The following is a 54,679-nucleotide window of genomic DNA, read 5'->3' as shown; positions in this document are numbered from 1 at the left end:
CTCGTCGAGGCTCAGCCCGCCCGGCATCACCACCGGGGGCAGCATCAGGTTCTCGGTCACGTCGAGCGAGGCGAAGATGCCGCGCTCCTCCGGGCAATAGCCGATGCCCTTGCGCGCGATGATGTCCGAGCGCGCCGAAATCAGCTCCGCGCCATTGTAGCGGATCGACCCGGCGCGCTTGCCGACCAGGCCCATAATCGCGCGCAGCGTCGTGGTCTTGCCCGCGCCGTTGCGGCCCAGCAGCGTGACGACCTCGCCCGGCTTGATGTCGATGTCGACGCCGTGCAGCACATGGCTCTCGCCGTACCAGGCCTCGAGCCCGCGCACGGCGAGCAGCGCGTCGGTCTCCGCGCGGATCATGCCGTCAGCCATGCGCCGGCACTCCCACGCTGTCGACCTCGGTGCCGAGATAGGCCGCGATCACTTCCGGATTGCGCGAGACGGAGGCGTAGTCGCCCTCGGCCAGGATGCGCCCGCGCGTGAGCACGGTGATCTGGTCGCACAGGCCGGCCACCACCTTCAGATTATGCTCGACCAGCAGCACGGTGCGGCCCTTGGCGACACGCTTCACCAGCGCGACGATGCGGTCCACATCCTCATGCGTCATGCCCGCCGTCGGCTCGTCGAGCAGCATCATCACCGGGTCGAGCGCGAGGGTCGTCGCGATCTCCAGCGCGCGCTTGCGGCCATAGGGCAGTTCGCCCGCCGTGATCGTGGCCCAGGGGATGAGACCCACATCCTCGAGCAGTTCGCGGGCGCGGTCGTCGTAGCGGCGCAGCAAGCCGTCGGCGCGCCAGAAATCGAAGCTGCCGCCGCGCTGACGCTGCAGCGCAACGCGCACATTCTCCAGCACCGTCAGATGCGGGAACACCGCCGAGATCTGGAAGCTGCGCACCAGGCCGAGTCGCGCCACATCGGCCGACTTCATCGCGGTAATGTCGCGTCCGTCATAGGTGATGGTGCCGCGCGTGGGCGGGAGGAATTTTGTCAGCAGGTTAAAGCAAGTCGTCTTGCCGGCGCCATTGGGCCCGATCAGCCCATGGATGGTGCCGCGCTTGACCCGCAGGCTCACGTCGCTGACCGCAACGAAGCCCCGGAATTCCTTCGTCAGGCCCACCGTCTCGAGAATGATATCCGACACGTGCCCTCCTTCCCTTACGTCCCGGCGTCATTGCGCCGGTTGTGTGTGTTGTCGTGTTCTATGGCGGTGCCGCGCGCGCGACGCAAGGCGGCTATGCATCCACGCCGGCATTAATTCGCACGGCGAAGCGACGTTGTGGTCACGGGTCCCGGTGGGGCGCCCCGGCAGGCGGCGCCCGCACCCCGGCGGCGGCTATTCCGCCGCGATTTCCTCGGGCGTGACGACCCGGTCCGTGACCTGGGCGAGTTCGAGCATGAAGTCGACCACCTTCTCCTCGAAGATCGGCGCACGGAGGCCTTCGGCCGCCTGCGGATTCTTGCGGAAGAAGTCGATGACCATCTGCTCCTGGCCGGGGTACTTGCCGGCTTCCTGGCGCATCGCCCGCTGCATCTCCTCGGCCGAGACCTGGACGTTGTTGGTGCGCCCGATCTCGGAGAGCATCAGGCCCAGGCGGATGCGGCGCTCGGCGATCGTGCGGTATTCCGCCTTGAGCGTGTCGTCATCCTTGCCGGCATCCTCGGCATCGGGCTTGCCCGCCTTGCGGTCTTCCTCGATGCGGTCCCAGATCGCCTTGAACTCGGCCTCGACCATGCCCTCGGGCACCTCGAAGCTCGCCTGCTCGGCGAGCTTGTCGAGCAGCACGCGCTTCACGCGCATCCGGCTCATCTGGTCGTATTCGCGCTGCATCTGCTCGCGGATGACGGCCTTGAGCGGCTCCAGCCCCTCGAAGCCGATGCCCTTGGCGAGCTCGTCGTCGATCGGCTTGACGATGGTGCGCTTGAGGCCCTTCGCGGTGATCGCGAAGACCGCTTCCTTGCCGGCCAGGTCCTTGGAGCCATAGGCCATGGGGAAGGCGACCTGGATGTCGCGCGCCTCGCCGGGGCTGATGCCCTCCAGCTGCTCGGCGAAGCCGGGGATGAAGTTGCCGCCGCCGATCTCGATGGGCGCGTCCTCGGCGGACCCGCCGGGGAAGGGCTCGGCCGGCACGGCGTCGCCCGCCATGTAGCGCGGCAGGGCGATGCGCAGCGTGACCGGGCCGCCGGCCACGATCAGCACGGGCCGCGTCGCGGAGGCGTCGCCGGTCAGCGTGAAGCGCGCCTCGGCACGGTCCGCGCCGAACGGGGCGAGCGCAATGGTAAGCGTGCGCAGGATGCCATCGGCGCCGATCTCCTGCACGCCGAAGGACACGGCCGCGCCGCCATCCTGCACCGACAGGCGTGCCGAGAGCTCCGCCTCGCCGGCCGTGAGCGGCACCGCGCCGCTCAGCGCCACGGCGCCATCGGCGAAGCTGAGGTCCACATAGGCGAACCCGCCATCGCGGCCGGAGCCGACCACGGTGATCGCCGCACCGTCGATCGCCTCGAAGCCGGTCGGCAAGGTCGCGGGCGCGGCCGCACCCTCGACGCCGGGATTGGCGATCAGGTTCGGCACCACGCGACCCACGAAATCGGCCGAGACCACGTCACCGACCACGGCAGGGCGAACCTCGGCAATGTCCTCGAAGCCGCGGTTGCGGCTGGCGATGTTCTCCAGCGCCTTGTGAATCGCCTCCTCGGAGGGCTCCGCCTTCAGCCGCTCGATCGCGATGGACGAGAAATCAGGCATCGGGATCTCGGGCAGGATCTCGAAATCCATGCGGAACTCGAGGTCTGCGCCATCGGCGAAGTTCACCACCTCGATCTTGGGCTGCTGCGCCGGGCGCAAGCCGCGGTCGGTGACGACCTGTCGCGACGCCTCCTCGACCGACTGCTCCAGCACCTCACCCATCACGGCCTGGCCATAGCGCTGCTTGACGATATGCGCGGGCACCTTGCCTGGCCGGAAGCCTGGGATCTTCATGTCCTTGGCGAGCGCGCTGAGCCGCTTGTCGCGATCCGCGGCGATGGAGGTCGCCGAGACGGTGATGGAAAAAGCCCGCTTGAGGCCCTCATTCGCAACTTCGGTCACCTGCATCGGACGTCACACCTGCTCGCTGAAATACCGGAAGGCCACAGGGAGGCGCTGGTGCGGGCGGAGGGATTTGAACCCCCACGGCTTGCGCCACTGGAACCTAAATCCAGCGTGTCTGCCAATTCCACCACGCCCGCGACGCGCCTGCGGCCGAGAAGAGGGGGCGTGTAGCGCGGTTGGCGCGAATAGCAAAGCAAGGCGGGGGAAAAGAATTTCCCCCGGACCCCCATTCTTTCTTTTTTTGCTAACCGCGAGACGGGGTACCAGCGACAGGCTTGAAACAGACTGGTCGGCCGACTAGTCTCGGTGCATGGATACCAACATCGGGGCCTACGCGGCCAAGACGCATCTCGGGCAGCTGTTGGATCGGGTGGAGGCTGGGGAGACCCTGACCATCACGCGCAATGGCAAAGCCGTGGCCAAGCTGGTGCCGGCGAACCCACCTGTCGCATCCGGCACCGCCATCGTCGAAAGCCTCCGCGCCTTCCACGAACAACTCCGCGCGGACGGCGCGAAGCCCTTCACGACCGAGGAAATCCTGGACCTTGTCAAAAGCGGGCGGAAATACTGACCGCGTTCGTTCTCGATGCATCCATCGCTGTCGCGGCCACGCTGCAAGACGAAACCAATCTCGCCGTCGCCCTGCACCTGATGGGCGAGGCCGAACGCCTCGGCGCCGCAGTTCCCGCATTGTGGCCGACCGAACTCGGCAACGCCCTGCTCGTCGCCAGCCGCAGGGGTCGCATCTCGGATGACCAACTACGCGACGCGCTCCGTCGCCTCCTGGCCCTCAACCTGCGGATCGAGCCCGCCGACCCCGTAATCCTCTGGGAAGGCCCGATCACCCTCGCCCTGCGCCACCGGCTGACGCTCTACGACGCGACCTACCTCGATCTCGCCATGCGCCTCGGCGTGCCGCTGGCAAGCTTCGATGCAGCGCTGCGCGCAGCGGCCACGGCCGAGGGGATCACCCCCCTGCCCTAGCCCGGCAACGCCTCCGCGGAAGCATCCAGGACCACGCGCTCATCCACTGCGGGCCAGAGGGCACATCGGTCTTGCGTCCTGGTCATCCTTGATGTGCTCTTGGGGCCCGCATCGTCGCGCGGGTTGACGCCATTGCACGAAGGCACCCCGTGATGACCAATGATGCCGTGGCCGCCGCATCCGCACGCCGCGGCCTCACCCTCTTCGGCGTGTGGATCTTCGCCATCATCGGAATTCTGTGTCTTGTCGGCGCCGGCATCAACGCGGCGATCATGGCGCGGTTCATGGCCGTCTCGGAGATCGGCGTGGCGGAAATCGCCTCCGTCGAGCGGCAATCCCGCAAAGGCGGAGACGTGTTTCTGGCGCGCGTCGTCGTCGCGCCACCGGGCGGAGAAAGGCTGACGGACACGCTGACCTTCAACGAGAGGCCCGCGATCGGCGATCGGGTCGAGGTCCGCTACGCCGCCAATTCCTTCCTCCACATCATGCCCGTCTCCGTCGCGGAGTCTGGATCGACCCAGGGCCTGCTCTGGACCGGTGCTGGGCTTCTTGTCGTCGCCGCCCTGTTCCATCTTCGCCATCGACGTCGCGGCTAGACGCCGAGCAGCGCCTCCGCGCAGGCATCCAGGATCGCGCTCTCATCCAGCCCGTATTCGGCATAGAGCGTCGGGATGTCCCCCGCCTGCCCGAACCGGTCCACGCCGAGCGGCACCACCCGTTGCCCGCGCACGGCACCGAGCCAGGCATGCGCCGCGGGATGGCCATCGAGGATCGTGACCAGTGCCGCCCCCGCCGCCATCGGCGCCAGCAGCTGCTCGATATGCGAGCCAACCCGCGTGCCCCCCCGCCCTGCACGCCGCGCCTTCAGCCACTCCGCGTGCAGGCGGTCGGGCGAGGTGATCGCGAGAAGCCCTGCCCCCGGCTCCTCCGCGCGCAACTCGGCGAAGGCGGCCTCGGCTTCGGGTGCGACCGGGCCCTGATAGGCGATGGCGATGCGCGCACCCTCCGCCGGCTTCACCACCCAGTGTGCGCCCGCGATCACCGCCGCCGGGTCGATCCGCCGATCCGGCTGGGTCAGGCCGCGTGTCGACAGGCGCAGCCACACCGAACTGCCCTGCGGCGCCTGCATGTGCGCGAACCCATGGCGCAGGAGCACCGCGAGCTCATCCGCATGCGATGGCTCGAAGGCCGCGAGCCGATCCTGCGCCATCCCCAGAAGCGGCGTGTTGATCGACTGGTGCTGCCCGCCCTCGGGCGCGAGGGTGATGCCCGAAGGCGTGCTCACCAGCATGAAGCGCGCATCCTGGTAGCAGCCATAGATCAGCGCATCGAGGCCGCGGTTCACGAAGGGGTCGTACACCGTCCCCACCGGCAGCAGCCGCGCCCCATAGAGGCTGTGCGAGAGGCCCAGCGCGCCGAGCACCAGGAACAGGTTCTGCTCGGCGATGCCGAGCTCCACATGCTGCCCCTCCGGCGACATCCCCCAGCGTTGGGCGGAGGCGAGCTTCGCGTCGCGGAACACGTCGTTCTTCTTGTGCCGGTCGAAGATGCCGCGCCGGTTCACCCACGGCCCGAGATTGGTGCTGACCGTCACATCCGGGCTCGTCGTGACGATCCGCGCCGCAAGATCCGCGCATTCGCCATTGCCGCGGCCGATCTCGGCGAGCATCTCGCCGAACGCCGCCTGGGTGGAGACGACACGCCCGGCCCCGGCGCCGGGTGTCGGCAGCAGCGCCGGCACGTGCACCATCGGCGAGGCCAGCGCGCGGCCCTCGGGCGCAATCGGCGTGGCGAAGGGCACCGCCTCGATGAAGGCGCGCAGCTCCGCCTCGGGCACGTCGAGCCCCTCAAAGAAATCCCACTCATGGCCGGGGCGGATGTTCATCGAGGTGCGAAAGATGTCCATCTGCTCGCGCGTCATCAGGCCGGAGTGGTTGTCCTTGTGGCCAGCGAACGGAAGCCCCATGCCCTTGATGGTGTAGGCGATGAAGCAGGTGGGCTGGTCGCCCTCGGCATCCTGGGTGCGGAAGGCCTCGCTCATGGTCTCGATGTCGTGGCCGCCCAGATTGGTCATCAGCGCCGACAGCTCGTCATCCGACAGCGGGTCGATGATGGCGCGCACGCCCGGCACCCGCCCGAGGTCGCTCAGCAGCGCGTTGCGCCAGGCGGCCCCGCCCTGGAAGGTCAGCGCGGCGTAGAGGCTGTTGGGGCAGTCATCGATCCAGCGGCGCAGCGTGTCGCCCTCGTCGCGGGCGAAGGCGGCGAGGAGTTTTCTGCCGTATTTGAGCGTGACGACGTTCCAGCCCATGTCGCGGAACAGGCCCTCGATGCGGCCGAACAGCCGGTCGGGCACCACGGAATCCAGGCTCTGGCGGTTGTAGTCGATCACCCACCAGACATCGCGGACGTCGTGCTTCCAACCCTCAAGCAGCGCCTCGTAGATATTCCCCTCGTCGAGCTCGGCATCGCCCACCAAGGCGATGTGCCGGCCGCGCGGCACGTCGGGGCGCGCGAGGCCATGCAGGTGCACGTAGTCCTGCACCAGCGACCCGAAGGTGGTCAGCGCGACACCGAGGCCCACCGAGCCGGTGGAGAAATCCACCTCCACCCCGTCCTTCACCCTCGATGGGTAGGGCTGGATGCCGCCGAATTCCCGCAGCGTGGACATCTTCTCCAGCGTCTGCCGCCCGAGCAGGTAGTTGATCGCGTGGAATACCGGCCCGGCATGCGGCTTCACCGCGACGCGGTCGGACGGCTTGAGCATGTCGAAATACAGCGCCGTCATCACCGAGATGATCGAGGCGCAGGAGGCCTGGTGCCCGCCCACCTTCAGCCCGTCCCGGTTGGGCCGGACGTGGTTCGCCGTATGGATCATCCAGGCCGAGAGCCAGAGCAGCTTCTTCTCGACGGCCTTGAGCATGCGGATGCGCGCGGCCTCGTCGATCGGCGCCGCCGGCGCTGGCTTGCCCTGCATGGTCATTCGGTTCACCCGGGTCTGTTGCTCGTAGAATAGGGCGCGCCGCCCCTGGCCGAAAGGCCGCCGCCGCATGCTGCACTGCAACGATTTCGTTTGCATCCGATGCCGCCGGGCGCGACGATGTTCCCCGACGAGGAGCGTCAGAACGGCAACCGAAGCAGCGCGCGGGCGCTCTGGCCCGCCGCATGGAGGCGCAGACATGCTCGACCAACCGATCGTCAATCTTTTCTCGCACGTGAAGCCCGCCGATACGCCCTGGCGCAAGGATGGGCTGCGCAGCTTCTTCGAATACAAGGATCTCGGCATCGCGGCCGCGACCGGCGGCCGCGTGATCGCCCACCTGGTCCGCGCCAACGAGGCGCCGGAAAAGGGCACCGGCTGGCACACCCACCAGTGCGAATTCCAGATCGTGCTGATGACCAAGGGCTGGGCGAAGTTCATGTACGAGGACAAGGTCACGCTGGTCGAGGCCGGCGACTGCGTCCACCAGCGCCCGGGCATCGTCCACTACCTGTTCGACTACTCGCCCGACATGGAATACCTCGAGATCGTGGGCCCCGCCGATTTCGGCAGCCAGGATGCCGAGCCCGCCGCCGCCGAGATCCCCGCGCCCACGCCCTGGACCAGCGCGCCGCCGCGATGACGCCGGCCGAAAAGGACCACGTCCGCGCGTCATTCGCGCTGGTGGAGCCGATCGCGGCGCAGGCGGGCGCGTTGTTCTACGGCCGCCTGTTCGAGCTCGACCCGAGCCTGCGCCCGCTGTTCCGCGGCGACATGGCGGAGCAGTCCGCGAAGCTCATGGCCATGATCGCCACTGTGACGAAGAACCTCGACAATCCCGGTGTGCTGGTCCCGGCCGTGCAGTCGCTCGGCAAGCGGCATGCGGGATACGGCGTGCAGGACAGCCACTACGCAACGGTCGGCGCGGCGCTGATCTGGACTCTCGGCCAGGGGCTGGGCGACAAGTTCACGCCCGAGGTCGAGGGCGCCTGGGTCACCGCCTACACCTTCCTGTCGGGCGTGATGCAGGAGGCCGCGCGGCACTGACGCCGCGGCCCTTGCTCAGAATTCGATGTCGAGCTCCGCGATCTCCTCGGGCTCCGCCTCGGCGTCGCGCATCCAGTCCTGCATGGCGTCCCAGCCCAGCACCGCATCGGCGAAGGTGCGGCAGGCGCCCTGCATCGCCACGTCATAGGTGACGTAGCGGCTGACCACGGGCGCGAACATGGCATCCGCGATGCAGGGTGCCGCGCCGAACAGGAAGGGCCCGCCCGAACGCGCGATGCAATCCTCCCAGATCGCGTTCACCGCGGCGATGTCGCCGCGCGGTCCGGTCCAGATGCGGAAGCCCGGCCGGCGCGCGCGGATGTTCATCGGCAGCGAGGAGCGCAGCGCGGAAAACCCCGAATGCATCTCGCCCGAGATCGAGCGACACAGCGCGCGCGCCTGGCGCTCCTCGGGCAGCATGTGCGCGGCCGGGAAGGCCTCGTTCAGGTACTCGGCCATGCCGAGCGTGTCCCACACCTTCACGTCGCCATGCACGAGCGCGGGATAGCGGATGGAGGAGGCGCGCATCAGCAGCTCCTCCTTCACGCGCGGGTCGTCCGGCGAGATCGATTCCGCGTGGAACGGCAGCCCGGCGATGCGGCAGAGCAGCCAGCCGCGCAGTGACCATGAGGAGTAGTTCCGGCTCGTGATGAACAAGACAGCTTCCGCCATGAGCCCAGCCCTTTTCCGCGAAGGGAGGAGGATATCAATTGATCGCGACGCGGGATACGCTGCATCGACTGTCCCGCGGAGAAGCTTTGCCGATGCTCTACAGCTTGACCGCCCTGCAGGAGGACCTCGCCGCACCGTTCCGGCGCATGGCGATGCTATCGGCGCGGATGCTGCTGGATGCCGCCGGCGACGCGCCGCAGAATTTCCCCGCCCGATACCTGGCCGGCGCGCTCGACGTCGCGGGGCGCGCCGCGGTGCTGCATCACCGCCCCGCCTTCGGCTTCACCACCGCGCGGCTGGGCAATCGCGACGTCGCCGTGCGCGAGGAGGCGGTGGCAAAGACGCCCTTCGCCACACTGCTGCGCTTCGTCAAGGAAGGTGCGGAGGAGCAGCCCAAGGTGCTCGTCACCGCGCCCATGTCGGGCCATTTCGCGACGCTGCTGCGCGGCACGGTCGAGACGATGCTGCCCGACTTCGACATCCACATCACCGACTGGCACAACCCGCGCGACGTGCCCGCCGCCGAGGGCGCCTTCGGCTTCGACGACTACGTCACCCACATCATCGATTTCCTGCGCGCCATGGGCCCGGGTTCGCATGTGCTGGCAGTCTGCCAGCCCTCCGTCCCCGTGCTCGCCGCGGCCGCCATCATGGCCGAGGACCGCGACCGCGCGCAGCCGCGTTCCATGACGCTGATGGCGGGGCCCATCGACACGCGCATCGCGCCCACCAAGGTCAATGAATTCGCCGCGCAGAAGGACATGGCCTGGTTCGAGAAGAACCTGATCCAGAAGGTGCCGTGGCAATTCGCCGGTGCGGGTCGCCGCGTCTATCCCGGTGCCACCCAGCTTTCCGCCTTCATGGCGATGAATATCGGGCGCCACATCAGCGGCCATGTCGGCCAGGTGAAGAACGTCGCGACCGCCGACGCCGCCGCCACCGAAACACACCGCCATTTCTATGAGGAGTATTTCTCCGTCATGGATCTCTCGGCGGATTTCTTCCTCGAGACGGTGGACCGCATCTTCAAGCGCCACGAGCTCGCGACCGGGCTTCTGGAATACCGCGGGCGCCGCGTGCGGCCGGAGCTCATTCGCCGCTGCGCGCTGATGGTGGTCGAGGGCGAGCGCGACGACATCTGCTCGGTCGGGCAGACGATGGCGGCGCTGGATCTGTGCTCGGGCATTCCGGTCAACATGCGCAACTACCACCTGCAGACCGGCGTCGGGCATTATGGCGTGTTCAACGGCCGACGCTGGCAGACGGAAATCTACCCGAAGGTGCGCGAGATGATCGAGAGCATGAGCTGATCAGCGCCTAGCCCTCCGGCCGGTGCAGCTGCACCGGCGCGCGCGTCACCGTGCGCACGCCGCGCTTGAAGGCGTGCAGGACGGGCGCGGTGGTGCGCAGCGCCATCACCGCATCGGGCGCGTCCAGCACGATCAGGTCGGCCGGCATGCCGACCGCCACGCCGTAATCGTCCTGGCGCAGGACGCGCGCCGCATCGGCCGTGATCATGCGGAAGATCGCAGCGACGTCGTCGTCATTGCCGCGCTGGCAGACGACGGCGTGCATGTTCGCCTGGCGCAGCAGCTGCCCATCCCCAAACGGCGTGAAGGGGTTGAGGATGTTGTTCGACGCGATGGAACACAGCACGCCGAGATCGGCGAAGCGGTTGGCATCCACCACCGCGCGCGGCACGTCGAACTCCGCGTGGCGTCCACCAAGGTAGAGGTCGGTCGCCACCAGCGGCGTCAGCGCGACGCCGCAGGCCGCCATGCGCCGCGCCACCTCCTCCATCGCCGCGATCGGCATGGTGGAGAGCTTCGTCACATGGCCGATGGCAACGCGCCCCTGCCAGCCATGCTTCTCCGCCAGGTCGCAGACCAGCAGCGTGTCGAGCTCCGATGCCGAGGCGCCGGAATCGAGGTGCATGTCGATGTCGGCGTCGTGCTCGATCGCCATCTCGAAGACGCGGTGGATCTGTCCCGCGCGATCGCTGTCGTAGTTCGGCGCGGCGCCGACGACGCGCGCGCCGTTGCGTAGCGCCTCCAGCATCAGCTCGTCCGTGCCGGGGTTGTTGAGCAGGCCCTCCTGCGGCATCACGCAGATCTCGAGGTCGATGGCCCAGGCGTAGCGGTCGCGCAGCGCCAGCACGCCCTCGAAGCCGCGCAGACCCACAAGGGGGTCGACCTCGCAATGGGTGCGCATGCGCATGGTGCCGTGGCTGATGCACTTCTCGATGGTCGCGGCGGCGCGCGCGGTCACGTCCTCGACGGTGAAGCTTTCCTTCACCGCCGAGACGCGCTCCATCGCGCGGTGCGGGTTGCGCGTGGTCTCGCATTCGCAGCGGCCGAGGATGCAGGATTTGTCGAGATGGATATGCGTCTCGACGAAGCCGCCTGCCACCACGCGGCCACCGGCGCGCACTTCCTCGCGCGCGGTCGCGGCGATGCGCGGCGCGATCTCCGCGATAAGGCCATCGAACACCGCGAGGTCCAGGGTGGGAGCGTCCGGCGCGGCATCGGGCAGGCGGATGTCGCGAAGGATCAGGTCAGGCTGCACGCGTGCTCTCCCGGAATGGACCGGGAGAGCCTAGCGGGTTTCGTGCCGCGGAAAAGCGGCCTCAGCGGACCAGGGCGCAGCCGCCTTCGGCGACGGGGCGGAAGGCGTCGTCGGTGCCGACCGTCTGCAGCAGCTTGTAGTAGTCCCACGGCGCGGTGCTCTCGGCCGGCGTCTTCACCTCGAACAGGTAGGCCGGGTGGATCTTGCGACCATCGGGGCGGATGGAGCCCGCGCCGAAGGCATCGTCATCGGCCGGTATCGCCTTCATGCGCGCGACCGTCGCCGCGCCATCGGCTTTGGCTGCGGCCACGCCCATGTCCTTCACGGTCTTGAGGTAGTGCAGCGCCGCCGAGTAGCAGCCGGCCTGCACCATCGAGGGCGGCTGGTTGCCCGGCATGTTGCCGCGCACGCGGGTGGTGAGCGCGCGGGTGCGGTCGTTGAGGTCCCAGTAGAAGGTCTCGGTCAGCACCAGGCCCTGCGCGGTGGGCAGGCCCAGCGAATGCACGTCGGTGATGAAGACGAGCAGGCCCGCGAGCTTCACGCCGCGCCGGGTGATGCCGAACTCGGCCGCCTGCTTGATGGAGTTGATGGTGTCCGCACCCGCGTTGGCGAGGCCGATCACCTTGGCGCGGGACGCCTGCGCCTGCACCAGGTAAGAGGAGAAATCCGTCGTGCCCGGGAAGGGCGTGCGGACCTGGCCGAGCACGCGGCCGCCGGCGGCGCGGATGAAGGCCGAGGTGTCGCGCTCGAGCGCATGACCGAAGGCGTAGTCGGCGGTGATGAAGAACCAGCTGTCGCCGCCGGCGCGCACCATCGCGCCACCGGTGCCCTTGGCGAGCATCCAGGTGTCGTAGGTCCAGTGGATCGTGTTCGGGCTGCACTGCGCGCCGGTGAGGTCCGAGGTGGCGGCGCCGGAGTTCAGGAAGATCTTGTTCTTCTCGCGCGCCACGCCGGCGACGGCGAGGGCGACCGAGCTCGTCGGCACGTCGATGATGGCATCCACGCCATCACGGTCGAACCAGGTGCGCGCGATGGTGGACCCGACATCGGGGCGGTTCTGGTGGTCCGCCTGCACGACCTCGACATTGAAGCCCAGCGCGCCGAGCTCGCTGATCGCCTGGCGTGCGCAGATGGTGGAGCCGGGGCCGGAGAGGTCGCGATAGGTGCCGGACTGGTCGTTCAGCACGCCGATCTTGATGGTGCCGGCGGCCTGGGCGCGGGCGCGGGCGAAGGGCAGGCCGGCAAGGGTGCCGGCGCCGGCGGCGAGGGCGCCGCGGCGGGAAAGGGTCATTGGTTTTTCCTCGGTTATGGCCCGTCTATAGACGCGTCGCGTCCGGGAGGCAAAAGCCTCAGCTGCCGACCTTGAGCGTGCTCACCAGGCCCCGCAGGCAGGCGAGGATAGACAGCGGCGTGATCTTGCCGGTGCGGGGGTTTTCCTCCGAGGGCACGTTCTCGATGGTCATGGTCAGGCGCACTTCGGCGGACTCCACCCGGATGGTGTGGGTGTTGCGCGTGACCGCGGGGTCGGCCCAGATTTTTACCTGTGTGCGCTCTGGACCTATGCCGGCCATGGCAAGTGCGGCGGCGACGTTGACATTGGCGGGGAAACCGGCCGCCGCGTCAAAGGCGTTGCCCTCGAAAATGAGCTTTGCCTCGCCGGTGACGGCAAGCACGTCGATCCCGTGCTGCGCAAGATAGGGCGCGCCGACCAGCCCACCCGGCGGCTTGCGCGTCTCGATGGTGACGGACGACACGCTGCCCTCCGCAGCCGCGCGCACGGCGTCGAGGCCGAGCAGCGCGCCGGTGGGGATGATGATGCGCGCGCCGGTCGCGCGCGCCTGCTCCACCAGGCGCATGCGCGGCAGCAGCGCGCCGCAGGAGGACGGGACGAAGATGCGCCCGCGCGCGATGGCGGCGGTGGCCACTTCCTCGAACACGGAGGCGGGCGCGGCCTCGACCACGATGTCGGCGACTTCGGCGAGGCCGGCAAGCGAGGTGATCGCCGGGCGTCGGGCGAAGCCGGCGAGGTTGTCGGCGGCCTTGGCGTGGTCGCGCGCAGCGACCGCCACGAGCTCCAGCCCCTCCACGCCGCGATCGAGCGCGCGTGCGAGGTGCAGCCCGATGGCGCCGAGACCTGCGATACCGACCTTCAACGCCACGCTATTCCTCCTTGAACCCGTATTCAGGGATGCCCTGTTCCGCGCCATAATACTTGTAGGGCAGGAACTTGCCACTCATGGAGATTTTGACCCGGTCGCCCTTGGGGTTGGGCTGGCGTTCGAAGTCGAAATCGAAGTCGATGGCGGACATGATTCCGTCGCCGAACTCCTCCTCGATCAGTGCCTTCCAGGCCGGCCCGTTGACCATCACCATTTCGTAGAAACGGTAGATGAGCGGGTCGGTCGGCGGCATCGCCGTGCCGCGATAGGGCACCTCGTTGAGCATCCGCTCCTCGGTCTCGCTGAGCCCGAACAGCGCCGCTGCCTTGGCCGCGAGCGGCTTGACCAGCTTCATCTGCCCAAGCAGCGCGCCGACGATCAACGTGTCCGACACGCCGCCGATCTCGGCGCAGATGTGCTTCCAGGTGAAATTCTTCTCGCGCTTGATGTCGAGGATTTTTTCGGTGAGTTCCACACGGGTCATGGTGTGCTCCTTGGTTGGGTGGTTGGCGCGCCGCGGGCGTTCATGCCCCCGGCCTTACTTCGGGCGCGTGTCTCGGATTCCAATCGGCCGGCAGGCCTTGGGCCATCAGGCGCGAGCGCGTGATGAGGAAGTCGAGGATGTGCTCGCGCAGCGCGTGGTAGCCGGGCAGCTTGTGCAGCGTCGCCCGCATCCGCGGCCGTGGCAGCGTGTTCACCACCACTTCGGCCAGCCGCGCATCCGGGCCGTTCGTCATCAGCAGGATGCGGTCGGCGAGCAGGATCGCCTCGTCCACGTCATGGGTGATCATGAAGGCGGTCTGGTCGGCCTCGCTCACGAGCCGCGCGACCTCGTCCTGCAGCGCACCGCGCGTCAGCGCGTCGAGCGCGGAGAAAGGCTCGTCCATCAGCAGCATCTTGGGCGCGATGGCGAAGGCGCGCGCGATGCCCACGCGCTGCTTCATGCCGCCCGAAAGCTGCGACGGTTTTTTGTCGGCGGCCGCCGTCAGCCCGACGCGCTCCAGCGCCTCGCGCGCCGCGTCGCGCAGCTGCGCACGCGGCATGTCCTTGTGCCGGCACGACAGCGCGAAGGCGACGTTCTGCTCGGCCGTCATCCAGGGCATCAGCGCATGTCCCTGGAAGATCACCGCGCGGTCGAGAGAGGGCCCCTCGATCGCTTGCCCATCGACGATGACCTCGCCATCCGAGGGCTTCTCCAGCCCCGCAAGGATGTTCAGCACGGTCGTCTTCCCGCACCCCGAATGGCCCACCAGGCAAACGAACTCGCCGCGGTTCACGCCGAACCAGAGATCCTCGAAAATCGTGGCCCCGGGATAGCGCCGCGCAATCCCCTCAACCGAGACATAGGCGTGGTTCATTCCTGCCACGCGACCGCTCCCGCCACCCATCCCAGCAACCGATCCAGCAGCAGCCCCACCAGCCCGATCATCAGGATCGCGATGACGATGTCCGCCAGGCTGAGATTGTTCCACTGGTTCCACACCCAATACCCAATCCCGGTTCCGCCCACGAGCATCTCCGCGGCGACGATCACCAGCCAGGCGATGCCGATGGAAATGCGCATCCCCGTCAGGATCGTGGGCGCCGCCGCGGGCAGGATCACCCGCCAGGCGGTCTTGAGGCTGCCCGCCTCCAGCGTGCGCGCCACGTTCAGCCATTCCCGCCGCACGCTGCCCACGCCGAACGCCGTGTTCAACAACATCGGCCAGATCGAGCAGATGAAGATCACGAACACCGAGGAAATCGAACTGTCCTTGATCGTGTAGAGCGCCAACGGCATCCACGCCAACGGCGAGACCGGCCGCAACACCTGGATGAACGGGTTCAGCACCGCACCCAGCAACGGCGACATCCCGATGGCGAAGCCCAGCGGAATCGCGACCAGTGCCGCGAGCCCAAACCCGATGCCGACGCGCGCTAGCGAATAGGCGATCTGCACGCCGATGCCCTGGTCGTTGGTGCCGCGCACGTAGAAGGGGTCGCGCAGCAGCTGCCACAGCCGCGCGGCGATCTCGGAGGGCATGGGCATCGGCGTCTGCCCACCCTGCGCGGCGGCGGCGCCGACGAGGGCGGCGTATTCGGCGTCGACGACGGAGCCGCCAGTCGCGGCGCTGCTGCGCAGCGCGAGCTCCCAGGCGCCGAGGAAGAGGATGAGGAGCGCCAAAGAGAGGAGAGAGGAACGCCAGAAGGGGATAAGCATGGGAGCTACCTTGACAGCATGGGGGAATGAATTCCCCCAAACCCCCATCTTTTATTTTTATCTATTGGTGCTTCCTCGCAGCCAGCACCAAAAAATCAAAAATAAAAGATGGGGGTCTGGGGGAAATTCTTTTCCCCCAGTCTTCAGTTTCGACGAATAGGCTGCGCCGCGAGATATGGCCCCGGATCATTCGGATCGAAGGTGCGCCCGTTGATCACATAGCTCCGCATCGGCGAAGCCGGCACCTCGATCCCCGCCTCCCGCATCGCGCGGCCTGCATCGAGCGCGAGGTACACCTGCTCGGCAACACCCTTGTAATCCACGTCGCGCGTCAGCTGCCCCCAGCGGCGCATCTGCGTCAGCATCCAGATCGCCATGGAGTGCCAGGGGAACGGATCGAAGCCCACGCGGTTCGGCACGCGCTGCACCTGGCCGAGCCCGTCCGCATAGGTGCCGGTCAGCACCTGCTGCACCACCGTCTCGGGCTGGTTGAGGTAGTTCTCGGCGGAGACGACGCGCGCCACCTCGCGCCGGTTCTCAGGTTTGTTGGCGTGCGCGGTGGCCTCGACGATCGCGCGCAGCAGGGCGGCGAAGGTGTTGGGCTGGGTCTGCACCATCGAGCGCGGCACGGCGAAGGCGCAGCACGGGTGGCCGTCCCACATCTCCTTCGTCAGCACATGGATGAAGCCCACGCCGTCGAAGACCGCGCGCTGGTTGAACGGGTCCGGCCCGAGGAAGCCGTCGATGTTGTCGGCGCGCAGGTTCGCGACCATTTCCGGCGGCGGGACGGAGCGGATCTGCACGTCGCGGTCCGGATCCAGCCCGGCCTCGGCCAGGTAGTCGCGCAGCAGGTAGTTGTGCATGGAGAAATCGAACGGCACGGCGAAGCGGAAGCCGCGCCAGTCGCGCGGGTTGCGTTTGTCGCGGTGCTTCATGGCCAGCGTGATGGCTTGGCCGTTGATGTTCTCGATCGCGGCGACGGACCAGGGGATGGGGTTGGCCACGCCGACGCCCAGCGACATCGCGAGCGGCATCGGGGCGAGCATGTGAGCGGCGTCGTATTCGCCGGCGATGGCGCGGTCGCGGATGACCGCCCAGCCGGCGGTGCGGATCACGTCGACGTTGAGGCCCTGGCGCTCATAGAAGCCCATCGGCTTGGCCATGATGATGGGCGTGGCGCAGGTGATGGCGATGAAGCCGATCTTGAGGTCGCGCTTCTCCGGCGCGGCCGGCGTCTGCGCGAAGGCCTCGCGCGCATGGCCGAGCGGGAAGACGGAGGCGATCGCGGCCATCAGCGTCGCGGAACCGAAGGTGGCGAGCATGGCGCGGCGCGTGGGTGCGGCGGGGAAGACGGCGCGGAGGACCGCCTCGTCGGCGGCGGCGCCGAAGGCACCGGTGCCGTCGGTGGGGGCGTCGCAGGCGAAGCCCGACTGGTGCGGCATGGCGCAGCCGCAGGCGAAGGGGGTTGGGCGCGTCATGGCGGCATCTCCGGCAGGCTTATGCGCCGGAGATCGCCGGCGCCTTTGCCGCGGCCAAGCAATGCATGTGCCGCATCAAGCTGTGGCGCCGCCTCCCGGCGCAGGCCGCCAGATGCGCCAATCCTGTGCAGCATGGCGCGGGATTGTGCGGCGGCAGCCTAGAGGCCCAGTTCGCTGAGGCTTGGATGATCGTCCGGCCGCGGCCCCCAGGGCTCCCACAGGAATAGCCGGTCGGCGGCGGCGATGGGGCGGTCGTTGATGCTGGCCTCGCGCCGCCGCATCAGGCCCTGCGCGTCGAATTCCCACTGCTCGTTGCCGTGGCTGCGGAACCAGTTCTGCGAGTCATCGCGCCATTCATAGGCGAAGCGCACGGCGATGCGGTTGTCGGTGAAGGCCCAGACCTCCTTGATCAGCCGGTACTCCAGTTCGCGCGCCCATTTGCGCGTGAGGAACTCCACGATGGCGGGGCGGCCGGCGAAGAATTCCGCGCGGTTCCGCCACTGGCTGTCGGCGGTGTAGGCGAGCGAGACGGCGACCGGGTCGCGGCGGTTCCACGCATCCTCGGCGCGGCGCGCCTTGAGCGCGGCGGTCGTGGCATCGAAGGGCGGAAAGGGCGGGCGGCTCTCCGACATCAGCGGATCGGCGGCGAGTACATCAGGCCCCCCCTGTTCCACAGCGCGTTGATCCCGCGCTCGAGGTTGATGCCGCTCGCGGCACCCAGGTTGCGCTCATAGATCTCGGCGTAGTTGCCGACCGCGCGGATCGCGTTGTAGGCCCAGCGCCGGTCCAGCGCCATCATCGGCCCATGGTCCCCGGCATTGCCGAGCAGGCGCCGGATCGCGGGATCGGGGCTTGCCAGCATCGCCTCGGCATTCTCGCTGGTGACGCCCAGTTCCTCCGCCTCGATCAGCGCGAAGATGGTCCAGCGCACGATGTCGTTCCACTGGTCGTCGCCCTGGCGCACCACCGGCGTCAGCGGCTCCTTGCTGATGCGGTCGGCCAGCACGTGGTGCTCGGCGGGGTTGGACATGGCAGTGATGAGGCCGATGAGCTGGCTCGCATCGGTCGAGATCGCGTCGCAGCGGCCGGCATCATAGGCGATGCGCGCCTCGTCATTCTGTTCGAACACAACGGGGTTGTAGCGGATGTTGTTCGCCCGCGCCCAATCGGCGAGGTTCAGCTCGCTGGTGGAACCGGCGAAGGTGCAGATCGTGGCACCCGCGAGGTCGCGCGCGGTGCGCACCGCCGGGTTGCGACGGGTGAGAAATCCCTGGCCGTCGTAGAAGATCACGGCGGTGAAGTTCACGCCCACGGCCGTGTCGCGCGAATGCGTCCAGGTGACGGTGCGCGGAAGCAGGTCGATCTCGCCCGATTGCAGCACGGCGAAGCGCGCCTGGCTCGTCAGCGGGGTGAAGCGCACCTTGCGCGCATCCCCCAGCACGGCGGCCGCGACCGCGCGGCAGATGTCGGGATCCATGCCGCGATAGACGCCGCGGCTGTCCGGCGCACCAAAGCCCGGCGCATTGGGCGCGGCGCCGCAGGACAGCACGTCGCGCTGGCGCACGCCGGCGAGCGTGGGCCCGGGCAGGATCGATTGCGCGCCCGCCTCGGCGGCGATGCCGAGGCCGATCAGGGCGGCCAGGCCAGTGATGCGGAACCAGTGGTGCATGAGGCGCGTCCTTTCAGGGGATCGCCGTGGCGCCATGCAATGCGCGCGCCGCGGCCCCGGCGCGGTGACTCAGACCACCGGGCTTTTTCCGCCATCGACGTTCAGCGCCGTGCCGGTGATGTAGCCGCCACCTTCGGAGCACAGGAACAGAGCCGTCGCGGCGAATTCCTCGGCGCGGCCGAGCCGGCCCATCGGCACCGCCTTGCCCTGCTCCGCCTTCCACTCCTCCCAGGTGATGTTGCGCTTCTCGTTGGCGTGGCGCCGCACCCATTGGTCGGATTCGATGATGCCCACGAGCAGCGCGTTCACCAGCACGTTGTCGGGTGCGAATTCATTCGCGAGGGCTTTTGTCAGCGCCATCCCCGCCGCGCGGCTCACCGAAGTGGGCGCCGAGGTCGCGAGCGGCGCCTTCGCGCCGATGTTGAGCACGTTGATGATGCGGCCCCAGCGGCGCTCGCGCATGCCCGGCAGCACCGCGCGGCACAGCCGGATGGCGGCGAACAGCTTCAGGTCCAGGTCGGATTGCCAGAAGGCGTCAGTCTGTTCGAGGAACGGGCCGCGCTGCGAGGTGCCGGCATTGTTGATCAGGATGTCGACCGCGCCCGCCGCCTCGGCCGCATGCGCACAGCCCTCGACGGTGCCCACATCGGCGGCGATCGTGATCACGCGCGCCGTTGGTGCCGCGGCCTTGATGCTCGCCTCCGCGCTCGACAGCGCCTCGATGCCGCGCGCCACGATGGCCACCGCCGCACCCGCCTTCGCGAATGCCGTCGCCATCGCGAGGCCAAGGCCCTTGGAACCGCCGGTGATGAGCGCGGTGCGCCCGGTGAGCTGGTCGTTCATGGTCGTGCCTCCGCGTTGGCGGCACTCCGCACGCGGCCGCGGCCTGCGTCAAGCCGCGCGGTCAGGCCTCGCGCGGCTCGGCAAAGCGAATGAAGCGGCGCATCTGCTGCGCATAGGCGCGGTTGCGCCAGGCGTTGAGACGGAAGGCGATCGCGTGCAACAGCACCAGGCTCGGCGCGCGCAGGCCAAGCCTGCGGCTGATCTCCCCGATCACCGCCAGGTCGCGCGGATCATTGCGGCGCAAGGTCACCGGCAGGAACTTGGACGGGCCGCAATAGTGGCGCACCTTCGCGCTCTGCCATCCTTGCGTGAACTTGCCGCCGGCCTGGAAATTGTAGGTGAAGGGCAGCGGCGTCCAGTCATTCTCGAACAGGATGTTCGAGGCGCATTGGTCGTTGGGGGGGCAGTTGAGCTTGTAGCGGCAATGGGTCTCCTGCTCGGCCATCGCATCGGCGAACCGCCCAAGGAAGGCGTCCTCCCAGCGCGAGGTGTCGAACACCATCACGCCGGAGTTGAAGTAGCGCGACCGCATGGCGGGGTCGTGGAAGCCGTGGTCGACCTCCTTGCGAAAGACGCCCGTCGAACTCAGGTCCATGTCGAGCACCGCCGCGACGGGCCGGCCATCCATGTCCAGCCGCTCGATCTCCAGATCCTCGAACACCAACGTGTCGGTATCGAGGTAGACGACGCGGTCGGCGGTCTTCACCGCCTCGGCGATCGCGGCGAGGCGCAGGAACGACGCGTTGGTCACATGCCCTACCGAGAGGAAGCGCTCCATGGCCACGTCTTCGATGGAATGGAGATGCAGCTCACCGCCGGCAGCCTTTACCGCGCGAGTGAATATCTCGCCCTCTGTACCCGCTACGAAATGATGACAAAATAAATGGTAATCACGGCCGCTCGGTTGCGACAGCACCGCCGACAATATCGCGTACTGCGCGAGTAAGAACGTGCGTCGGTCAGTGACATAGACATACGATACACGCATGGGTTGATCCTCTCTCAGAGTAATCGCCCCAGCGCGCGACTGCTGACCGGAGATGAAGTATACTACCGGTGTGCATACGATCATTCTACTGCACCGCAGCATTCGTTCCGCGTGCGTCTGATCAAGGAAAAGGGAGGATGGGGCGACCAACGGGGCTCGAACCCGTGACATTCGGCACCACAAGCCGACGCTCTGCCAACTGAGCTATGGCCGCCACACAGGGTGCGGGAGATAGAGCGCCGTGGCAGGGTGCGTCAACTGGCGCGGGGCATTCGGACGATGGCGGGTCGGGTGGCAACCATCATCAGGCGCAACACGGCGGTATCGCTGGCCGAGGACGAGCACGCGGTTCGGCTGCTGCAGGAACCGCGGGCCGGTGTGCGAGGGCCGATGGTCGCGGCCGTCTGCGTCGCCGCATTGCTCGTGGGCGTGGCCATGGTGCTGGCGCTGCCGAGGGCGCTTGCGGTGCTGCTGGGCCTGGTGCCGTTGCTCGCGGTGGCGGCGATGCTGGTGTTGATCCCGCGCCGCGCGGTGACGATCGGCGACGGGCTGGTGCAGGTGAGCGGGCGGGGCGGGTGGACGGAGCCGCTATCGGCCTATGCCGGGCTGCACGCCTGGGTGGATCGCTGGGAGGTGGTGCCGGCGGATCGCGAGGTGACGGACATCACCGGGCGCGTCGAGATCGTGCGCGGCGCGGACGAGGCGCAGCGCTACCAGGAAGGCGTACTGACGCTGGAGCATCGCCAGGATGCCCGACGCTCGATCGATCTCATCCGGCAGCCGAAGGGGGCGATCCGCAGCGCCGTCGCGCAGGGGCTCGCGCAGCGGCTCGGGGTGGCGCTGCGCTGGACTCATTGAGGCGGCGGCGCGTCGGCCGTCACGCCACCGCGCGGCTGGCCGCGATCCAGCGCCCGATGCGCGCCAGCGCTTCGCTCAGCAACGCCTCGTTCTTGCAGAACGCGAAGCGCGCATAGTGGTTCGGCGCCTCCGCGCTCGCGTAGAAGGCGGTGACGGGGATGGCGGTGACCTTCGCCTCCATCGTCAGGGCCCGGCAGAAGGCGACGTCGTCGCCGGTAAAGCCGAGCGGGCGAAAATCGGCGGTGATGAAATAGCTGCCCTTGGTCTCCAGTACCCCGAAGCCGAGTGCGGCGAGCCCCGCCGCCAGCAGGTCCCGCTTGGCCTGCAGATGCGTCGACAGGCCCTCGAAATAGGCATCGTCCTTGGCCAGGCCGACGGCCACGCCGCGCTGCAGGTTGGGCGGCGTCGTGAAGGTCAGGTTCTGATGCGCCTTGGCGACGTTGGCGGCGAGCCCGCGGTCGCAGGTGATGTAGCCGATCTTCCACCCCGTCAGCGAAAACGTCTTCCCCGCAGAGCCCACGCGCATCGAGCGCTCGCGCATGCCCGGCAGCGTCATCAGCGGGACGTGGCGGGTGCCGTCGAAGATCAGGTGCTCATAGACCTCGTCGCAGATGGCGTAGGCGTCGTGCAGCCGTACCAGGCCCGCGATGAACTCCAGCTCCTCGGCGTCGAACACCTTGCCGGTGGGGTTCATCGGCGAGTTGAGCAGGATGGCCTTGGTGCGCGGCCCGAAGGCGGCGGCGAGCTCGGCTCGCGGCAGCGCCCAGTCGGGCGGCGTCAGCCTTACCAGGCGGGGGATGGCGCCCAGCAGCTTCACCACCGGCAGGTAGGTGTCGTAGAGCGGCTCGATCAGCACGCATTCATCGCCGGGGTTGAGCACCGCCATCAGGCAGGCGGTGATGGCCTCCGTTGCGCCCGAGGTCACGATGACTTCCGCCATCGGGTCCACCTCGAGGCCGTAAAAGCGGCGGTTATGCGCGGCGACGGCCTGGCGCAGCTCCGGCACGCCGGCCATCGGCGGGTACTGGTTGCGCCCATCCCTGAGCGCTGCGGCGGCCGCATCGATCACGTCCTCCGGCCCGTCATAGTCGGGAAAGCCCTGGCCGAGGTTGATCGCGCCGTGCTCGGTCGCGAGGGCGCTCATCACCGTGAAGATGGTGGTGCCGGTGGCGGAGAGGAGCGCGTTCTGGGGCTGCATGAGGCGGAGACGATCCTTGCGGCGGGCGCGGGCCCGATGGAATTAGGCGTTCGAGATGGCGTTGGATCATGAATTTGCACGCCGCTTCCCGCAAGGCGTCGTTCCGCCACTGCCCGCGTTTTAAGCATCCGGCGCGCAGAATGGGCGTGGCGGCGACATGGCGGGGGATTTTCGCCGGCCGCGCGGATTGAAGCCGCGCCGCTCCGCGTGCCATACAGCCGCAACGCCGCATGCAACCCCAGCGGCGCGGGCCACCTGGCCCGGCCATGGCAATCTCCATGGCAGTGACCCAAGGGAGGAAGGAGTTCCGGTTCGCGGCACGCAGGCGCGCGGAGCGGTGAAAGCAAGGTCATGAAGAAAATCGAGGCGATCATAAAGCCCTTCAAGCTCGACGAGGTGAAGGACGCGCTGCACGAGATCGGCCTGCAGGGTTTGACCGTGGTGGAAGCCAAGGGCTTCGGCCGCCAGAAGGGCCACACCGAGCTCTATCGCGGCGCCGAATACGTCGTGGATTTCCTGCCGAAGGTGAAGATCGAGGTCGTCTGCGCCGACGACATGCTGGACCGCGCGGTCGAGGCCATCCAGATGGCGGCGCGCACCGGGCGCATCGGCGACGGCAAGATCTTCGTCTCCGACATCGCCGAGGTCATCCGCATCCGCACCGGCGAGCGCGGCGAGGACGCGGTCTGACCAGAGGCGGCGCAGCCTAGAGGGGGAATTCCGCTCGTGCCCCGTCCGGCCGGGGCGCGCGGCGGTGGAATGGCGCCTGCCCTTCCAGAAATTCCGGCGCAGGATTGTTGCGGCACGTCCGTTGCAAGCCTCAGCGCCGGCCGGGCCAGCCACGGGACCACCGGACCGCGGCCGGACTTGCACATTCGGGGATCACGCCCTTCGGGGCGCATCAGGGGAACAGGATAGCATCGATGGCCAAGAAGCCAGCAGCCGCAACCGGCAACGCCGCAGTCGCCAAGGTCATGGACATGATCAAGGAGAACAGCGTCGAATACGTGGATTTCCGCTTCACCGACCCGCGCGGCAAGTGGCAGCACACCGCCCAGCACATCTCGACGGTCGATGAGGAGACCTTCGTCGACGGCATCATGTTCGACGGCTCCTCGATCGCCGGTTGGAAGGCGATCAACGAGTCCGACATGATCCTGATGCCGGACACGGCGAATGCCTGCATGGACCCGTTCAGCGCCAAGCCGCAGCTGATCCTGTTCTGCGACATCATCGAGCCCTCGACCGGCCAGGCCTATGCCCGCGACCCGCGCGGCACGGCGAAGGCCGCCGAGGCCTATGTCGCCTCCTCCGGCGTGGGCGATTCCGTCCTGGTCGGCGCCGAGGCCGAGTTCTTCATCTTCGACTCCGTGCGGTTCGGCACGGGCGGCAATTTCGGCTCCTACCAGGTCGATTCCGTCGAGGGCCCCGGCTCCAACATGAAGGACTACCCCGAGGGCAACATGGGCCACCGCCCGGGCGTCAAGGGCGGCTACTTCCCGGTCGCCCCGGTCGATGGCGACGTCGACCTGCGCGCCGAGATGCTCTCGACCATGATCGAGATGGGCCTGCCCGGCGAGAAGCACCATCATGAGGTGGCGCAGTCCCAGCACGAGCTCGGCACCCGCTTCGGCACGCTGGTGACGATGGCCGACCAGATGCAGATCTATAAGTACTGCGTCCACAACGTGGCCCACAGCTACGGCAAGACCGCGACCTTCATGCCCAAGCCGATCTATGGCGACAACGGGTCGGGCATGCACACGCACCTGTCCATCTGGAAGGGCGGCAAGCCGATGTTCGCGGGCAACGGCTATGCCGACCTGTCGGAAATGTGCCTCTACGCGATCGGCGGCATCATCAAGCACGCGAAGGCAGTGAACGCGTTCACCAACCCCTCGACCAACAGCTACAAGCGACTGATCCCGGGCTTCGAGGCGCCGGTGCTGCTCGCCTACTCGGCGCGCAACCGCTCGGCGTCGTGCCGCATCCCCTACACGACGTCCCCGAAGGCCAAGCGCGTGGAAGTCCGCTTCCCCGACCCCTCGGCGAACCCCTACCTGGCCTACGCCGCGCTCACCATGGCGGCGATGGACGGGATCAAGAACCGCATCCACCCCGGCGACCCAATGGACAAGGATCTCTACGACCTGCCGCCGGAGGAGCTGAAGGGCATCCCTACGGTGTGCGGTTCGCTGCGCGAGGCGCTCGGCGCGCTGATGGCCGACCACGAGTTCCTGCTCGAGGGCGGCGTGTTCAGCAAGGAGCAGATCGAGAGCTACGTCGAGCTCAAGTGGAGCGAGGTGTACCGCTTCGAACACACCCCGCACCCGGTCGAGTTCGAGATGTACTACAGCGTTTGATGTGCCCTCAGGCGCCGGGCGCGCGCTCCGCGCGCTTGGCTCGCCGCACGGGCGGCGTTCGGCCATCCGGCCTCGCGGCCCGCAAAAGCGGGCCGAAGAGCGGCAGGATGGTCTGACACCCGACCGTTTCGGGTGTAGTCTCAGGCCGCCGGGCACCCAGCCCGGCGGCTTTTTCTTTGAGAGGCGGACATCATGCGCGGTGCGATCGGGGCGGGCATGCTCATGCTGGCGATGGCGGGATGCGGCGGCGGGCCGCCCGGCGCACCACCCCCTGCCGCCCCTGCCGGCACGCCGCCACAGCAGGCGGCCGCGTTGTTCTTCTCGCTCTGCGCCGAACCCGACCCGACCAAGACCCATGCCGAGGCCACCCGCCAGGGCCTCCGCCGCCCCTCCGACATTCCGCTGCGCGAGGTACTGCACGGCCGCGCCGGCGATGTGTTCGCGGTGGGTGCGGCGCGCGATTCCATGCTCATGCTCGGCGAGACGCCGCGGCAATGCGAGATCTGGGTGAACGAGGTCGCGCCGCGCGACATCGACCCGGAATTCAGTGCGGGCCTCGCGCGGCTGCGCGAGGCGGGGGCCACGACCAGCCTGGTCAACCAGGCGGAATCGGCCGGCGGGCTGACCAAGACCTACCTGGTCATCACGCCCGACCGTGTCGCGCGGCTGTTCGCCTTCGGGCCCAACCGGCAGGACCCGGGGACCTTCCGCTCCGTGCTGACCTCCACCAACGACCCGGCCCGCATCGCGGATGCGCGGCTGCAGGCACGGTGATGGCGATGCGCACGATCCTCATCGCCCTGCTGCTGTGCGCCACGCCCGCCCTGGCGCAGAACCTGGCCTTCGACGGCAACTGGCGCGGCACCATCACGCCGAGCGCCAGCGCGCGCGGCAACTGCGCCTCGGGCGAGCGGACCATCACGGTGCGCCGCGGCGTGGCGGAGATGAGCCAGCGCGACGGCGAGGCCGCCAGCGGCACGATCGCGACCGATGGCAACGTCACCATGACCGGGGGGCGCGATGGACGCGTCACGATCACCGGACGCTTCCAGGGCAACGCCTTCACCGGCGAATATCGGACGCGAGGATGCGTCTCGTCGCTGACGCTGGGCAGGTAGAAGGCCGGGGAAAGGAATTTCCCCGGACCCCATTTTTTTGTTTTTATCTCTTGGCGCTGGTCGTGGGGTCGGCACCAATGAATCAAAAAGAAAAGAATGGAGTCTTGGGAAATTCTTTTCCCCAGGCTTTCTTCCTCAGATCACCACCGACATCCCGAACGGCGGCTCCGTCCCCTCCGGGATCGTGCTGACATAGGGTGTGATCGCGGTTCGCGCGGCGAGGTCCGCCTTGGCCTTCGCGATCACGTCGGGCTGTTCCATCAGGTCCGTCGCGGTCGCCGCCATCACCTTCGCCACATGCACCATGCCCTTGTGCGCAGCCGGCAGCTTGCCCTGCGCGGTCAGCTGCCATGAATGGCCCGGCGTGCCGATCGCGTAGGTCGCGCCGCGCGCCTGCACCGTCGGCACCACCCAGGACACGTCGCCCACATCGGTGCTGCCCACCATGGGCACGCCGCCATTGTCGAGCGGGACGATCTGGTCGGTCAGGCCCAGGCCCGGCTTGGGCTTCAGCCCCACCTTGCGCCAGGCCGCGGAGAGATCCGCCGGCGTCATCGTCGCCTGGAATTCGCGTGCCCTGGCTTGGTCCGCCTCGTCGAAGGGCGGCGGGCCGAGCCGGTCGAGGGCAGCCTGCATCGCCTGCTCCATCGGCGTGTTCGGCAGCAGGTTCGCCACCCCCGAGAGCACGCGGTGCTCGACCTTGCACTCGGTCATCAGTGCCGCGCCATCGGCGATCTTCTTCACGCGCGCGACGAGGTCCGTGAGGTCGGGGAGCTCGCGCGCGCGGATCAGGTAGCGCACCTTGGCCTGCGCCTGGACCACGTTGGGCGCGATGCCGCCGGCGTCGAGATAGGCGTAATGAATGCGCGCGTCGGAGGGCATGTGCTCGCGCATGTAGTTCACGCCGACGCTCATCAGCTCGACCGCGTCGAGCGCGGAGCGGCCGAGCTGGGGGGCGGCGGCGGCGTGGCTCGCGCGGCCTTTGAAGGTGAAGTCGATGCGCGTGTTGGCGAGGCTGATCGCATCCTGCACGGCGGCGAAAGCGGAGGGGTGCCACGTGATGGCAACATCCACATCATCAAAGGCGCCGGCGCGGACCATGAAGGCCTTGGCGGCCCCACCTTCCTCGGCCGGACAGCCGTAGTATCGCACGCGGCCGGGGATGCCGCGCTCGGCCAGCCAGTCCTTGACCGCGGCGGCGGCGAGCAGCGAGGCGGAGCCCAGCAGGTTGTGCCCGCAGCCATGGCCGTAGCCGTCGCCGGGGATGGGGCGCGGCTCGGCCACGCCGGCTTCCTGGGACAGGCCCGGCAGCGCGTCGTATTCGCCGAGGATGGCGATCACCGGTCCGCCTTCGCCCGCCTCGCCCATGATGGCGGTGGGGATGCCGGCGAGGTTCTCGGTGATGGCGAAGCCTTCCTGCTCGAGCATGGCCTTGTGCTCGGCGACGGAGCGATGCTCGTTGTAGCAGAGTTCCGGCATGCCCCAGATGCGGTCGGACAGGTCCTCGTACCCAGTGCGGCGCTGGTCAACGAGGGTCCAGATGCGGTCGGTGTTTTGCATGGGCCAAAGCCTAGGACAGCCGCGAAGGGCTGGCGAGAGGGTCGTGACGCCAGCGGCCCGACCCGGAACAGCATGCACGAAGTAGGGATCACACCATGGCCGGCACCACCATCCGCCGCCTCGAGGCCGCCCAGGCCGAGGCGCGCCTCGCCGAGCTCGCGATGATCCTGGCCGATGCCGTCGCCCATGGCGCATCGGTCAATTTCCTGGCCGGCGTCACGACCGCCACGACCGAAGACTTCTGGCGCCGGCAACTCCCCGCGCTGGCCGCCGATGACACCCGGCTCTTTGTGGCGGAAGAGTCCGGCACCCTCCTCGGCACCGTGCTGCTCTTCTTCGCCCACCAGCCCAACGCCCCGCACCGCGCCGAGATCGGCAAGATGCTCGTCCACTCCTCCGCGCGCCGGCGGGGGATCGGCCGGCGCCTGCTCACCACCGCCGAGGAGGCCGCGCTCGCGGCCGGTCGCACCCTGCTGATGCTGGACACCGAGGCGGGCAGCGCCGGCGACCTGCTCTATCGCCGCTGCGGCTGGGTCGCGTTGGGCGACGTGCCGGACCACGCCTTCACACCCGATGGGCGGCTCGCGCCGACGACGCTGTTCTACAAGGCGCTCGGCCCGCACGCGCCGGTTCAGGCGCGCGCCATCTCCGCCACGTAGTCCCCGATCGCGAGCGAGGCCGTGAGCCCCGGGCTCTCGATGCCGAACAGGTTGATCAGCCCGGGCACGCCGTGCACCGCCATGCCCTGCACGCAAAAATCTTGCGTGGCCACCGCGGGCGGGACGATCTTCGGCCGGATGCCCGAATAGCCCGGCGCCAGCGCGCCCTCCGGCAGGCCCGGCCACCAGCGGCGGATGGCGGCGTAGAAGCCTTCGCTCCGCTTCGGATCCACGTCGTAGTTCAGCTCTGGCACCCACTCCACATCCGGCCCGAACCGCGCCTGGCCGCCGAGGTCGATGGTGAGGTGCGTGCCCAGGCCCCCCGGCACCGGCACCGGATAGATCAGCCGCGAGAAGGGCGAGCGCCCGATCAGCGAGAAATAGTTGCCCTTGGCGTAGTAGGCGGTCGGGACGTGCTCCGCCGCCAACCCCTCCAGCTTCGCGGCCCACGCCGGCGCATGCAGCCCCGCGCTGTTCACCACCAGGCGCGCGTGCAGGGTCATCGGCTCCGCACCGCCGACATCCACCTCGATGCCATCGGCCATCACGCGGCCTCCCAGCGCGGGGGCGTGGAAGACGAAGATCGCGCCCGCATTTTCGGCATCGCCCTGCAGCGAGACCATGTAGCTGTGGCTGTCGATGATCCCCGTCGAGGGCGAGACGAGTGCCGCGACGCAATCCAGCTCCGGCTCCAGCTGCCGCGCCTCGTTGCCCCCGATGCGGTGCAGGTCGTCCACCCCGTTCGCCGCCGCGCGGCCGCGGATGCTCTCCAGCTTCTCCGCCTCCTCCGGCGATGTCGCGACGATCAGCTTGCCGCAATTCGCATGCGGCAGGCCGCGCTCGCGCAAGTAAGCGTAAAGCGCGCGCTTTCCCTCGACGCAGAACCGCGCCATCAGGCTGCCGGCTGCATAGTAGATGCCGGCGTGGATCACCTCGGAATTACGCGAGGAGGTTTCCGTCCCGATGCCCTCGGCCGCGTCGAGCACCAGCACCTCGCGCCCGTCCAGCGCGAGGGCGCGCGCGACCGCGAGGCCCACGACGCCCGCACCGATCACCACGGCATCGACCTGTTCCATCACACCACCTGGTTCAGCAGGGCCTCTTCGCCGCGTTGCAGGCGCCCGAGATTCTCCATGAGGAAATCGAGGATGTTGTCCTCATAGGCGCAGGTCTCGCCACCGGTATGCGGGGTGATGATGACGTTCGGCATCGCCCAGAGCGGGGAGAGCGGCGGCAGCGGCTCCTCCTCCACGCAATCGAGTGCCGCGCCCTTGATCCGCCCCGCATTCAGCGCCGCGATCAGCTCCGCCTCACGCACCACTTTTCCGCGCGCGACGTTGACCAGATAGGCGGTGGGTTTCATCAGCGCGAATTCGGCGGCCCCGATCAGCCCCTGCGTCTCCGGCGTCAGCGGGCAGCACAGCGCGACATGGTCGGCGCGCGGCAGCACCTCGTGCAGCTTGGCGATCGCGTGCACCTCGTCGGCACCCTCGGCACCGGTCGAGGGGGCGCGCTTCAGCCCCACCACATGCATCCCGAAGGCCTTCGCCAGCCGCGCGACCCGGCCGCCGATGCGCCCCAGTCCCACCACCGCCAGCGTCTTCCCGCCCAGCTCATCCTCGCGCATGGCGAAATCGCCCTGCATGCCGCGCCAGAATTTCCGCGCCTGGTTGTCCCGCGCCTCGCCGATGCGCCGGCTGATGGCGAGGATCAGCCCAATCGCGTGCTCGCTCACTGCATTCGCATTGCCGCCGGCCGCCGAGGCCAGCCGGATCCCGCAGGCCCAAAGGATATTCTGGTCGTACTGGTCCACGCCCGCGCTGATCGACTGGATGAAGGACAGCCGCCCCGCCGTCGCCGCCAGTGCATTGTCCCAGAAGCCGGAGACAACCAGCACGTCGATCTCCCCGATCCGCGCGGCGAGCTCCTCGCGCGAGCGGATCTCGATGAAGGGCATCCCGGTGTTGCGTGCGGCGAAGCGCTCGCCGAAGCGATAGGCGACGTGGGCGAAGCCGATGGTGGGCGTGGCACCGAGGGCGGACATGGGGGGCGGTTCCCGGATGGTTCGGCCTTCTCTATGGAACGCCGGCGCGGCGCCGCCAAGCCTTCCCCGACACCGTCCCGGGGCCGTCGCGCGGCGTCCCAGATTGCCTCCGGATTGCCGATTTCTTGCCTTGGCGCGGACGAAATACGGGGCAACACTCACGCAATGAACAGGGAGAATTCGCAATGACCATATCGTTCACGCGCCTCATGCAGCTCGGCCTCCTGGCCCTGCCCCTCGGCTTCGCCGCCGCCCCCGCCTCCGCCACATCGGGCCGGACCTTCGCGACGGACGTCGCGAGCGCGCCGCTGACCGAGCAGGTGCAGTACTATCGCGGCCGCGAGCGCCGCTGCTGGACCGAGGTGCGCCGCGTTCGCTTCCAGGACCGCTTCGGCCGCATCGTCGTGCGCGAGCGCCCTGTCCGCATCTGCCGCTGAGGCAGGCTGGCCCCGGGGGCCTCTCGGCCCCCGGGCGCCTCGCGTCAGTAGTAGTAGCGCGGATAGGGCCGGGCGACGACCACCGCAGGCGCCGGCGCGTAGTACCCGTAGGGCCGCGGCCGCACCGGCACGACGACGCAGGCCGAGAGCGTGAGAGTGGCCGCCATCAGGGCGGCGAGGACACCGAGCTTGCGCATCTGCTTCTCCTGCATGGCGCTGTTGCAATAGCCCCAGAATACCATGGGTGTTCGGTGCTCGGCGCAGCCGAATTGTAACCTTGCTTGCCGCTTCGCATCATAGTCCGGCGCGGCGCAGCTCCGGCGCCAGGCGCCCCGTCAGCATCAGCCACGCCATGCGCAGGTCCGAGCCCAGCGACCACAGCGGATAGGTAAAGGTGGCCGGCCGGTTGCGCTCGACCAGCATGTGGCTGCCCCAGGCGAAGCCATACCCGGCGACAGGCACCGCCAGCAGCAGCCAACGCGGCCCCATGACCAGGCCCCAGAGCAGCAGCGCCACCGCGATCAGCGTCCCGGCCAGATGCACGCTGCGCGTCGCCGGGTTGGCGTGCTCGCGCAGGTAGTGCGGCCAGAATTCGGCATAGGTGGCAAAGGGCGCGGCCATGACGCCAGCGTAATCCGCCACGTGGCCCGAGTCATCCACGCAGTGCGTTTCGCGGCGCAGCAATATCTGGCACACAGGCGCCCATGGCTCTTCCCGCCGCGCTGGCGCCGCTCCGACACCCGGTCTTCCGCAGCCTCTGGATTGCGGGACTCGCCGCCAATACCGGGCTGTGGGTGCAGAACACCGGGGCGGCCTGGCTGATGACCTCCCTCGCCCCTTCCCCGGTCATGGTGAGCCTGGTGCAGGCGGCCTCGATGCTGCCGGTCTTCCTGTTGGCCCTCCCGGCCGGTGCGCTCGCCGACATCCTCGACCGCCGGCGCATGCTGATCGCGGCGCAGCTGTGGATGGCGGCGATGGGCGTGCTGCTCGCCATCCTCACCTTCTCCGGCGGCCTGGGTGCCTGGGGGCTGCTCGCGCTCACCTTCGGTATCGGCTCCGGCACGGCGCTGATCTTCCCCGCCATGGCGGCCACCACGCCCGAGCTGGTCCCGCGCGAGGACCTGGTCCAGGCGATCGCGCTCAACGGCATCGGCTTCAACCTCGCGCGCGCGCTGGGCCCGGCGATCGGTGGGTTCATCATCGCGCTCTCCGGCGTCGAGGCCTCCTTCGTCCTCGCGGCGAGCGGCTTCATCGTCATGGTGGCTGCCCTGGTCCTGTGGCGGCGCACGCGCAGCACGGACACGTTGCCGCCCGAGCACTTCCTGCCCGCGATGCGCTCGGGCGTGTTCTTCGTTGCCGCCTCGCCGGCGCTGCGGGCGGCGATCCTGCGGGCCTGCGCGTTCTTCTTCTTCACCGCCGCCGTCTGGGGCCTGCTGCCCATCCTGGTGCGCGGGCGCCTCGGCCTGGGTCCGGATGCCTTCGGCCTGATGCTGACGGCGATGGGCGCGGGCGCGGTCAGCGCGGGGTTTGCGCTGCCCTACCTGCGCGGCAGCGCGACGCGCGGGGCCATCGTGTTCCGCTTCTCGATCCTCGCCGCCTGCGCCATTGCCCTGCTCGGCGCCTTCCCGCACTGGCTGCCGGCGGGCGTCGGCATGGTCGCCTTCGGCATCGCCTGGATCGGCGCGGCCAGCACGCTGCAGGCCGCCGCCCAGCTCGCCTCGCCCGCCTGGGTCCGGGCGCGCGCGATCGGCATCTACCAGCTCTCCTTCTTCGGCGCGCTCGCCGCGGGTTCGGCCATCTGGGGCATCCTGGGCAGCATCATCGGGGTGACCGAGACCCTGCTGCTCGCCGCCGTGACGGGGGCCGCCGTCGCCGCGCTGGTGCGGTCCTGGCGGATCGACCCGCCATCCTCCGCCCAGGCCCCGGCGGCCCCGCTGCCGATGCCCGAGGCCCCGGCGGCCGAATTCACCGAATTGCTGAACGAGCATTCGGGCCGCCTGCTCGAGGTGGTCCGCTACACCGTCGTCGCCGAGAACCGCGCCCCGTTCATCGCCCTGATGGCGGAGATGCGCCGCCTGCGCCTGCGCAACGGCGCCCGCGTCTGGCGCCTGTACGAGGATATCGCCCACCCCGAGACCTTCGCCGAGCTGTGGGTGATGGAAAGCTGGACCGACCACCTGCGCGAAGCCGGCAGGATGGATGCCGGCGACCTCGCAACCCTGGCGCGCGCCGCGGCGTTCCACCACGGGGATGCGCCGCCCGAAGCGTCGCGCTACCTGAACCTGAACCCCTGACATCGGGCGAGGGCGCACCTATCTGCCTCGCGATGTCCATGGAGATCCCAAGATGAAGACGCTGAATGATGTTCCCGACAATGCCAAGAAGGTGTCGATCGGCGTGCTGCAGGGCGTGCTGGTCGATACCTCCGACCTGACCAACGCCACCCGCCAGGCGCATTGGAACGTGAAGGGTCCGCAGTTCGCCGGCCTGCACAAGATGTTCGAGAAGTTCTATGGCGAGCTGAACGAGCTGGCCGATGAGATCGCGGAGCGGATCGTGCAGCTCGGCGCCATCGCCGACGGCACCACGCAGACGATCGGCGACACCACGCGCCTCGAGGCCTATTCGAACAAGCTGCTCGACGGGCTGGACCACGTGAAGGCGCTGTCCACGCGCTACGCGGCTCTTGCGAAGTCGGTTCGCGAAGGCATCGATTCGACCGACGAAGCCGGCGACACGGACACCTCGGACCTGCTGACCGAGCATTCGCGTTTCCTCGACAAGTCGCTGTGGATGCTCGAAGCCCACTTCCAGAAGTAAGACACGCGGTGCGGCGGCTCGATGAAAGGGCCGCCGCCTGATTCCAGGATGCGGTAAGACGGCGCGCACGCGTCAGCTTCCTTGGCCGTCGCCTAGACTTGAGCCTTCATCAAATAACCGATCGAGATTTTGGAACGACTAGGTTCGCGCGCAGCTGAGCTCCAGCGCCATTTCGGGCCCGTAGGCCGCCAAGGCGTATGGCGCAGGCCGCCAGGATCCCTCTGGGGACGGGTACCACCGACCCCTTCCACATCACCTGCGTCATGACCACCGCGAATGTCGGCCGTCTGAAAGGGGCGACCATCGCGGGCGCGCCGATCGGCCTGCTGATCGTCAGCTACGACCCGACGCACAAGAAGTGGTTCGAGGAGTTCGCCCCCTCCTCCGTGCCCAGCTTCAATGCCACCATCGCCAATATCGACTTCGCCGATGATACATCCGCGGAATCCGGCGCCATCGTCCAGATGGTGATGCTCGAAGCCAAGCCGATCATCGGCCAGTCGGCCAGCGTCACACTCGCGTTGGAGCCCAACAAAAAGGTCGTCAAACGCTGGGGTTGATGGCCGAACGCGACCCATCGTCAGCGAGGGGTCGGGAGGCGGCGGTGGTTCGTCAGGCCGCCGGATTCGTCGTCAGGATGCGGTGACGAAGGCGCGCAGGCTTTCCGCTTCCTCGATGATCGCGTCCATCCGCGCCTTCACCAGATCCCCGATCGAGACCATCCCCGCGACGGTCCCGGCGGTCATCACCGGCAGGTGCCGGATGCGCCGGTCGGTCATCTCGCCCAGGGCCTCGTTGATGCCGGTGTCGGGGCTCACCGAGTGCACGTCGGACGTCATCATCTGGCGCGCGGTCATCGCCAGCGCGGCGGTGCCGTCCTTGCCGATGGCGCGGACGATGTCGCGTTCGGAGAGGATGCCAAGAACGACGCCGGCCCCGTCACGCACCAGCACCGCGCCGATGCGATGCCGCGCCAGGGTCGCGGCGACGCCCACCGCATCCTCCCCGGGGCCGACGGACACGACATTGCCGCCCTTGCGGGCGAGGATCGAAGCGATTGTCATCGTTGCCTCCCGTTGCCGGGCTGCGAGACGATGCCCGGCCCGACAAGAGGACAGGCTGACGCCGTCGCGCCGCACAATTCAAGCGCGAAACGCAATCCGCCCGTCACGCTGCCGTGGCGTGGGAGAGCTGGGTCTTCACCAAAGCGGCGAACAACCCGTCCAGGGCGACGAGTTCGTTGAAGCTGCCGCGCTCGGCAACGCGCCCCTGCTCGAACACCATGATCTCGTCGGCGTCGCGCACCGTGGACAGGCGGTGGGCGATGATGAAGGTCGTCCGCCCCGCCATCAGCCGCGCGAGCGCCTTCTGCACCCGCGCCTCGGTCGCCGCGTCCAGCGCGGAGGTCGCCTCGTCCAGGATCAGCACCGGCGGGTTCTTCAGCAGCGCGCGCGCGATCGCCAGGCGCTGGCGCTGGCCGCCCGAGAGCGTGCTGCCGCGCTCGCCGATCATGGTGTCGAGGCCCTTGGGCTGGCGGAGGATGAAGTCGTAGGCCTCGGCCTCGCGGCAGGCGAGCTCGATATCCGCCTCGGTCGCGTCGGGGCGGCCGACCAGCAGGTTCTCCCGGATGGTGCGGTTGAACAGCATGCTCTCCTGGAACACCACGCCGATATTGCGCCGCAGCGACATCAGGGTGAGATCGCGCAGGTCCACGCCGTCGAGCGTGATGCGCCCCTCGCTCGGGTCCCACAGGCGCTGGAGCAGCGCCATGGCGGTGGACTTGCCCGCCCCGGTCTGGCCCACGAGCGCGAGGGTCCGACCGGGTGCGGCGGTGAAGGCGATGTCGCGCAGGATCGGCGGGCCGCCCGGATAGGCAAAGCCCACGCCCTCGAACGCGACCTCGCCGGTGGCGCGGCCGATATCGCGCGCGTCGGGGCGTTCCGGCACCGAGCTTTTCGAATCCTTGACCGCAAACATCTCCTCGAGGCTCGGCATCTGGAACACCAGGCGCGAGGCGAAGGTCACGGCACTCTGCAGCTTGCCGATCAGCAGGGTGGCGAAGCCCATGAAGGAGACGATCTCGCCCACGCTCGCCTGCCCGTTGATGTGCAGCCAGGTGCCGAGCAGGAAGATCAGGATGACCGTGACGGTCGAGGCGGCCTGGGTCAGCACGGCGACCACCGCCCACCAGTTCAGCACCGGGAACTGGTGGTCGAGCACCTGCTTCATGGTGTCCGCGAACAGCCGCGCCTCGTAGCCCAGGCGGGTGAAGCTCTGCACCACCACCACGTTGGACAGCGCGTCCTGCGCATTGCCGGCCAGGCGCGAATGCAGCCATTCCACCTGTTCCTGCGCCGTCTGGGTGCGCTGGATGACATAGGCCGAGAGCAGGCAGAACACGACCACCAGCGCGATCAGCAGCAACCCAAGCCGCCAGTTCATCGCCATCGTCATCGGCAGCAGCACCAGGGCGGCGATGAAGGTCGTCAGATGCTCGCGGAAGAACGCGACCCAGAGGCCGAACAGATTGTCCGAGCCGACCAGCATCACCTTCATCAGCCGGCCCGACTGGGTGTCGCCATGGAAGGACAGCGGCAGGCCGAGCACGTGCTGGAAGAAATCATGCATCACGATCAGCCGGTTGCGATGCGCCATCCGGTCGGCCAGCAGTGCCACGGCCGTGCTGGCGCCGATGCCGGACAGGCCCACCGAGATCCACAGCGTGAGCAGCGCGAAGGCTTCCGCCCAGACCGCGCTCTGCTCCATCCGGTCGGAGCGCGCGAGCACATCCACCACGCGCCCGAACAGCACCGGTTCGAGGAATTGCAGCCCGGCCAGCGCGAGCGATGCGACCGCAAGCCCGATCGCCACGTTCCGGTCCGCCCCGAGCAGGGCCAGGACGCGGCCATAGACTTTGAAAAACCGCATCGGCCAATCCCTGGATGGTGCGCCTGCTTGCCAAGTCGCGCGCGAGCGCACAAGCCGCGATCTGTGCGGCCCGGGCCCCACGCAACGCGCGGCTTGCTGTGAACGCAGACGCGCGCCAGTCTGTGGCAAAATTATCGAGGAACCCCGGGAATGACCCAACGCCGCGCCCTGCTGGGCATCGCCGCCGCCATCGCCGCTCCGCGCCTTGCGGCACCCGCGCTCGCCCAGGCCGCCTGGCCGAATCGCACCATCCGCCTGGTGGTGCCCTTCACGCCGGCCGGCACCACCGACATCGCCGCGCGCATCCTGGCCGAGCGCCTGACGCAGCGCCTCGGCCAGAACGTGATCGTGGAGAACCGGCCCGGCGCGGGCGGCAATGTCGGCACCGATGTGGTCGCCAAGGCCGAACCCGATGGCTACTCGCTGGTGATGTGCACCATCAGCTCGAGTGCGATCAACTACACGCTGTATGGGGCCCGCATGCCCTACCGGCCGGAGGAACTCGCCGCGGTCGGCCTGCTGATCCGCGTGCCCAACGCGATCTTCGTGCATCCGTCGCTGCCTGTCCGCACCTTGGCCGAGCTGGTCGACTACGTGAAGGCGCGCCCCGGTCAGCTGAATATCGGCTCCTCGGGCATCGGCACCTCGCTGCACATGACGGGCGAGCTGCTCAAGCTCGATGCCGGGATCGACCTGACGCATGTGCCCTTCCGCGGCGCGGGACCGATGCTGCAGGAATGCATCGCCGGCCGGATCGAGGTGGGGGTGGACAACCTGCCCTCGGTCATCGGGCACCTGCGCGGCGGGCTGCTGCGCACCCTCGCGGTGACCACCGCGACGCGGACGCCCGCGCTGCCGGACGTGCCGACCACGGCCGAGGCCGGGTTCCCCCGCGTCGAGGCCACGGCCTGGTTCGGCGTGCAGGGGCCGGCGCGGCTGCCGCGCCCGATCATCGACCGCATCTCCACCGAGATGAACGCCATCATCAAGGAGCCGGAGACCGCGCGCCGCCTGCTCGAGCTGGGCGGCATGACGCCAGACCTGACGCCCGATGGCGGCACCTCCCCCGACGGTTTCGCCCGCTTCGTGGCCGCCGAGGTCGAGAAATGGGGCGAAGTCGTCCGCCGCGCCCGCGTGACGGTGGAATGAGCGCCCCGCGCCTCCCCCGCCGCGCGGTGCTGGCCGCCGGCCTCGCCGCACCCGCCGCCGCCCTGGCGCAGAACAGCGCGCGCCCGGTCCGGCTGATCGTGCCCTTCACGCCGGCCGGCACGACGGACATCATCGCGCGCGTGGCGGCCGAACGCCTTGGCACGCGGCTCGGCGCCCAGGTAATCGTGGAGAACCGCGCCGGCGCGGGCGGCAATCTCGGCGCCGAGGCGGTGGCCCGCGCCGAGCCCGACGGCAACACGCTGCTGCTCACCACCATCGGCACCGGCGCGATCAACTTCGCCCTCTACGGCGCGCGCATGCCCTACAAGCCGGAAGACCTGGTCGGCGTGGCGCTGCTGGCGCAGGTGCCCAACGTGCTGATGGTCGCCAACGTCACGCCAGCGCAGACTCTGCGCGAGCTGGTCGCGCTCGCCGCAGCCCGCCCCGGCGCGCTGAATTTCGGCACGGCAGGCATCGGCACCAGCCCGCACATCTGCATCGAGCTGCTGAACATGATGACGGGGATGCGCATGCAGCACATCCCGTTCCGCGGCTCCGCGCCGGTGCTGACCGAGCTCGTCGCCGGGCGCGTCGATGTCGGGATGGACAACATCCCCTCCGCCATCCCCTTCATCCGGGAGGGGCGCATCCGCGCGCTCGGCGTCACCTCGCGCGAACGCTCGCCGGCGCTGCCCGACGTGCCGACGCTCGCCGAAGCCGGCGTCGATGGGTTCGAAGCCACCGCCTGGTTCGGCATCCTCGCCCCCGCGGCCACGCCCCGCCCGGTGGTCGAACGCCTGGGCGGGCTGCTGAACGAGGTCACGCGCGAGCCGGACTTCATCCGCCGCATGGAAGAACTCGGCGCGGCGCGGCCCGGGCTAACGCCGGATGGCGGCACCTCGCCGGCGACCTTCGACGCCTTCCTGCGCACCGAGCAACGCCGCTGGGCGGAGGTGGTGACGCGCTCTGGGGCGCGTCTGGAGTGAAGCTCGGGGGGAAGGAATTCCCCTCGCAAACGCATACGTTTGCACCCCATCCTCCATTTCCATCCATTGGTGCCGGCTGGCGGGTAGCCCCGGTTGGCTGGGCGGGACGCCGCAACGCCGGTGGGGGAGGTCGCAGGGTCTGGGCTCGCGCGCTACGCTGCGCTCGATGGCTCCCGCCAGTGCGGATAGGTGACATAGGCGGTCACCACCTCGTCCTCATGCGAGCGAATGGTCACCGTCTCGCCTTTGGGCATGTGGACGATGTCACCCGGACCGGCGCTGAGCGTGCCCGCCTTGGTCAAGACGGAGAGATGCCCTTCCAGGACCACCATCACGTCGTCCACCTCGAGCGTCACGTCGATGCTCTGACCGGGCCCATAGCGGCCGTAGCCGACCGTGATCGGTCCGCCATGCCGTTCGTCGACCAGATTGCCAGTGAACACGTCGCCATCCTGCCCCGACAAGCGTTTGAACGCAGTATCGGCAATGGTGAATTTTCTGACGATCATGATATTTCTCCAACTGGTGCGTCTGAATGCGCGGCTTATGCTACTTCAGGAGCGTGCACATCCTTCGTTTTTCTTCGGACCTTATGCCGTCACACCTGGCATTGTCGATCAAGCGAAAAGCTTTACATGCCGGAAGTTTGTCAGCCCATGACGCGCAACGCCGCGAACCGCGCCGTTACGAGCCGGAACTCGGTCTCGGCCTGGCCAGTGGCGCCACGGCGCCCGAAATCGCCCTGTTGGTGCTGGAGCAAGAGTTCTAGCGAACGCGCCTGGATCCGCCGAGACGCCCAAAAGCCAGCAGTCAACGCGTCGCTTGAAGCTCATGGTCCAGGAACGCTTGCCCGCTGAACTTCGCTGTCGATCGACTGCTCCGGCGCGAATTCTTCTCCCCCGGCCTGCTTCAGCGCTGGTCTGAAAAGGTATCGCAGCCCGCCAGCGTGCCCTGTTCGAACCCTCGCCGGAACCACCGCACGCGCTGTTCGGAGCTGCCATGGGTGAAGCTGTCCGGCACCACCTGCCCTCCCGCCCGGCGTTGCAGCCGGTCATCGCCGACCGCCGCGGCGGCGCCGAGTGCCTCTTCGAGGTCTCCGCTCTCCATGATGCCGCGGGCGTTCTGCGCGTTGCGCGCCCAGAGCCCGGCGAGGCAATCGGCCATGAGCTCGACGCGGACCTGGAGGCGGTTGCTTTCCGCCTCGCCCCGGCCGCGGCGCAGTTCTTCGACACGGCGGAGAACGCCGATCTGGTTCTGCACGTGGTGGCCGACTTCATGGGCGATCACGTAGGCCGCGGCGAAATCGCCTGGCGCGCCAAGCCGGCGTTGGAGGTCCGCGAGGAAATCGAGATCGAGGTACAGCCGCTGGTCGTTCGGGCAGTAGAAGGGGCCCATGGCGGATTGTGCGGCGCCGCAGCCGCTTTGCGTGCCGCCCGAGAACAGCACCAGCGTCGGCTCGCGGTAGGTCTGGCCGGAACGCTGGAACACGTCCTTCCAGACATCTTCCGTCTCGCCGAGCACGCGCGCGACGAAGCGGCGCTGCGCGTCATCGGGGCCAGGTGCGGAGCGCGAGGTCTGCTCGGTGGGCGCACCGCCGCCGCCCTGCAGCAGCACGGAGGGGTCGATGCCGAGAAAGAGCGCGACCAGCAGCAGCGCGATGCCGCCGATGCCGCCGCCCACCACCATGCGCCCGCCACCGCCGCCGGACCCGCGCCGGTCCTCGACATTCTGGCTTTCGCGACTGTCATCGAGGCGCATGGCCCTATCCTCCCAACAAACCCGCCAATCCGGGGTCGACGCCGCTGAGCGTGCGGCCCTTCACGGGGGCATAACTCCCGACCGAGGGTTTCGGATACCCCGCGCGGCAAAGACCTTCCGCGAAGCGCACGGCGCAGGCGATGCCGTCCAGCAGGGGGACCACGGCGCGGCCGCGCAGCCGCTCGTCGAAGCCGGCCAGCGCGGCGCCGGCGAGGATGACGCTGTCGGCGCCGGCGGCTGCCAGGGCGGCGATCTCGGGGAGGAGTTTCTCGGCCACCATCTCCGGCTCGCTCACCGCCTGGGGGGCGGTGACGTCGATCACCGCGGTGCCGGCGAGGCGGCTGCTGAGGCCATGGCGGGCGATCAGCTCGCGGTAGGTCTCGGCATTGCCGAAGGTGACCAGGCCGAAGCGGCCGCCGATCATGCAGGCGGTGAAGCACGCGGCCTCGGTCATGCCGACCACCGGGCAGGGCATCAGCTGGCGCGCGGCCTCGAGCGCGGTGTCGTGGCTGACGGCGAGGACCACGGCATCCACCTGGCCGGCGAAGGGCGCGATGGTCTCCAGCAGCGCGTGGCCGGCGATGATGTTCTCGACCCGGCTGGAGATGACGGCGGCGCCGAAGCGCGGCGTGGCGGCGATGATCTCCGTGCCCGGCGCGGCGGCGCGGCGCGCGCTTTCGGCGCAGGCCTCGGTGATGGCCTGCGTCATGTTCGCGTTCGAGACCAGTATCCGCATGCGCCTGTCTCCTGCTGGGCGCGCCATCCTGCGCTGGCGCTCCCATCTTGCCCAGCGTGACCAGCGCCGTCAGGCTGCGGCTTTCCGCCCGGAGCCCCCGCGATGAGCCACGCCGCCGCCCTCACCCTGCCCTTCGATACGGACACCATCCTGGAGGGGCTGAAGAGCTGGGCCGCCTGCGAGAGCCCCACCTTCGACGCCGCCGCGGTGAACCGCATGATGGACATCGCCGGGCGCGAGCTGGCGCTGCTGGGCGCGAACATCGACCGCATTCCCGGCCGCTTGGGCCTGGGCGATTGCGTCCGCGCGCGGTTTCCGCACCCGTCGGGCGAGACGACTGCGGGCATCCTGATCCTCGCGCATCTGGATACGGTGCACCCGATCGGCACGCTGGAAAAACTGCCCATCCGCGTCGAGGGGCCGCTCTGCTACGGGCCCGGCATCTGCGACATGAAGGGCGGCACCTACATCGCGGTCGAGGCGATCCGCCAGCTGCTGCGCGCCAAGGTCGCCACGCCGCTTCCCATCACCGTGCTGCTCACCTGCGACGAGGAGATCGGCAGCCCGTCGACGCGCGACCTGATCGAGGCGGAGGCGGCGCGCGCCCGCTACGTGCTGGTGCCGGAACCCGCGCGCCCGGATGGCGGCGTGGTCACCGGGCGCTACGCCATCGCGCGCTTCAATCTCCGCGCCACGGGCAAGCCCAGCCATGCCGGATCGCGCCTGGGCGAAGGCCGGTCCGCCATCCGTGAAATCTGCCGCCAGACGCTCGCGATCGAGGAGATGACGACTGAGGACTGCACCTTCTCCGTCGGCGTCATCCACGGCGGGCAATGGGTGAACTGCGTGGCCACGCATTGCGACGCCGAGGCGCTGTCGATGGCCAAGCGGCAGGAGGATCTCGACGCCGGCGTGGCGAAGATGCTGGGCCTGCGCGCCACCGGCAACGACGTCAGTCTGGAGGTCAAGCGCGGCGTCACGCGCCCGGTCTGGGAGCCCGATGCGGGCGTCATGGCGCTGTACGACAAGGCCCGCTACATCGCCAACGCCATCGGCTTCGACATCGCCCACCAGAGTTCGGGCGGCGGTTCGGACGGCAATTTCACTGGCGCGATGGGGGTGCCGACGCTCGACGGCCTGGGCGTTTCGGGGGCAAAGATGCACACGCTCGAGGAGCATATCGAGATCGCCTCGCTGGTGCCGCGCGCGAGGCTGATCGCGGGGCTGCTGACGACGCTCGGGGCGTAAGCCGCGCGTGGCGTACACCCCTGGGTTGAAATCGGGTCCAAGTATGGTGTAACGATTTGGCTTCGCATTGAGGGGCGCAGTCATGGAACCGGTGGAAAACTACTGCTTCATCTGCGCTGCCACATTGCCGCAGGGTGCCAATCCCGGGCTGTGCCAAATCTGCTCGATGAAGAAGGCCTCAAAGAGCGGGCCGACCGGCGGCGCGGTCCAGGTGGTCACCTGGGTCTCGGTGAGCGAAACCGCGAACGCCGTCACTGCGAACGGCAATGCCCATCTGAAAAACGTCAGCGACTACATCGGCGCTGTCATGAACTGCCTCACGACCCATATGAGCGACAATGCGGCGACCAGCGCGGGCGGTCAGTACACCATCTGGAACCACGCCAAGGAGGACACCGTATCGATCGACTACCAGGGCACCCGGGAGGGCAGTGGCAGCACCTTCTGGATCGACATCCAGGGCCAGGTCGGCAAGGACAATGCGCGCGTCAGCCATTGGCAGATCATGGTGGAATGCGCCGGGTCGGTGCCGCCGCAGGAAGTCGTCATGGAGGCGATCAAGGCCAGCCTTGGCGTCGTCGTGCTGAAATCACCCAAGAACGCCGCTGGCATCCGTATCGTCATCCGGCGTTCCACCTGCACTGGCCTGCCGAATTCACAGTCGAATAAATCGAAGAAGTGACGTCCCGCGCGGGCGGTCGGCAGCAAGCCCCGCCCGCCCATTGCCCTGGCAGACAAAGGGCGTAAGTCTCGCCATCGCGACGCTGATCAGCGGCGCCATCCACTGGCGCCTCGTCGCGCGTCCCGATGCCCCTCAAGCAGCACCAGACATCTTGCGTTCCGGACCGCCCAAGTGATCCACTTCCTGTCCAGCCAAGCACGGTGATCGCGCGCTTCCTCGCCCTGCCCGGCAATCTGCGCGGCGCCATCCTGATGTCCATCGCCGCGATCGCCTTCACGGTGGAGATCCTGTTCACGCGCTGGATGAGCCAGCGCGGCATCCCCGTCACGACGCAGCTGCTCGCGCGCTCGCTCGGCCAGGTGGTGTGGATCGCGCCGACCATCGCGGCCTCCGGCCTGGCCATCTTCGCCACCCGGCGGCTCGCGCTGCACCTGGTGCGCGGGTTTTCCTCGGTCAGCACCTGGGGGCTGTATTTCCTGTCCTTCGCGCTGCTCGACCTCGCGACAGCGACGGTGCTGTCCTTCACCAACGTGATGTTCACCACGCTCGCCGCGGGTCCGCTGCTGCGCGAGCGCGTCACCGCCGCGCGCTGGGCCGGGACGCTGGCCGGCTTCATGGGCGTCGCCATCATGCTGCGGCCGGGCACGGACATCCCGCTCGGCGGGGCCGCGGCCGCACTCGGTGCGGCGCTGTGCTGGTGCGGGATCACGCTGTCCTCGCGCGCGCTGACGCGCACGGAATCGACGCGCTCGGTGATCGCCTGGGTGGGCCTGATCACCACGCTCTGCGCCACGCCGCTCGCCATCTATTTCTGGCAGCCGATCTCGCTGACGGACGTGCTGATCCTCGCCGCCTTCGGCCTGATTACGCCGACCATCCTGCTGCTGCTGACCGAAGCCTTCCGCGCGGGCGAAGCCTCCGCCGTCGCGCCCTTCCAGTACCTGCGCCTGCCGATCGTCACCCTCGCCGGCTGGCTGATCTTCGCCGAGACACCCGACGCCACCGCCTGGGCCGGCGCGGCTGTCATCCTCGTCGGCGCCACCATCATCACCATTGCCGAGGCGCGGGCGCCGCGATGATCCTCGCCCTCCAGGCATCGCCGCTGGTCGTGCTGGTCGGCCTGCTGCTCTCCGGCCGCGCCGGGCCGGTGCCGGCGGTCCTGGCCGCCCTCGCCCTGTCCATCCCGGCCGCCCTCGCCTCGCTGCCCGCGGGCGCCGGCGCGCTCGACTTCATCGGCACCGAGACGCTGCGCGGCCTCTGGCTCGCCCTGCAGCCCATCGGCGTGATGACCGGCGGGCTGCTGTTCCACGCCGCCACCGCCGCCCCCGCGACCGCGACCACCACCACACCCGAGCCGCGCCGCATCTTCGCCGCCTGCCTGCTCATGGGCACCTTCATGGAGAGCGTGACCGGCTTCGCCGTCGGCGCGGTCTTCGCCCTCGCCGCGCTGCGGTCCATGGGCCTGAACGGCCCCATCGCCGGCGCGATGGCCCTGCTCTCCCTCTGCCTCGTCCCCTGGGGCGGGCTGGGACCCGGCACGCTGCTCGGCGCGACGCTGGTCGGCGTGCCCGTGCAGGCCATGGCGCACGTCATCTCCTACCCCAACGCCGCCTGGCTGCTGATGCTCGGCCCGGTGCTGTGGCACCTCTGCGCGAAGGCGGGCATCGCGGTCCCCGCGCGCGAGAAACTGGCCCAGACCGGCATCCTCGCCGCCTCCGCAACCATCCTGATCGGTGGGCACTGGATCCTGCCCTTCGAAATCCTCGGCATCCTCGCCACCGGGATCCCGCTCCTCGCCGTGCTCTACCAGCTCGACCCGCCGCGCTCGCCCGCCGCCCGCAGCGCCGCACTCCGCACCCTCACCCCCTACCTGATCCTCACCACCGCCCTCCTCGCCGCGCGCCTCATCCCCAGCCCACCCGCGCTCCGCCCCTACGAGACCCTGCCCGCCTTCCCCATCACCCACGTCGCCATCGTGCTCTGGACCGTATCCCTCACGCTCCTCGCACTCCGTCCCAACACGCTCCGCCGCCTGCGCGACACCGCACGCCGCGCGCAAAAACCCGCCGCCGCCCTGCTCCTCTACGTCCTGCTCGCCCGCATCCTCGCCGGCTCCGGCGCCACCACGGCGCTGGCCGAAGCAGCCGCCGCCACGCTCGGCCCCCTCGCCCCCTACGCCATGACCCCCCTCGGCCTCGCCGCAGGCCTCGTCACCGGCAGCAACGTCGGCGCCAACGCGGCCCTCGTCACCGTCCAGGCCGCCCTCGGCGCCGCCGCCAACCTGCCCCCACTCCTCGCCCCGGCCCTGCACAACTTCGCCGGCGGCGCCGGAGCCGGCATGAGCTTCGCCGTCTGCGCGCTGATCTGCGGACTGCTCAACGACGGCACCAAACCCGGCCAACTTTGGCGCCTGCTGCTGCCCTCCTTCGTGGCCATCCTCGCGGCGGGGACGGGGGCGATGCTGGTGATGCGGTGAAGCAAGGCGGGGGGCTTTGCCCCCTCGACCCCCACCAGGATCGTGTCGATCCTGGACCTCCATTCGTTGGTTCTTGGGATTGGGAGGGTTGGTTCTGGGTCGTTGATCCGGAATGCCTGTAATCGGGAGAGGGTGGCCGTCATGCGCTCTCATCTGGTGATCGCTCCCCGGCCACCCTCTCCCGATGACAGGCTCTGATAAAAGCCCAGAGCCCACCTTCCAAGCGCAGGACCAACACACGCAGGGGCCCGGGGATCGGCGCGATCCCCGGCGGGGGTCCAGGGGGCAGCGCCCCCTGGCCTTCCTCCCCGCCACCCTGCACCTTCCCGGTCTCAGCGGCGAAGGGATGGCGGCGATGGTGGAAGCTGCGGCGTTGCGGCATTTGCGGCGGGATGCGGTGTTGAAGGGCGTGATTCGTGCGATCGGCCCCTGCCTGCTCGAGGCGACGCCGCGCGAGCCCTATGAGGCGTTGATCCGCGCCATTGCGCACCAGCAGGTGCATGGGCGTGCGGCGGAGGCGATCCTGGGCCGGTTCATCCAGTTGTTTCCGGGGCCGCATTTTCCGGCCGCGGAGCAGGTGCTGGCGATGCCGGCGGAGGCGCTGCGTGGATGCGGGTTTTCCGGGGCGAAGGTGCTGGCCATTCGCGATATTGCGGAGAAGACCGTGGGCGGGTTGGTGCCGGGTCTGGAGGCGTCGGCGAAGCTGGATGATGCGGCGCTGATCGAGCGGTTGGTGGCGGTGCGCGGGGTGGGGCGCTGGACGGTGGAGATGCTGCTGATCTTCACGCTGGGGCGGCGCGACATCCTGCCGGTGGATGATTTCGGCGTGCGCGACGGCTGGCGCCTGGCCACGAAGGCCGATGCGCAGTTGAAGCCCAAGGAGTTGGCCGCGATCGGCGAGGCCTGGGCGCCCTACCGGTCCATCGCGGCGTGGTATCTGTGGCGGGCGTCGGATGCGGGGAAGAAGGTGAAGGCGGTCGCCTGAGCCGCAGCTCAGTCGAGCTGGCTCATGAAACTGGCGCCTCTCAACAGGCCGAGCTCCATGCCGCTGAATTTGTCACGGAGGTCGGCCTTGGCGTCGGTGACCTCCGCCATGACGTCCCGGTCATCCTGGGTCGTTCTGTCCGTTATATCGCGACACGCCATGTAGTGTTGCAGGTTCGCGCAATGGCCGATTTCATGCAGCATCGTCACTTTCGATTGGCTTCCTGCCAGGCTGATCGCGCAGAAGGAGTCGTAGCCGCTGTTTTCAACGGTGTAGCCGCGGGCGCGCGTCGACGTGCTGTTGCCGAACAGGACGATGACGGGCGGACGCGGAACTTGCGAAATGAGCCGGCCGACTTCGGTTCTCGCTGTCATCGCTCCGGGCGCCGAGGTCCCGTCCCGGCCGTAGGCATCGGCCGCATCGACGAAGAGCGGGCCATTGTGTGAAAAAACCCCGATATCTTCCTTGTCACTCATGCCACCGGCTGGAATGACGGCAAGGCCGATGTTGTAGGGGGCCAGAATTTCGCGCGCCCTCGATACCGACGCCTTAACAAACTGCAAGTCGCTGTTCACGTTGCCGGACGCGATGAACAATCGAACCGTAAGTTGATTGGTGTAGGTTCCAACAATGCGTGGCAGTCCTAGCTGTGGCATGACATCTCAACCCCTCGCGGTCGGGAAGTGGATGAGCCTAACGGCAATATGCGATCGTATCGATCATATCTTCGCTACGTTTCTGTATTTAAATTTTAGCTCTCACGGACCCGTGCGGCACCAGCTCGTCGAGGATCTTCGCCGATGATATGACGCCCGGCACGCCCGCACCCGGGTGCGTGCCGGCGCCCACGAAGTACAGGTCGCGCAGTTCCTCCGACGTGTTGTGCGGGCGAAACCAGGCGCTCTGGAACAGTTGCGGCTGCAGCGAGAAGGCGGCGCCGTTGACCGAGAGCAGCCGGTCCTGGAAATCCTGCGGCGTGAGCATGCGCGAGGTGACGATGGCCTCGCCCAGGCCGGGCATCACCGTCTCCTCCAGGCGCTTCTGGACGGCGGCGCGGTAGGGCTCGGCGTGGGTCGCCCAGTCGGTGCCGCTGCCGAGGTGCGGCACCGGCGCCAGCACATAGAAGGCATCGCACCCCGGAGGCGCAAGCGAGGGATCGTTCGCGGTGGGGCGGTGGAGGTAGAGCGAGAAATCATCCGACAGGATCTTCCGCTGGAAGATGTCCTTCAGCAGCGCCCCGTAGCGCGGGCCAAGCACCATCGTGTGGTGGTAGACATCCTCGAAGCGCCGGTTTGTGCCAAAGTACCAGACGAACAGGCTCATCGAGAATTTGGCGCGCTTGAACTTCGCGTCGGTCCAGCGGCGGCGCGGGTGCTTGGCCAGCAGCTTCGTGTAGGTCCAGGCGACATCGGCGTTGGAGACGACGATGTCGCTGGCGATGGTTTCGCCGGATGCGAGGCGCACGCCGGTGGCCCGCGTGCCATCGGTGGTGATCTCGGCGACCTCGGCGTCGCAGATGAGGCGCCCGCCCTGACCTTCGGCAAGGGTCACGAGACCCTTCACCAGCGCGCCGGTGCCGCCCATCGCGTAGTGCACGCGGTGCTTCCGCTCCAGGTGCTGGATCAGGCAGTAATAGGCCGTGGTGGTGAAGGGGTTTCCGCCGATCAGCAGCGGATGGAAGCTGAAGGCAATGCGCAGCTTCTCGTTGCGGAAATAGCGGCTGATCTTGGAATAGACCGAGAAGGCGCCGCCCAGGCGGATCAGGTCCGGCGCGCTCTTCAGCATGGTCGTGAATTTATGGAAGGGCTGGTCGGCGAGCTCCGCGAAGGCAATGCGGTAGATCTCGGCGCTGTCGCGGATGTAGCGCTCATAGCCCGGCAGGTCGGCCGGTTCGAAGCGGGCGACCTCGGCCCGCATCGCCTCGTCATCGGCGGTGCAGGCGAAGGTGGAGCCATCGTCGAAGCGGATCTTGTAGAAGGGGTCGATGCTGCGCAGGTCGATGTCGTCGCTCAGCTTTCGGCCGCACAGCGCCCATAATTCCTCGAGCAGGTAGGGCGCGGTGATGATCGTGGGCCCGGCGTCGAAGGTGAACCCGTCCTGATGGTAGGTGTAGGCCCGCCCGCCCGGCGCATCGAGTTTCTCCAGGATCGTCACCCGCCAGCCGCGCGCACCCAGTCGCACCGCGCCGGCGAGGCCCCCGAAGCCCGAGCCGATGATGATGGCGTGCGGCCGCGGGTCGGTGGTGACGGCATCGGGCATGTGGTTCCTCCGCGAAGTCTCGCGCTTCGCTCTCGATCAAGGCCGCTCAGGTGGCGACCGCGGGCGCCATCGCAAGGATAGGCCGAAAGCCACCGCACGTGACAATGCGACAGGCGCAGGAAACCTCCCGGTCGCATTCGGGTTGCGGAAAGATTGCATGGCGGTTATCTAACCGCGCTATTGTCCGGAGTTGATCAAGATGCCCGATTGGGTTGTGCCGCTGCTGCAGGTTCTGATGATCGATGTCGTCCTCGCGGGCGACAACGCGATCGTCGTGGGCATGGCGGCCGCGGGCCTCGCGCCCGAACAGCGGCGCAAGGCCATCCTGTGGGGCATCATCGCCGCGACCGTGATGCGCATCGCCTTCGCCTCCATCACCGCGCAGCTTCTCGCGATCGTCGGCATCACCCTGGTCGGCGGGCTGCTGCTGGTGTGGGTGTGCTGGAAGATGTACCGCGAGCTGCGCCGCCCGAACCACGCCGCACATGCCGACCTGGACGGCGCAGCCGCGCCCCAGGGCAAGACCATGCGCCAGGCGATCATCCAGATCCTGGTCGCCGACATCTCGATGAGCCTCGACAACGTCCTCGCCGTCGCCGGCGCGGCGAAGGACCACCCCTACATCCTGATCGTCGGCCTCGCGATCTCGGTCGTGCTGATGGGCGTCGCTGCCTCGCTCATCGCCAACCTGCTGACGAAGCACAAGTGGATCGCCTGGGTCGGCCTGCTCATCATCGTCTACGTGGCCTTCGACATGATCCTGTCGGGCTCGGTGGAGGTCGCGAACCAGGTGCCGGAGAACTACGCCTTCCTGATGCTGCCCATGGGCTTCCTCGCGCGGCCGGACATCTTCCCGGCATGGCTCTGGGTCGCGGCGACGCTGGTGCAACTCGTCATCTACACCACCATCGTCACCTTCGTGGGCGGCCTGGTGCGCGACGCCCAGCGCGGCCCGGAACGGGCGCATGGCTGAAAACTTGCCGTAGTTTAACAATTCTACGGGCGGCGGGCGGCGCGCCGCCGCTTTACTCCCGCAGGGCTCGTGCTAATCGCTTCGGCCAACGCAACACCACGCTCGCCGGAGACGTCGCCTCATGGATCTCAACGCCCTCTGGGAGAGCTGGAACTGGTTCACGCTCACCGAAATCCTCGGCGTGAACATCATCCTCTCGGGCGACAACGCCGTCCTGATCGCACTCGCCGCCGCCGGCCTGCCCGCCGCCCAGCGCCAGAAGGCCATCATGATCGGCATGGTGCTGGCAGTCGTCCTGCGCATCATCCTCAGCCTCGCCGCCGTGCAGCTCCTCGCCATCCCCGGCCTGCTCATGGTCGGTGGCCTGCTGCTGCTCTGGATCGCCTACGGCTTCTTCAAGGAGCTCCGCACCGAGGACAAGGCCAACGAGGCCGGCACCCACACGCCCCATGAAGTGAAGACGATGGCGGTCGCCCTCCGCCAGATCGTCATCGCCGACGTGTCGATGAGCCTCGACAACGTCCTCGCCGTCGCCGGCGCCGCGCATGGCAACACGCCCATGCTCATCCTCGGCCTGATCATCTCCATCCTGCTGATGGGCCTCGCCGCCACGCTCATCTCCAAGCTGCTCGAGCGCTACCGCTGGATCGCCTATGTCGGCGTCGCACTCATCGTCTGGATCGGCCTGAAGATGATTTACGAGGACAGCCACCGCCTGCTCGGGCTGATGGGCCACTGATGCACCCGGCGCGACTGATCACGCTCGCGCTGCTCACCGCACTCGCCGGCTGCGCGCCGGTCGACGAAGGCGACCTCCTCACGCCCGGCACCCGCGCCGGGCGGCCGAGCCTCGACGAAGTCGCCGCGCGCCTGCCCGACGCCATCGCCGGCTTCAAACGCGACACCGTCACCGAATACGAAACCCGCCAGCCCGGCTACGGCATCGCCGTCGCCTACGGGCGCGACGACCTCGACGCCATCGGCACCGTCTTCCTCTACGACCGCGGCCTCGGCGCCGTGCCCTCCGACCCGCAAGGCCCCCACCTGGCCGCGGAATTCGACCGCCTGATGCAGGAAATCCTGGCCGCGCCGAACGGCCGCACAGTCCGCAACCTGCACGAACGCACCCGCTTCGACCTGGCCGTGCCACAAGGCCGAGCCCTCCGCTGCGTCGAACTCGAAGGCGAAATGAGCCGCGAATCCATCCGACGCACCATCTGCCTCGGCGGCGCGGCAGGACACTTCCTGCAAGCCCAAGTCACGATCGCCGACACCAACCCCACCCCCGCCGACCCGCGCGCCTTCGCGACGGCAGTCGCGAGGGCGGCGCGCGTGCGAAGGTAAGCAAGGCCAGGGGCTTTGCCCCTGGACCCCACCAGGATCGTGTCGATCCTGGACCTCCATTTGTTGGTTCCTGGATTGGGAAAGGTTGAGCCTCGCCGAAGGCGAGCCGGGTTGGGGAGGGGGCGCGCGGCGGTTCCCGCGGCGAGGGAAACTCCCTCGATGCGCCCCCTCCCCAACCCGCCTCATCACCGCAAGCACACCCCTCCCCAACCCAGGACCAGCACATGCAGGGGCCCGGGGATCGGCGCGATCCCCGGCGGGGGTCGAGGGGGCAGCGCCCCCCGCCTTTCTTGCCTTCCTACCCCCGCCGTCTCGCGATCACCGCCACGGGGCCGCCGCCGTCGGGGCCTTGGTGTTCGGCGCCGCCGGAGACGAAGAGGGTGGTGCGTCCGGTGGTGGCGGCGATGACGCCGCCGACGAGGGCGCGGGCGTGGCGTGTGGCGTTGATATCGCTGTCGTCGTTCATGGTGTGGCGGGCGCCGCGGATGGTGCCGTGGGTGCTGGGTTCGGCCTTGGCAAGGATGGCGATGAGGCGGGCTTCTTCGTGGGCGGGGAGTTGGCCATCTTGGGGGATGAGGTCGGCGGCGTGGAGGGCGCGGTGGAGGGCGGGGGTGTCGATGGCGTCGGCCATGACCTCGTGGGTGATGGTCAGGTCGCCGGCCCAGGCGGTGCTGGTGCCGAGGATGAGGATTTCGTTGCGCATGAGTTCGACGCCGGCGGAGGCGGAGGCACGGCGGGAGAACAGGGTGGTATCGGCGCCGATGACCGTGTCGGAGAGCGCGGTTTCGGGGATTTCGTTCAGGGCGAGGGCGACGCCGAGGGCTGATGCGCCGCGCGAGAGGCCCATGGAATGGTAGGTGTCGTGGGTAGCGACGGAGTGGCCTCGGGCCTGGGCGTCGGCGATGCGTTCGCTGGTGAGCAGCGGGCATTTGATTTGCACGAAGTGGATGGTGTCGAACTGGGTGGCGGCGGCGCGGATGGCGGCGGCGGTGGCGTGGATCTGCGCCATGCGGCCGATTTCTTCGGGGGCGAAGTCGCGGGTGAAGGCGGTGGCCATGGCGAGCGCGCCGGCGGCGTTTGAGGGTGCGTCGGTCTGGGCGGTGGCGAGGATGAGGAAGTGTGGTGAGAGGCCACCTTCCGTGCCGCCGGACATCACCATGGCGATGCGGTCATGGCTGTCGGGGCCGAGCAGCTGGGTCAGGGATTGGACGGCGTAGGCGCGGGTGAAGTCGTTCACACAGCCATTGCCTTCGGTCTTGCCGAGGATCGCGGTGATGGTGCGTGGGTCGAGTTCGCCCGAGGCGATCAGCGCCGCGATCCCGCTGACGTCGCCGGGGTGGCGCATCGGGACTCGGAACGCCTGGGCCAGACGTGTCATGCGTGGGGAAGCCGCGCTGCGGCGCGCTCGGTGGCGGCGCGGCGGCGGGCCATGAAGTTCGCCGATTTTGCCCGCGCGGCGGCGAGGATTTCGGGCGGCGCGGTGTCCGGCGTGCCGGAGTCGTAGGGCGGCGCGGGGTCGTATTCGAGCTGCAGCTGGATCTCCTGCGCGGCCTCAGGCCCAGCGAGTTCGGCAACGACGGTCAGCGCGAAATCGATGCCGGAGGTGACGCCGGCGCCGGTGATGCGGTTGCGGTCGCGCACGACGCGCTCGTGCGTGGGGATGGCGCCGAGCAGCGCGAGCTGGTCGATCGAGGACCAGTGCGACGTGGCCCGGTAGCCGGTCAGCAGGCCGGCGGCCGCCAGCACCAGCGACCCGGTGCAGACCGAGGTGACGAGGGTGCAGGTCTCGGCAATGCGGCGGAGGAAGTCGAGCGTCTCGTCATCTTCCATCAGGGCGACCTGGCCGGGGCCGCCGGGGACGCAGATGAGATCCAGCGTCGGGCAATCGGCGAAGGTCGTGGTGGGCAGGATGGTCAGCGTGCGGTCGGATGGAACCGGGTCGCGCGTCTTCCAGATCAGGTGGAGTTCGGCGCCCGGCATGCGCGCGAAGACCTCGGCCGGGCCGGTGAGGTCCAGCTGCGTCAGGTTGGGGAACAGCAGAAGGCCGATTCGGGTGGTGGGCATGGGTGGCACCTTGCGGATGGTCTTCCGCATTGGGCCCCGACATGGCCGGCGTGTCGACCTGCTAGGCAGCCTTCGGCGCGTGGTGGCTGTGCAGCCTGGCGCCGAGCATGCGCCGCACGTCGTTGAACTCGGGGCTGGAGACATCGCGCGGCCGCGGCAGCTCGATCCGCACCTCGCTTGCGATGCGGCCCGGCCCCGGCTCCATCACCACCACGCGGTCGGCGAGGAAGATCGCCTCCTCGATCGAGTGGGTGACGAACAGCACAGTCAGCCCGGTGCGCTGCCAGATATCCAGCAGCTCATCCTGCAGCCGTTCGCGCGTCATCGCGTCAAGCGCGCCGAAGGGCTCGTCCATCAGCACCATCTCGGCGTCGTTCGCCAGCACGCGCGCGATGGCGACGCGCTGCTTCATCCCGCCCGAAAGCTGGTGCGGCCAGACATTGGCGAACTTCCCCAACCCGATCATGTCCACGAAGCGATCGACGGTCGCGCTGACTTCGCCGGCCGGGCGGCCACGCGATTTCGGGCCGAAGGCGATGTTATCCTTCACCGTCAGCCACGGAAACAGCCCGTAATCCTGGAACACCATGCCGCGGTCGGGCGCCGGGCCCTCGATCGGCTTGCCCCACATCAGCGCCTCGCCCGAGGTCACGCCTTCGAACCCCGCCACGATGCGCAGCAGCGTGGATTTCCCGCACCCTGAGGCGCCGATCAGGCAGATGAATTCCCCCTTGGCCACCGTGAGGTTCGCGTCGCGCAGCGCGTCGATCACCTGGCCTTGCAGGGTGAAGCGCTTGGAGACCGATTTGATCTCGAGGATGGGGATCTCAGCCATGGTGCTGCGGGCTCCAGCGAAGCGCGCGCTGCATCAGCGCGAGGATGACGCGGTCGGACAGATAGCCGGCGATGCCGATGACGATCATGCCGCAGATCACCAGCTCGGTGCGCGATAGCGTGCGTCCGTCCATGATCACCGCGCCCAGGCCCTGCGGCACCCCGGTCATCTCGCCCACCACGATGACGAACCAGGCCAAGCCCAGCCCCAGCCGCAGCCCGGTGAAGATGGAGGGCATCGCGGCCGGCAGCACGACCTTGAAGGTCTGCGCGTTCCCCCGGCAACCCAGCATGGACGCCGCCTCAAACAGGCGAGGCTCCACGCCGCGCACGCCGAAGATGGTGTTCAGCAGGATGGGGTAGAAGGCGCCGAGGAAGACCAGGAAGAACGCGGACGTCGCGCCAAGCCCGAACAGGATCATCGACAGCGGCAGCCAGGCGGTGACCGGGATCGGCCGCATCAGCTGCAGGAAGGGATCGAGCAGGTCGCGCACCAGCGGCACCCGCCCGATCATGATGCCGAGCGG

The 54,679-nt window shown here is 68.6% G+C and carries 58 protein-coding genes, 2 tRNA genes and 1 pseudogene (2 of these 61 only partly in view); 26 read left to right on the top strand and 35 right to left on the bottom strand.

The features are described 5' to 3' along the window. The 4 genes from GXW79_RS06740 to GXW79_RS06720 form a co-directional block, all read right to left on the bottom strand. On the bottom strand, positions 1-372 hold the 5' portion of the coding sequence (locus tag GXW79_RS06740) for an ABC transporter ATP-binding protein (RefSeq protein WP_246503779.1). The gene continues 357 nt to the left of window position 1, outside the view; the window shows 372 of its 729 coding nt (coding positions 1-372); its start codon is at positions 370-372; its stop codon lies beyond the left edge, outside the window. Further along, on the bottom strand, positions 365-1,141 hold the full coding sequence (locus tag GXW79_RS06735) for an ABC transporter ATP-binding protein (RefSeq protein WP_211873577.1): 777 nt from the start codon (positions 1,139-1,141) through the stop codon (positions 365-367). Before GXW79_RS06735 ends, GXW79_RS06740 begins: the two co-directional genes overlap by 8 nt. Before the next feature lie 192 nt (positions 1,142-1,333). Next, positions 1,334-3,094, bottom strand: a complete 1,761-nt coding sequence (gene tig / locus GXW79_RS21760; RefSeq protein ID WP_367614823.1) for a trigger factor — start codon at positions 3,092-3,094, stop codon at positions 1,334-1,336. Between the two features lie 49 nt (positions 3,095-3,143). Further along, a tRNA-Leu gene (locus tag GXW79_RS06720) sits at positions 3,144-3,228 on the bottom strand. Between the two features lie 173 nt (positions 3,229-3,401). Here GXW79_RS06720 and GXW79_RS06715 point away from each other — a divergent pair. The 3 genes from GXW79_RS06715 to GXW79_RS06705 all read left to right on the top strand — a co-directional run bounded on the left by GXW79_RS06715 (position 3,402) and on the right by GXW79_RS06705 (position 4,671). Beyond that, positions 3,402-3,662: a type II toxin-antitoxin system Phd/YefM family antitoxin gene (locus GXW79_RS06715; protein ID WP_211873576.1), complete on the top strand. Its 261-nt coding sequence runs from the start codon at positions 3,402-3,404 to the stop codon at positions 3,660-3,662. Next, complete coding sequence (locus GXW79_RS06710) at positions 3,656-4,075, top strand: type II toxin-antitoxin system VapC family toxin (protein ID WP_367614825.1); 420 nt, start codon at positions 3,656-3,658, stop codon at positions 4,073-4,075. Before GXW79_RS06715 ends, GXW79_RS06710 begins: the two co-directional genes overlap by 7 nt. Before the next feature lie 152 nt (positions 4,076-4,227). Beyond that, on the top strand, positions 4,228-4,671 hold the full coding sequence (locus GXW79_RS06705) for a hypothetical protein (RefSeq protein ID WP_211873575.1): 444 nt from the start codon (positions 4,228-4,230) through the stop codon (positions 4,669-4,671). Here the strand turns inward: GXW79_RS06705 and GXW79_RS06700 are convergent. After that, positions 4,668-6,995, bottom strand: coding sequence for a transketolase (locus GXW79_RS06700; protein ID WP_211873604.1), 2,328 nt, complete (start codon positions 6,993-6,995; stop codon positions 4,668-4,670). The two genes, GXW79_RS06705 and GXW79_RS06700, sit on opposite strands and share 4 nt — an antisense overlap. A 256-nt stretch (positions 6,996-7,251) precedes the next feature. Here GXW79_RS06700 and GXW79_RS06695 point away from each other — a divergent pair, with 256 nt between their 5' ends. Together GXW79_RS06695 and GXW79_RS06690 are read left to right on the top strand one after the other, a co-directional pair. Continuing rightward, positions 7,252-7,695 carry a cupin domain-containing protein gene (locus GXW79_RS06695; RefSeq protein WP_211873574.1) on the top strand — a complete coding sequence of 148 codons (444 nt, stop codon included), beginning with the start codon at positions 7,252-7,254 and terminating at the stop codon, positions 7,693-7,695. Then, on the top strand, positions 7,692-8,099 hold the full coding sequence (locus GXW79_RS06690) for a globin family protein (RefSeq protein WP_211873573.1): 408 nt from the start codon (positions 7,692-7,694) through the stop codon (positions 8,097-8,099). The genes GXW79_RS06695 and GXW79_RS06690 overlap by 4 nt, the downstream gene beginning before the upstream one ends. Before the next feature lie 15 nt (positions 8,100-8,114). Here the strand turns inward: GXW79_RS06690 and GXW79_RS06685 are convergent, their stop codons facing one another. Continuing rightward, positions 8,115-8,771, bottom strand: a complete 657-nt coding sequence (locus GXW79_RS06685; RefSeq protein ID WP_211873572.1) for a glutathione S-transferase — start codon at positions 8,769-8,771, stop codon at positions 8,115-8,117. Between the two features lie 92 nt (positions 8,772-8,863). Between GXW79_RS06685 and GXW79_RS06680 the strand changes: the two genes are divergently transcribed. After that, on the top strand, positions 8,864-10,081 hold the full coding sequence (locus GXW79_RS06680) for a polyhydroxyalkanoate depolymerase (RefSeq protein WP_211873571.1): 1,218 nt from the start codon (positions 8,864-8,866) through the stop codon (positions 10,079-10,081). Positions 10,082-10,088: 7 nt separating this feature from the next. Here the strand turns inward: GXW79_RS06680 and GXW79_RS06675 are convergent, their stop codons facing one another. From GXW79_RS06675 to GXW79_RS06620, 12 genes are all read right to left on the bottom strand, one after another. Next, entirely contained in the window at positions 10,089-11,336 is a 1,248-nt protein-coding gene (locus GXW79_RS06675; protein ID WP_211873570.1) for an amidohydrolase family protein, read from the bottom strand. A gap of 61 nt (positions 11,337-11,397) precedes the next feature. Then, on the bottom strand, positions 11,398-12,627 hold the full coding sequence (locus tag GXW79_RS06670) for an ABC transporter substrate-binding protein (RefSeq protein ID WP_211873569.1): 1,230 nt from the start codon (positions 12,625-12,627) through the stop codon (positions 11,398-11,400). A 58-nt stretch (positions 12,628-12,685) separates the two neighbouring features. After that, the gene (locus tag GXW79_RS06665) at positions 12,686-13,495 is read right to left on the bottom strand and encodes an aspartate dehydrogenase (protein WP_367614822.1); all 810 of its coding nucleotides are present in this window, start codon (positions 13,493-13,495) and stop codon (positions 12,686-12,688) included. Between the two features lies 1 nt (position 13,496). Beyond that, on the bottom strand, positions 13,497-13,979 hold the full coding sequence (cynS, locus tag GXW79_RS06660) for a cyanase (RefSeq protein ID WP_211873567.1): 483 nt from the start codon (positions 13,977-13,979) through the stop codon (positions 13,497-13,499). Between the two features lie 40 nt (positions 13,980-14,019). Continuing rightward, complete coding sequence (locus tag GXW79_RS06655) at positions 14,020-14,853, bottom strand: ABC transporter ATP-binding protein (RefSeq protein WP_211873603.1); 834 nt, start codon at positions 14,851-14,853, stop codon at positions 14,020-14,022. Then, complete coding sequence (gene ntrB / locus GXW79_RS06650) at positions 14,850-15,695, bottom strand: nitrate ABC transporter permease (RefSeq protein ID WP_211873566.1); 846 nt, start codon at positions 15,693-15,695, stop codon at positions 14,850-14,852. Before ntrB ends, GXW79_RS06655 begins: the two co-directional genes overlap by 4 nt. A 143-nt stretch (positions 15,696-15,838) precedes the next feature. Next, a complete protein-coding gene (locus GXW79_RS06645) occupies positions 15,839-17,173 on the bottom strand; it encodes a CmpA/NrtA family ABC transporter substrate-binding protein (protein ID WP_246503778.1) in 1,335 nt (444 codons plus the stop codon). A gap of 158 nt (positions 17,174-17,331) precedes the next feature. Further along, the gene (locus GXW79_RS06640; RefSeq protein WP_211873565.1) at positions 17,332-17,805 is read right to left on the bottom strand and encodes a nuclear transport factor 2 family protein; all 474 of its coding nucleotides are present in this window, start codon (positions 17,803-17,805) and stop codon (positions 17,332-17,334) included. After that, complete coding sequence (locus GXW79_RS06635) at positions 17,805-18,842, bottom strand: amino acid ABC transporter substrate-binding protein (protein ID WP_211873564.1); 1,038 nt, start codon at positions 18,840-18,842, stop codon at positions 17,805-17,807. The genes GXW79_RS06640 and GXW79_RS06635 overlap by 1 nt, the downstream gene beginning before the upstream one ends. Positions 18,843-18,911: 69 nt before the next feature. Continuing rightward, a complete protein-coding gene (locus GXW79_RS06630) occupies positions 18,912-19,685 on the bottom strand; it encodes an SDR family oxidoreductase (protein ID WP_211873563.1) in 774 nt (257 codons plus the stop codon). 61 nt (positions 19,686-19,746) lie between these two features. After that, positions 19,747-20,463 (bottom strand): glycosyltransferase family 8 protein, encoded by a 717-nt coding sequence (locus tag GXW79_RS06625; protein ID WP_211873562.1) that lies wholly within the window; start codon positions 20,461-20,463, stop codon positions 19,747-19,749. 348 nt (positions 20,464-20,811) lie between these two features. Next, a tRNA-His gene (locus GXW79_RS06620) sits at positions 20,812-20,887 on the bottom strand. A 77-nt stretch (positions 20,888-20,964) separates the two neighbouring features. Here GXW79_RS06620 and GXW79_RS06615 point away from each other — a divergent pair. Beyond that, positions 20,965-21,531, top strand: a complete 567-nt coding sequence (locus tag GXW79_RS06615; protein ID WP_211873561.1) for a hypothetical protein — start codon at positions 20,965-20,967, stop codon at positions 21,529-21,531. 19 nt (positions 21,532-21,550) lie between these two features. Here GXW79_RS06615 and GXW79_RS06610 read toward each other — a convergent pair whose 3' ends face one another. After that, on the bottom strand, positions 21,551-22,729 hold the full coding sequence (locus GXW79_RS06610) for an aminotransferase (RefSeq protein WP_211873560.1): 1,179 nt from the start codon (positions 22,727-22,729) through the stop codon (positions 21,551-21,553). Positions 22,730-23,080: 351 nt separating this feature from the next. On the opposite strand from GXW79_RS06610, the gene GXW79_RS06605 reads away from it, so the two are divergent. From GXW79_RS06605 to GXW79_RS06590, 4 genes are all read left to right on the top strand, one after another. Continuing rightward, a complete protein-coding gene (locus GXW79_RS06605) occupies positions 23,081-23,419 on the top strand; it encodes a P-II family nitrogen regulator (protein WP_211873559.1) in 339 nt (112 codons plus the stop codon). Positions 23,420-23,652: 233 nt separating this feature from the next. Beyond that, positions 23,653-25,092, top strand: coding sequence for a type I glutamate--ammonia ligase (gene glnA / locus GXW79_RS06600; protein WP_211873558.1), 1,440 nt, complete (start codon positions 23,653-23,655; stop codon positions 25,090-25,092). 192 nt (positions 25,093-25,284) lie between these two features. Next, positions 25,285-25,866 carry a hypothetical protein gene (locus GXW79_RS06595; protein WP_211873557.1) on the top strand — a complete coding sequence of 194 codons (582 nt, stop codon included), beginning with the start codon at positions 25,285-25,287 and terminating at the stop codon, positions 25,864-25,866. Beyond that, entirely contained in the window at positions 25,866-26,210 is a 345-nt protein-coding gene (locus tag GXW79_RS06590; RefSeq protein ID WP_211873556.1) for a hypothetical protein, read from the top strand. The genes GXW79_RS06595 and GXW79_RS06590 overlap by 1 nt, the downstream gene beginning before the upstream one ends. Before the next feature lie 135 nt (positions 26,211-26,345). On the opposite strand, the gene GXW79_RS06585 is transcribed toward GXW79_RS06590, so the two are convergent. Continuing rightward, positions 26,346-27,770, bottom strand: a complete 1,425-nt coding sequence (locus GXW79_RS06585; RefSeq protein WP_211873555.1) for a M20 family metallopeptidase — start codon at positions 27,768-27,770, stop codon at positions 26,346-26,348. Positions 27,771-27,865: 95 nt separating this feature from the next. On the opposite strand from GXW79_RS06585, the gene GXW79_RS06580 reads away from it, so the two are divergent. Then, positions 27,866-28,429, top strand: coding sequence for a GNAT family N-acetyltransferase (locus GXW79_RS06580; RefSeq protein WP_246503777.1), 564 nt, complete (start codon positions 27,866-27,868; stop codon positions 28,427-28,429). Here the strand turns inward: GXW79_RS06580 and GXW79_RS06575 are convergent. Next, the gene (locus GXW79_RS06575; RefSeq protein ID WP_211873554.1) at positions 28,402-29,505 is read right to left on the bottom strand and encodes an NAD(P)/FAD-dependent oxidoreductase; all 1,104 of its coding nucleotides are present in this window, start codon (positions 29,503-29,505) and stop codon (positions 28,402-28,404) included. The genes GXW79_RS06580 and GXW79_RS06575 overlap by 28 nt on opposite strands. Then, complete coding sequence (locus GXW79_RS06570) at positions 29,505-30,473, bottom strand: D-2-hydroxyacid dehydrogenase (RefSeq protein WP_211873553.1); 969 nt, start codon at positions 30,471-30,473, stop codon at positions 29,505-29,507. Before GXW79_RS06570 ends, GXW79_RS06575 begins: the two co-directional genes overlap by 1 nt. Positions 30,474-30,658: 185 nt before the next feature. Here GXW79_RS06570 and GXW79_RS06565 point away from each other — a divergent pair, with 185 nt between their 5' ends. Further along, complete coding sequence (locus GXW79_RS06565; RefSeq protein ID WP_211873552.1) at positions 30,659-30,910, top strand: hypothetical protein; 252 nt, start codon at positions 30,659-30,661, stop codon at positions 30,908-30,910. Between the two features lie 44 nt (positions 30,911-30,954). Here the strand turns inward: GXW79_RS06565 and GXW79_RS06560 are convergent, their stop codons facing one another. Next, a complete protein-coding gene (locus GXW79_RS06560) occupies positions 30,955-31,107 on the bottom strand; it encodes a hypothetical protein (protein ID WP_211873551.1) in 153 nt (50 codons plus the stop codon). A 97-nt stretch (positions 31,108-31,204) separates the two neighbouring features. Further along, positions 31,205-31,570 (bottom strand): Mpo1-like protein, encoded by a 366-nt coding sequence (locus GXW79_RS06555; protein ID WP_367614821.1) that lies wholly within the window; start codon positions 31,568-31,570, stop codon positions 31,205-31,207. Positions 31,571-31,614: 44 nt separating this feature from the next. Between GXW79_RS06555 and GXW79_RS06550 the strand changes: the two genes are divergently transcribed. From GXW79_RS06550 to GXW79_RS06540, 3 genes are all read left to right on the top strand, one after another. Continuing rightward, entirely contained in the window at positions 31,615-33,204 is a 1,590-nt protein-coding gene (locus GXW79_RS06550) for an MFS transporter (protein ID WP_211873550.1), read from the top strand. A 52-nt stretch (positions 33,205-33,256) separates the two neighbouring features. Beyond that, entirely contained in the window at positions 33,257-33,730 is a 474-nt protein-coding gene (dps, locus tag GXW79_RS06545) for a DNA starvation/stationary phase protection protein Dps (protein WP_211873549.1), read from the top strand. A 197-nt stretch (positions 33,731-33,927) separates the two neighbouring features. Then, a complete protein-coding gene (locus tag GXW79_RS06540; protein ID WP_211873548.1) occupies positions 33,928-34,290 on the top strand; it encodes a hypothetical protein in 363 nt (120 codons plus the stop codon). Positions 34,291-34,362: 72 nt separating this feature from the next. Here the strand turns inward: GXW79_RS06540 and GXW79_RS06535 are convergent, their stop codons facing one another. Beyond that, positions 34,363-34,794 (bottom strand): CBS domain-containing protein, encoded by a 432-nt coding sequence (locus GXW79_RS06535; RefSeq protein WP_211873547.1) that lies wholly within the window; start codon positions 34,792-34,794, stop codon positions 34,363-34,365. Between the two features lie 103 nt (positions 34,795-34,897). Continuing rightward, positions 34,898-36,658, bottom strand: coding sequence for a glucan ABC transporter ATP-binding protein/ permease (locus GXW79_RS06530; RefSeq protein ID WP_211873546.1), 1,761 nt, complete (start codon positions 36,656-36,658; stop codon positions 34,898-34,900). Positions 36,659-36,808: 150 nt separating this feature from the next. Here GXW79_RS06530 and GXW79_RS06525 point away from each other — a divergent pair, with 150 nt between their 5' ends. Together GXW79_RS06525 and GXW79_RS06520 are read left to right on the top strand one after the other, a co-directional pair. Then, the gene (locus tag GXW79_RS06525) at positions 36,809-37,807 is read left to right on the top strand and encodes a tripartite tricarboxylate transporter substrate binding protein (RefSeq protein WP_211873545.1); all 999 of its coding nucleotides are present in this window, start codon (positions 36,809-36,811) and stop codon (positions 37,805-37,807) included. Then, the gene (locus GXW79_RS06520) at positions 37,804-38,793 is read left to right on the top strand and encodes a Bug family tripartite tricarboxylate transporter substrate binding protein (RefSeq protein ID WP_211873544.1); all 990 of its coding nucleotides are present in this window, start codon (positions 37,804-37,806) and stop codon (positions 38,791-38,793) included. The genes GXW79_RS06525 and GXW79_RS06520 overlap by 4 nt, the downstream gene beginning before the upstream one ends. A 152-nt stretch (positions 38,794-38,945) precedes the next feature. Here GXW79_RS06520 and GXW79_RS06515 read toward each other — a convergent pair whose 3' ends face one another. The 3 genes from GXW79_RS06515 to GXW79_RS06505 form a co-directional block, all read right to left on the bottom strand. Continuing rightward, positions 38,946-39,302 (bottom strand): hypothetical protein, encoded by a 357-nt coding sequence (locus tag GXW79_RS06515; RefSeq protein WP_211873543.1) that lies wholly within the window; start codon positions 39,300-39,302, stop codon positions 38,946-38,948. A gap of 400 nt (positions 39,303-39,702) precedes the next feature. After that, entirely contained in the window at positions 39,703-40,551 is an 849-nt protein-coding gene (gene ypfJ, locus GXW79_RS06510; RefSeq protein WP_211873542.1) for a KPN_02809 family neutral zinc metallopeptidase, read from the bottom strand. Between the two features lie 4 nt (positions 40,552-40,555). Beyond that, on the bottom strand, positions 40,556-41,287 hold the full coding sequence (locus tag GXW79_RS06505) for an aspartate/glutamate racemase family protein (protein WP_246503776.1): 732 nt from the start codon (positions 41,285-41,287) through the stop codon (positions 40,556-40,558). A gap of 102 nt (positions 41,288-41,389) precedes the next feature. Between GXW79_RS06505 and GXW79_RS06500 the strand changes: the two genes are divergently transcribed. From GXW79_RS06500 to GXW79_RS06480, 5 genes are all read left to right on the top strand, one after another. Next, positions 41,390-42,535, top strand: a complete 1,146-nt coding sequence (locus tag GXW79_RS06500; protein ID WP_211873540.1) for a M20/M25/M40 family metallo-hydrolase — start codon at positions 41,390-41,392, stop codon at positions 42,533-42,535. Positions 42,536-42,617: 82 nt separating this feature from the next. Beyond that, a complete protein-coding gene (locus GXW79_RS06495) occupies positions 42,618-43,217 on the top strand; it encodes a hypothetical protein (protein WP_211873539.1) in 600 nt (199 codons plus the stop codon). Between the two features lie 200 nt (positions 43,218-43,417). Next, complete coding sequence (locus GXW79_RS06490; RefSeq protein WP_367614820.1) at positions 43,418-44,296, top strand: DMT family transporter; 879 nt, start codon at positions 43,418-43,420, stop codon at positions 44,294-44,296. Further along, on the top strand, positions 44,293-45,693 hold the full coding sequence (locus GXW79_RS06485; RefSeq protein WP_211873538.1) for an L-lactate permease: 1,401 nt from the start codon (positions 44,293-44,295) through the stop codon (positions 45,691-45,693). Before GXW79_RS06490 ends, GXW79_RS06485 begins: the two co-directional genes overlap by 4 nt. 355 nt (positions 45,694-46,048) lie before the next feature. Further along, a complete protein-coding gene (locus GXW79_RS06480; protein ID WP_211873537.1) occupies positions 46,049-46,678 on the top strand; it encodes a DNA-3-methyladenine glycosylase family protein in 630 nt (209 codons plus the stop codon). A gap of 8 nt (positions 46,679-46,686) precedes the next feature. Here GXW79_RS06480 and GXW79_RS06475 read toward each other — a convergent pair whose 3' ends face one another. Next, positions 46,687-47,334, bottom strand: coding sequence for a hypothetical protein (locus GXW79_RS06475; RefSeq protein ID WP_211873536.1), 648 nt, complete (start codon positions 47,332-47,334; stop codon positions 46,687-46,689). 88 nt (positions 47,335-47,422) lie between these two features. Further along, the gene (locus GXW79_RS06470; RefSeq protein WP_211873535.1) at positions 47,423-48,937 is read right to left on the bottom strand and encodes a phytoene desaturase; all 1,515 of its coding nucleotides are present in this window, start codon (positions 48,935-48,937) and stop codon (positions 47,423-47,425) included. A 199-nt stretch (positions 48,938-49,136) separates the two neighbouring features. Between GXW79_RS06470 and GXW79_RS06465 the strand changes: the two are divergent. The 3 genes and pseudogenes from GXW79_RS06465 to GXW79_RS06455 all read left to right on the top strand — a co-directional run. Continuing rightward, a pseudogene (locus GXW79_RS06465) lies at positions 49,137-49,733 on the top strand (TerC family protein); the annotation flags it as partial. 298 nt (positions 49,734-50,031) lie between these two features. After that, entirely contained in the window at positions 50,032-50,649 is a 618-nt protein-coding gene (locus tag GXW79_RS06460) for a YjbE family putative metal transport protein (RefSeq protein WP_211873534.1), read from the top strand. Further along, positions 50,649-51,254, top strand: a complete 606-nt coding sequence (locus GXW79_RS06455) for a hypothetical protein (RefSeq protein WP_211873533.1) — start codon at positions 50,649-50,651, stop codon at positions 51,252-51,254. Before GXW79_RS06460 ends, GXW79_RS06455 begins: the two co-directional genes overlap by 1 nt. 298 nt (positions 51,255-51,552) lie before the next feature. Here the strand turns inward: GXW79_RS06455 and atzD are convergent, their stop codons facing one another. The 4 genes from atzD to GXW79_RS06435 form a co-directional block, all read right to left on the bottom strand. After that, positions 51,553-52,632 (bottom strand): cyanuric acid amidohydrolase, encoded by a 1,080-nt coding sequence (gene atzD / locus GXW79_RS06450; protein WP_211873532.1) that lies wholly within the window; start codon positions 52,630-52,632, stop codon positions 51,553-51,555. After that, on the bottom strand, positions 52,629-53,318 hold the full coding sequence (locus GXW79_RS06445) for a DJ-1/PfpI family protein (RefSeq protein WP_211873531.1): 690 nt from the start codon (positions 53,316-53,318) through the stop codon (positions 52,629-52,631). Before GXW79_RS06445 ends, atzD begins: the two co-directional genes overlap by 4 nt. 61 nt (positions 53,319-53,379) lie before the next feature. After that, positions 53,380-54,153, bottom strand: a complete 774-nt coding sequence (locus tag GXW79_RS06440; RefSeq protein WP_211873530.1) for an ABC transporter ATP-binding protein — start codon at positions 54,151-54,153, stop codon at positions 53,380-53,382. Next, positions 54,146-54,679, bottom strand: partial view of an ABC transporter permease gene (locus GXW79_RS06435; protein WP_211873529.1) — the 3' portion only. Its footprint extends 306 nt past the window's final position; the window shows 534 of its 840 coding nt (coding positions 307-840); its start codon lies beyond the right edge, outside the window; its stop codon occupies positions 54,146-54,148. Before GXW79_RS06435 ends, GXW79_RS06440 begins: the two co-directional genes overlap by 8 nt.

Source organism: Plastoroseomonas arctica (assembly GCF_018128965.1).
GTDB classification, from domain to species: domain Bacteria; phylum Pseudomonadota; class Alphaproteobacteria; order Acetobacterales; family Acetobacteraceae; genus Plastoroseomonas; species Plastoroseomonas arctica.
Note: the sequence above shows the minus strand (reverse complement) of the source record. Positions and strands in the feature narration are given on the sequence as shown.

Coding starts and splice junctions, on each gene's coding strand:
- GXW79_RS06605 (WP_211873559.1), top strand. CDS start 23,081: ATGAAGAAAATCGAGGCGATCATAAAGCCCTTCAAGCTCGACGAGGTG.
- GXW79_RS06695 (WP_211873574.1), top strand. CDS start 7,252: ATGCTCGACCAACCGATCGTCAATCTTTTCTCGCACGTGAAGCCCGCC.
- GXW79_RS06445 (WP_211873531.1), bottom strand. CDS start 53,318: ATGCCCACCACCCGAATCGGCCTTCTGCTGTTCCCCAACCTGACGCAG.
- GXW79_RS06535 (WP_211873547.1), bottom strand. CDS start 34,794: ATGACAATCGCTTCGATCCTCGCCCGCAAGGGCGGCAATGTCGTGTCC.
- GXW79_RS06475 (WP_211873536.1), bottom strand. CDS start 47,334: ATGCCACAGCTAGGACTGCCACGCATTGTTGGAACCTACACCAATCAA.
- cynS (WP_211873567.1), bottom strand. CDS start 13,979: ATGACCCGTGTGGAACTCACCGAAAAAATCCTCGACATCAAGCGCGAG.
- GXW79_RS06610 (WP_211873560.1), bottom strand. CDS start 22,729: ATGCAGCCCCAGAACGCGCTCCTCTCCGCCACCGGCACCACCATCTTC.
- GXW79_RS06585 (WP_211873555.1), bottom strand. CDS start 27,770: ATGCAAAACACCGACCGCATCTGGACCCTCGTTGACCAGCGCCGCACT.
- ypfJ (WP_211873542.1), bottom strand. CDS start 40,551: ATGCGCCTCGATGACAGTCGCGAAAGCCAGAATGTCGAGGACCGGCGC.
- GXW79_RS06460 (WP_211873534.1), top strand. CDS start 50,032: ATGGATCTCAACGCCCTCTGGGAGAGCTGGAACTGGTTCACGCTCACC.
- GXW79_RS06550 (WP_211873550.1), top strand. CDS start 31,615: ATGGCTCTTCCCGCCGCGCTGGCGCCGCTCCGACACCCGGTCTTCCGC.
- GXW79_RS06570 (WP_211873553.1), bottom strand. CDS start 30,473: ATGTCCGCCCTCGGTGCCACGCCCACCATCGGCTTCGCCCACGTCGCC.
- GXW79_RS06580 (WP_246503777.1), top strand. CDS start 27,866: ATGGCCGGCACCACCATCCGCCGCCTCGAGGCCGCCCAGGCCGAGGCG.
- GXW79_RS06595 (WP_211873557.1), top strand. CDS start 25,285: ATGCGCGGTGCGATCGGGGCGGGCATGCTCATGCTGGCGATGGCGGGA.
- dps (WP_211873549.1), top strand. CDS start 33,257: ATGAAGACGCTGAATGATGTTCCCGACAATGCCAAGAAGGTGTCGATC.
- GXW79_RS06640 (WP_211873565.1), bottom strand. CDS start 17,805: ATGTCGGAGAGCCGCCCGCCCTTTCCGCCCTTCGATGCCACGACCGCC.
- GXW79_RS06700 (WP_211873604.1), bottom strand. CDS start 6,995: ATGCTCAAGGCCGTCGAGAAGAAGCTGCTCTGGCTCTCGGCCTGGATG.
- GXW79_RS06495 (WP_211873539.1), top strand. CDS start 42,618: ATGGAACCGGTGGAAAACTACTGCTTCATCTGCGCTGCCACATTGCCG.
- GXW79_RS06470 (WP_211873535.1), bottom strand. CDS start 48,937: ATGCCCGATGCCGTCACCACCGACCCGCGGCCGCACGCCATCATCATC.
- atzD (WP_211873532.1), bottom strand. CDS start 52,632: ATGACACGTCTGGCCCAGGCGTTCCGAGTCCCGATGCGCCACCCCGGC.
- GXW79_RS06505 (WP_246503776.1), bottom strand. CDS start 41,287: ATGCGGATACTGGTCTCGAACGCGAACATGACGCAGGCCATCACCGAG.
- GXW79_RS06530 (WP_211873546.1), bottom strand. CDS start 36,658: ATGCGGTTTTTCAAAGTCTATGGCCGCGTCCTGGCCCTGCTCGGGGCG.
- GXW79_RS06670 (WP_211873569.1), bottom strand. CDS start 12,627: ATGACCCTTTCCCGCCGCGGCGCCCTCGCCGCCGGCGCCGGCACCCTT.
- GXW79_RS06525 (WP_211873545.1), top strand. CDS start 36,809: ATGACCCAACGCCGCGCCCTGCTGGGCATCGCCGCCGCCATCGCCGCT.
- GXW79_RS06440 (WP_211873530.1), bottom strand. CDS start 54,153: ATGGCTGAGATCCCCATCCTCGAGATCAAATCGGTCTCCAAGCGCTTC.
- GXW79_RS06635 (WP_211873564.1), bottom strand. CDS start 18,842: ATGCACCACTGGTTCCGCATCACTGGCCTGGCCGCCCTGATCGGCCTC.
- glnA (WP_211873558.1), top strand. CDS start 23,653: ATGGCCAAGAAGCCAGCAGCCGCAACCGGCAACGCCGCAGTCGCCAAG.
- GXW79_RS06630 (WP_211873563.1), bottom strand. CDS start 19,685: ATGAACGACCAGCTCACCGGGCGCACCGCGCTCATCACCGGCGGTTCC.
- GXW79_RS06705 (WP_211873575.1), top strand. CDS start 4,228: ATGACCAATGATGCCGTGGCCGCCGCATCCGCACGCCGCGGCCTCACC.
- GXW79_RS06455 (WP_211873533.1), top strand. CDS start 50,649: ATGCACCCGGCGCGACTGATCACGCTCGCGCTGCTCACCGCACTCGCC.
- GXW79_RS06645 (WP_246503778.1), bottom strand. CDS start 17,173: ATGACGCGCCCAACCCCCTTCGCCTGCGGCTGCGCCATGCCGCACCAG.
- GXW79_RS06480 (WP_211873537.1), top strand. CDS start 46,049: ATGGTGGAAGCTGCGGCGTTGCGGCATTTGCGGCGGGATGCGGTGTTG.
- GXW79_RS06690 (WP_211873573.1), top strand. CDS start 7,692: ATGACGCCGGCCGAAAAGGACCACGTCCGCGCGTCATTCGCGCTGGTG.
- ntrB (WP_211873566.1), bottom strand. CDS start 15,695: ATGCTTATCCCCTTCTGGCGTTCCTCTCTCCTCTCTTTGGCGCTCCTC.
- GXW79_RS06565 (WP_211873552.1), top strand. CDS start 30,659: ATGACCATATCGTTCACGCGCCTCATGCAGCTCGGCCTCCTGGCCCTG.
- GXW79_RS06590 (WP_211873556.1), top strand. CDS start 25,866: ATGGCGATGCGCACGATCCTCATCGCCCTGCTGCTGTGCGCCACGCCC.
- GXW79_RS06515 (WP_211873543.1), bottom strand. CDS start 39,302: ATGATCGTCAGAAAATTCACCATTGCCGATACTGCGTTCAAACGCTTG.
- tig (WP_367614823.1), bottom strand. CDS start 3,094: ATGCAGGTGACCGAAGTTGCGAATGAGGGCCTCAAGCGGGCTTTTTCC.
- GXW79_RS06575 (WP_211873554.1), bottom strand. CDS start 29,505: ATGGAACAGGTCGATGCCGTGGTGATCGGTGCGGGCGTCGTGGGCCTC.
- GXW79_RS06715 (WP_211873576.1), top strand. CDS start 3,402: ATGGATACCAACATCGGGGCCTACGCGGCCAAGACGCATCTCGGGCAG.
- GXW79_RS06685 (WP_211873572.1), bottom strand. CDS start 8,771: ATGGCGGAAGCTGTCTTGTTCATCACGAGCCGGAACTACTCCTCATGG.
- GXW79_RS06680 (WP_211873571.1), top strand. CDS start 8,864: ATGCTCTACAGCTTGACCGCCCTGCAGGAGGACCTCGCCGCACCGTTC.
- GXW79_RS06655 (WP_211873603.1), bottom strand. CDS start 14,853: ATGAACCACGCCTATGTCTCGGTTGAGGGGATTGCGCGGCGCTATCCC.
- GXW79_RS06485 (WP_211873538.1), top strand. CDS start 44,293: ATGATCCTCGCCCTCCAGGCATCGCCGCTGGTCGTGCTGGTCGGCCTG.
- GXW79_RS06625 (WP_211873562.1), bottom strand. CDS start 20,463: ATGGAGCGCTTCCTCTCGGTAGGGCATGTGACCAACGCGTCGTTCCTG.
- GXW79_RS06560 (WP_211873551.1), bottom strand. CDS start 31,107: ATGCGCAAGCTCGGTGTCCTCGCCGCCCTGATGGCGGCCACTCTCACG.
- GXW79_RS06540 (WP_211873548.1), top strand. CDS start 33,928: ATGGCGCAGGCCGCCAGGATCCCTCTGGGGACGGGTACCACCGACCCC.
- GXW79_RS06500 (WP_211873540.1), top strand. CDS start 41,390: ATGAGCCACGCCGCCGCCCTCACCCTGCCCTTCGATACGGACACCATC.
- GXW79_RS06520 (WP_211873544.1), top strand. CDS start 37,804: ATGAGCGCCCCGCGCCTCCCCCGCCGCGCGGTGCTGGCCGCCGGCCTC.